The 57,432-nt window shown below is 61.9% G+C and carries 49 protein-coding genes, 1 tRNA gene, 1 rRNA gene and 1 pseudogene; 27 read left to right on the top strand and 25 right to left on the bottom strand.

The features are described from left to right. The first annotated feature begins 134 nt into the window (after positions 1-134). The 9 genes from AB5Y81_RS09685 to AB5Y81_RS09725 all read left to right on the top strand — a co-directional run bounded on the left by AB5Y81_RS09685 (position 135) and on the right by AB5Y81_RS09725 (position 10,076). Positions 135-210 (top strand) — tRNA-Thr (locus AB5Y81_RS09685). A gap of 22 nt (positions 211-232) precedes the next feature. Then, positions 233-347 (top strand): 5S ribosomal RNA (gene rrf / locus AB5Y81_RS09690). Between the two features lie 154 nt (positions 348-501). After that, complete coding sequence (ebgR, locus tag AB5Y81_RS09695) at positions 502-1,467, top strand: transcriptional regulator EbgR (protein ID WP_042005760.1); 966 nt, start codon at positions 502-504, stop codon at positions 1,465-1,467. Positions 1,468-1,788: 321 nt separating this feature from the next. Continuing rightward, on the top strand, positions 1,789-4,875 hold the full coding sequence (gene ebgA, locus AB5Y81_RS09700) for a beta-galactosidase subunit alpha (protein WP_279485040.1): 3,087 nt from the start codon (positions 1,789-1,791) through the stop codon (positions 4,873-4,875). Next, on the top strand, positions 4,872-5,327 hold the full coding sequence (locus tag AB5Y81_RS09705; protein ID WP_019841069.1) for a beta-galactosidase subunit beta: 456 nt from the start codon (positions 4,872-4,874) through the stop codon (positions 5,325-5,327). Before ebgA ends, AB5Y81_RS09705 begins: the two co-directional genes overlap by 4 nt. Positions 5,328-5,429: 102 nt before the next feature. After that, on the top strand, positions 5,430-6,875 hold the full coding sequence (locus AB5Y81_RS09710) for an amino acid permease (protein ID WP_279485039.1): 1,446 nt from the start codon (positions 5,430-5,432) through the stop codon (positions 6,873-6,875). 76 nt (positions 6,876-6,951) lie between these two features. Further along, on the top strand, positions 6,952-7,290 hold the full coding sequence (locus AB5Y81_RS09715) for a tRNA-binding protein (protein ID WP_279485038.1): 339 nt from the start codon (positions 6,952-6,954) through the stop codon (positions 7,288-7,290). Between the two features lie 166 nt (positions 7,291-7,456). Continuing rightward, on the top strand, positions 7,457-8,893 hold the full coding sequence (locus AB5Y81_RS09720; protein ID WP_279485037.1) for an amino acid permease: 1,437 nt from the start codon (positions 7,457-7,459) through the stop codon (positions 8,891-8,893). 211 nt (positions 8,894-9,104) lie between these two features. Next, entirely contained in the window at positions 9,105-10,076 is a 972-nt protein-coding gene (locus tag AB5Y81_RS09725) for a bile acid:sodium symporter family protein (protein WP_139726286.1), read from the top strand. Between the two features lie 57 nt (positions 10,077-10,133). Here the strand turns inward: AB5Y81_RS09725 and ovoA are convergent, their stop codons facing one another. Continuing rightward, positions 10,134-12,284: a 5-histidylcysteine sulfoxide synthase gene (gene ovoA / locus AB5Y81_RS09730; RefSeq protein WP_279485036.1), complete on the bottom strand. Its 2,151-nt coding sequence runs from the start codon at positions 12,282-12,284 to the stop codon at positions 10,134-10,136. A gap of 364 nt (positions 12,285-12,648) precedes the next feature. On the opposite strand from ovoA, the gene AB5Y81_RS09735 reads away from it, so the two are divergent. Next, positions 12,649-13,371, top strand: a complete 723-nt coding sequence (locus AB5Y81_RS09735; RefSeq protein WP_279485035.1) for a DUF2807 domain-containing protein — start codon at positions 12,649-12,651, stop codon at positions 13,369-13,371. Positions 13,372-13,424: 53 nt separating this feature from the next. On the opposite strand, the gene fghA is transcribed toward AB5Y81_RS09735, so the two are convergent. After that, positions 13,425-14,261 (bottom strand): S-formylglutathione hydrolase, encoded by an 837-nt coding sequence (fghA, locus tag AB5Y81_RS09740; protein ID WP_279485034.1) that lies wholly within the window; start codon positions 14,259-14,261, stop codon positions 13,425-13,427. 49 nt (positions 14,262-14,310) lie between these two features. Further along, positions 14,311-15,438, bottom strand: a complete 1,128-nt coding sequence (locus AB5Y81_RS09745; RefSeq protein WP_017788666.1) for an S-(hydroxymethyl)glutathione dehydrogenase/class III alcohol dehydrogenase — start codon at positions 15,436-15,438, stop codon at positions 14,311-14,313. A gap of 119 nt (positions 15,439-15,557) precedes the next feature. Here AB5Y81_RS09745 and AB5Y81_RS09750 point away from each other — a divergent pair, with 119 nt between their 5' ends. Further along, complete coding sequence (locus tag AB5Y81_RS09750; RefSeq protein WP_005307641.1) at positions 15,558-16,463, top strand: LysR substrate-binding domain-containing protein; 906 nt, start codon at positions 15,558-15,560, stop codon at positions 16,461-16,463. 60 nt (positions 16,464-16,523) lie between these two features. On the opposite strand, the gene AB5Y81_RS09755 is transcribed toward AB5Y81_RS09750, so the two are convergent. From AB5Y81_RS09755 to AB5Y81_RS09770, 4 genes are all read right to left on the bottom strand, one after another. Continuing rightward, a complete protein-coding gene (locus AB5Y81_RS09755) occupies positions 16,524-17,489 on the bottom strand; it encodes an ABC transporter permease (protein WP_024943032.1) in 966 nt (321 codons plus the stop codon). Between the two features lie 57 nt (positions 17,490-17,546). After that, on the bottom strand, positions 17,547-18,662 hold the full coding sequence (locus AB5Y81_RS09760) for an ABC transporter permease (protein WP_005307647.1): 1,116 nt from the start codon (positions 18,660-18,662) through the stop codon (positions 17,547-17,549). An 82-nt stretch (positions 18,663-18,744) separates the two neighbouring features. After that, entirely contained in the window at positions 18,745-20,325 is a 1,581-nt protein-coding gene (locus AB5Y81_RS09765) for an ABC transporter ATP-binding protein (protein ID WP_123247053.1), read from the bottom strand. An 83-nt stretch (positions 20,326-20,408) separates the two neighbouring features. Beyond that, positions 20,409-21,407 carry a BMP family protein gene (locus AB5Y81_RS09770; protein ID WP_024943029.1) on the bottom strand — a complete coding sequence of 333 codons (999 nt, stop codon included), beginning with the start codon at positions 21,405-21,407 and terminating at the stop codon, positions 20,409-20,411. A 432-nt stretch (positions 21,408-21,839) separates the two neighbouring features. On the opposite strand from AB5Y81_RS09770, the gene uvrD reads away from it, so the two are divergent. The 3 genes from uvrD (at position 21,840) to AB5Y81_RS09785 (ending at position 26,049) form a co-directional block, all read left to right on the top strand. After that, on the top strand, positions 21,840-24,011 hold the full coding sequence (gene uvrD, locus AB5Y81_RS09775; protein WP_279485033.1) for a DNA helicase II: 2,172 nt from the start codon (positions 21,840-21,842) through the stop codon (positions 24,009-24,011). Positions 24,012-24,226: 215 nt separating this feature from the next. Next, a complete protein-coding gene (locus AB5Y81_RS09780) occupies positions 24,227-25,375 on the top strand; it encodes an AAA family ATPase (protein WP_279485032.1) in 1,149 nt (382 codons plus the stop codon). 2 nt (positions 25,376-25,377) lie between these two features. Beyond that, complete coding sequence (locus AB5Y81_RS09785) at positions 25,378-26,049, top strand: hypothetical protein (RefSeq protein ID WP_279485031.1); 672 nt, start codon at positions 25,378-25,380, stop codon at positions 26,047-26,049. Between the two features lie 156 nt (positions 26,050-26,205). Here AB5Y81_RS09785 and AB5Y81_RS09790 read toward each other — a convergent pair whose 3' ends face one another. From AB5Y81_RS09790 to AB5Y81_RS09800, 3 genes are all read right to left on the bottom strand, one after another. Continuing rightward, the gene (locus AB5Y81_RS09790) at positions 26,206-26,736 is read right to left on the bottom strand and encodes a transposase (protein ID WP_368146634.1); all 531 of its coding nucleotides are present in this window, start codon (positions 26,734-26,736) and stop codon (positions 26,206-26,208) included. A 213-nt stretch (positions 26,737-26,949) separates the two neighbouring features. Then, positions 26,950-27,387 carry a DUF2846 domain-containing protein gene (locus AB5Y81_RS09795; RefSeq protein ID WP_017788673.1) on the bottom strand — a complete coding sequence of 146 codons (438 nt, stop codon included), beginning with the start codon at positions 27,385-27,387 and terminating at the stop codon, positions 26,950-26,952. 291 nt (positions 27,388-27,678) lie between these two features. Then, on the bottom strand, positions 27,679-28,839 hold the full coding sequence (locus AB5Y81_RS09800) for a glycosyltransferase (protein ID WP_123247056.1): 1,161 nt from the start codon (positions 28,837-28,839) through the stop codon (positions 27,679-27,681). A 502-nt stretch (positions 28,840-29,341) separates the two neighbouring features. Between AB5Y81_RS09800 and AB5Y81_RS09805 the strand changes: the two genes are divergently transcribed. Continuing rightward, a complete protein-coding gene (locus AB5Y81_RS09805; RefSeq protein ID WP_279485516.1) occupies positions 29,342-29,824 on the top strand; it encodes a hypothetical protein in 483 nt (160 codons plus the stop codon). 102 nt (positions 29,825-29,926) lie between these two features. Here the strand turns inward: AB5Y81_RS09805 and AB5Y81_RS09810 are convergent, their stop codons facing one another. The 3 genes and pseudogenes from AB5Y81_RS09810 to ydfZ form a co-directional block, all read right to left on the bottom strand. Beyond that, entirely contained in the window at positions 29,927-30,820 is an 894-nt protein-coding gene (locus AB5Y81_RS09810) for a LysR family transcriptional regulator (RefSeq protein ID WP_123247058.1), read from the bottom strand. A 148-nt stretch (positions 30,821-30,968) separates the two neighbouring features. Then, positions 30,969-31,755 (bottom strand): annotated as a pseudogene (locus AB5Y81_RS09815) (hypothetical protein). A 274-nt stretch (positions 31,756-32,029) separates the two neighbouring features. Next, the gene (gene ydfZ / locus AB5Y81_RS09820) at positions 32,030-32,227 is read right to left on the bottom strand and encodes a putative selenium delivery protein YdfZ (protein WP_024941499.1); all 198 of its coding nucleotides are present in this window, start codon (positions 32,225-32,227) and stop codon (positions 32,030-32,032) included. Positions 32,228-32,488: 261 nt separating this feature from the next. On the opposite strand from ydfZ, the gene AB5Y81_RS09825 reads away from it, so the two are divergent. Together AB5Y81_RS09825 and AB5Y81_RS09830 are read left to right on the top strand one after the other, a co-directional pair. Beyond that, positions 32,489-32,989, top strand: a complete 501-nt coding sequence (locus AB5Y81_RS09825) for a DUF1993 domain-containing protein (RefSeq protein ID WP_279485027.1) — start codon at positions 32,489-32,491, stop codon at positions 32,987-32,989. A gap of 188 nt (positions 32,990-33,177) precedes the next feature. Then, on the top strand, positions 33,178-33,843 hold the full coding sequence (locus tag AB5Y81_RS09830; RefSeq protein WP_341536320.1) for a hypothetical protein: 666 nt from the start codon (positions 33,178-33,180) through the stop codon (positions 33,841-33,843). Between the two features lie 80 nt (positions 33,844-33,923). Here the strand turns inward: AB5Y81_RS09830 and AB5Y81_RS09835 are convergent, their stop codons facing one another. The 4 genes from AB5Y81_RS09835 to AB5Y81_RS09850 all read right to left on the bottom strand — a co-directional run bounded on the left by AB5Y81_RS09835 (position 33,924) and on the right by AB5Y81_RS09850 (position 36,209). Further along, positions 33,924-34,373 (bottom strand): SRPBCC family protein, encoded by a 450-nt coding sequence (locus tag AB5Y81_RS09835; protein WP_005307686.1) that lies wholly within the window; start codon positions 34,371-34,373, stop codon positions 33,924-33,926. Positions 34,374-34,451: 78 nt separating this feature from the next. Beyond that, positions 34,452-34,964, bottom strand: coding sequence for a cupin domain-containing protein (locus tag AB5Y81_RS09840; protein ID WP_279485025.1), 513 nt, complete (start codon positions 34,962-34,964; stop codon positions 34,452-34,454). Between the two features lie 124 nt (positions 34,965-35,088). Continuing rightward, positions 35,089-35,451 (bottom strand): cystatin domain-containing protein, encoded by a 363-nt coding sequence (locus tag AB5Y81_RS09845; RefSeq protein WP_258120401.1) that lies wholly within the window; start codon positions 35,449-35,451, stop codon positions 35,089-35,091. A gap of 101 nt (positions 35,452-35,552) precedes the next feature. Next, a complete protein-coding gene (locus tag AB5Y81_RS09850; protein WP_279485024.1) occupies positions 35,553-36,209 on the bottom strand; it encodes a DUF3313 domain-containing protein in 657 nt (218 codons plus the stop codon). Between the two features lie 270 nt (positions 36,210-36,479). On the opposite strand from AB5Y81_RS09850, the gene AB5Y81_RS09855 reads away from it, so the two are divergent. After that, positions 36,480-37,154, top strand: coding sequence for a chromophore lyase CpcT/CpeT (locus AB5Y81_RS09855; protein WP_279485023.1), 675 nt, complete (start codon positions 36,480-36,482; stop codon positions 37,152-37,154). A 9-nt stretch (positions 37,155-37,163) separates the two neighbouring features. Here AB5Y81_RS09855 and AB5Y81_RS09860 read toward each other — a convergent pair whose 3' ends face one another. Continuing rightward, positions 37,164-38,048 (bottom strand): LysR family transcriptional regulator, encoded by an 885-nt coding sequence (locus tag AB5Y81_RS09860; RefSeq protein ID WP_279485022.1) that lies wholly within the window; start codon positions 38,046-38,048, stop codon positions 37,164-37,166. A 101-nt stretch (positions 38,049-38,149) separates the two neighbouring features. On the opposite strand from AB5Y81_RS09860, the gene AB5Y81_RS09865 reads away from it, so the two are divergent. Further along, positions 38,150-38,770, top strand: coding sequence for a LysE family translocator (locus tag AB5Y81_RS09865; RefSeq protein WP_279485021.1), 621 nt, complete (start codon positions 38,150-38,152; stop codon positions 38,768-38,770). A gap of 127 nt (positions 38,771-38,897) precedes the next feature. Beyond that, entirely contained in the window at positions 38,898-40,103 is a 1,206-nt protein-coding gene (locus tag AB5Y81_RS09870) for a DUF2920 family protein (protein ID WP_341536315.1), read from the top strand. A 78-nt stretch (positions 40,104-40,181) separates the two neighbouring features. Here AB5Y81_RS09870 and AB5Y81_RS09875 read toward each other — a convergent pair whose 3' ends face one another. Then, on the bottom strand, positions 40,182-41,291 hold the full coding sequence (locus AB5Y81_RS09875) for a YeeE/YedE thiosulfate transporter family protein (RefSeq protein WP_181969507.1): 1,110 nt from the start codon (positions 41,289-41,291) through the stop codon (positions 40,182-40,184). Between the two features lie 1,233 nt (positions 41,292-42,524). Here AB5Y81_RS09875 and mgtA point away from each other — a divergent pair. After that, positions 42,525-45,287: a magnesium-translocating P-type ATPase gene (mgtA, locus tag AB5Y81_RS09880; RefSeq protein WP_279485019.1), complete on the top strand. Its 2,763-nt coding sequence runs from the start codon at positions 42,525-42,527 to the stop codon at positions 45,285-45,287. 99 nt (positions 45,288-45,386) lie between these two features. Here mgtA and AB5Y81_RS09885 read toward each other — a convergent pair whose 3' ends face one another. The 6 genes from AB5Y81_RS09885 to AB5Y81_RS09910 form a co-directional block, all read right to left on the bottom strand. Next, entirely contained in the window at positions 45,387-46,034 is a 648-nt protein-coding gene (locus tag AB5Y81_RS09885) for a LysE family translocator (protein ID WP_279485018.1), read from the bottom strand. Positions 46,035-46,113: 79 nt separating this feature from the next. Beyond that, on the bottom strand, positions 46,114-46,932 hold the full coding sequence (locus tag AB5Y81_RS09890) for an AraC family transcriptional regulator (RefSeq protein WP_025202400.1): 819 nt from the start codon (positions 46,930-46,932) through the stop codon (positions 46,114-46,116). Between the two features lie 66 nt (positions 46,933-46,998). Continuing rightward, positions 46,999-47,901 (bottom strand): EamA family transporter RarD, encoded by a 903-nt coding sequence (gene rarD / locus AB5Y81_RS09895; protein WP_017766217.1) that lies wholly within the window; start codon positions 47,899-47,901, stop codon positions 46,999-47,001. A gap of 125 nt (positions 47,902-48,026) precedes the next feature. Further along, complete coding sequence (locus AB5Y81_RS09900; RefSeq protein ID WP_005307716.1) at positions 48,027-48,200, bottom strand: hypothetical protein; 174 nt, start codon at positions 48,198-48,200, stop codon at positions 48,027-48,029. Between the two features lie 125 nt (positions 48,201-48,325). Then, positions 48,326-49,822, bottom strand: coding sequence for an aldehyde dehydrogenase (locus tag AB5Y81_RS09905; RefSeq protein ID WP_279485017.1), 1,497 nt, complete (start codon positions 49,820-49,822; stop codon positions 48,326-48,328). A 260-nt stretch (positions 49,823-50,082) separates the two neighbouring features. Further along, on the bottom strand, positions 50,083-50,625 hold the full coding sequence (locus tag AB5Y81_RS09910) for a cupin domain-containing protein (protein WP_005307724.1): 543 nt from the start codon (positions 50,623-50,625) through the stop codon (positions 50,083-50,085). A gap of 185 nt (positions 50,626-50,810) precedes the next feature. On the opposite strand from AB5Y81_RS09910, the gene AB5Y81_RS09915 reads away from it, so the two are divergent. From AB5Y81_RS09915 to AB5Y81_RS09940, 6 genes are all read left to right on the top strand, one after another. Next, positions 50,811-52,142, top strand: coding sequence for an aspartate aminotransferase family protein (locus AB5Y81_RS09915; RefSeq protein ID WP_005307727.1), 1,332 nt, complete (start codon positions 50,811-50,813; stop codon positions 52,140-52,142). Positions 52,143-52,240: 98 nt separating this feature from the next. Continuing rightward, positions 52,241-53,737, top strand: coding sequence for a CoA-acylating methylmalonate-semialdehyde dehydrogenase (locus tag AB5Y81_RS09920; protein WP_279485016.1), 1,497 nt, complete (start codon positions 52,241-52,243; stop codon positions 53,735-53,737). A gap of 84 nt (positions 53,738-53,821) precedes the next feature. Then, entirely contained in the window at positions 53,822-54,577 is a 756-nt protein-coding gene (locus tag AB5Y81_RS09925) for a glutamine amidotransferase (RefSeq protein WP_025202396.1), read from the top strand. Further along, positions 54,574-55,689 carry an alanine dehydrogenase gene (gene ald, locus AB5Y81_RS09930; RefSeq protein WP_279485015.1) on the top strand — a complete coding sequence of 372 codons (1,116 nt, stop codon included), beginning with the start codon at positions 54,574-54,576 and terminating at the stop codon, positions 55,687-55,689. The genes AB5Y81_RS09925 and ald overlap by 4 nt, the downstream gene beginning before the upstream one ends. A 119-nt stretch (positions 55,690-55,808) precedes the next feature. Further along, positions 55,809-56,648 carry a PfkB family carbohydrate kinase gene (locus tag AB5Y81_RS09935; RefSeq protein WP_005307736.1) on the top strand — a complete coding sequence of 280 codons (840 nt, stop codon included), beginning with the start codon at positions 55,809-55,811 and terminating at the stop codon, positions 56,646-56,648. Positions 56,649-56,946: 298 nt separating this feature from the next. Continuing rightward, positions 56,947-57,399, top strand: coding sequence for an Rrf2 family transcriptional regulator (locus tag AB5Y81_RS09940; protein ID WP_005307739.1), 453 nt, complete (start codon positions 56,947-56,949; stop codon positions 57,397-57,399). Positions 57,400-57,432: the final 33 nt, after the last annotated feature.

Here is a 57,432-nt window from a genome sequence, read left to right on the forward strand (position 1 = left end):
CTGACCCCATGCCGAACTCAGAAGTGAAACGCTGTAGCGCCGATGGTAGTGTGGCATTCGCCATGCGAGAGTAGGACACTGCCAGGCACCCAATTTTAGATTACGCGGTGAGCGTGGTCTTTACCGGTTAGTGTGCTGATATGGCTCAGTCGGTAGAGCGCATCCTTGGTAAGGATGAGGTCCCCAGTTCGATTCTGGGTATCAGCACCATTTTCAAGTAGTACAGCTTTTGCCTGACGGCAATAGCGCCGTGGAACCACCTGATCCCATGCCGAACTCAGAAGTGAAACGCGGTAGCGTCGATGGTAGTGTGGCATTCGCCATGCGAGAGTAGAACACTGTCAGGCACCCATTTAGAGGAGGCCTCCCATTCGGGAGGCCTTTTTGCATTGGAAATTTGCCGTTCTGATGGGTTTCTTTTAGTAAAAATGCTGGGATGTCAGCACGTTGCCCGTTACTCTTGGTCTGGTGTTGTCGCGCGTCATTGCCAGAGGAGTATGCATGGCCACGTTGAAGGAAATTGCACAGGAGGCGGGGGTATCCCAGGCTACCGTGTCGCGGGTGCTCAATGAAGATCCGACGCTGAGCGTCAAGGAAGAGACCAAGCAGAAGATCTTCGAGATCGCCGAGCGGCTGGAGTACAAGACCAGTGGTGCCCGCAAGGGGGTTCACAAGAGCAAGCTGCACTTCCTGGCGGTCTATGCCTACCCGCAGAGCACCGAGGTCAACGATCCCTACTATCTGGCCATCCGCTACGGCATCGAGACCCAGTGTGCCCGCCTCAACATCGAACTGACCCACTTCTACAACGGTGCCGAGGGGCGTGAGCTCTCTGCCGTCGACGGTATCCTGGTCATCGGCCATCTGCCCGCAGAGCGTCTTGCCGCGCTTCACTCCCTCTCTGCCCAGCTGGTGTTCGTGGATTGCCGCTCTCAAGGTGACTTTGACTCGATTGACGTGGATCTGGCGCTGATCAGCCAGCAGGTCGTGGATTTCTTCATGGCCCAGGGGCACCAGCGCATCGGCTATATCGGCGGTCAGGATGATGGCCCGGATCTGCGCGAACTGGCCTTCCTCGACTACGGTCAACGGCTGGGTGTGGTGCAGGAGAGCGACCTCTATCGTGGGGATTTCTCCAGCGCCTCCGGTTACAAGTTGGCCAAAGAGATGCTGGCCGGGGATTGGCCCAAGGCACTGTTTGTGGCCTCCGACTCCATCGCCATCGGCGTGCTGCGTGCCATCCACGAGAAGGGGCTGGCGATTCCGCAGCAGATCGAGCTTATCAGCGTCAACGATATCCCGACCGCCAAGTTCACCTTTCCGCCCCTCTCCACGGTGCGGATCCACTCCGAGTTGATGGGCTCCCAGGGGGTCAATCTGCTGGTTGAACGGCTGCGTGACGAGCGGGACATTCCGCTGCGGGTGCTGGTACCGAGCAAATTGACTCTGCGCGGTACTACACGATAGTTTTAGTAAAATACCTCTGTTTTTAGTCGCGCCACCTTGCGGTGGTGCGACATCTCTCCCAAGTAAACCGCTTTCCCATATCTTCTAATAAACTCATATCATATTGTTTTATAGTTAATTTAATTACATCATGGCCTGCTGTTATCAACATCCATGCCACTCATCTATACCTTGCCCTCCTTTGTCTCCCGCTTCTGATCTCGCTCACAAAACCATCCACTCACTGTGATCAGGTTAAAACTTTACCGATCTAAAACTGATATTTAGTAAATGTTTATCTAGGGTTTACCCAGTTAACGTTGCCTTGTTCCGGGAGGACATGTGAATAACTGGGAAAACGTCCAATTCGTTGGTGAAAACAGGCTGGCCCCGCGCGCCTACTTCTTCTCTTATGCCGACCACGGGCTGGCGGCCACCATGCAGCGTGAGCTGAGCCGCCGTTTTCTGAGCCTGAGCGGCCAGTGGCAGTTCCACTACTTCGAGCATCCCCTGCAGGTGCCGGAGGCCTTCTATCACAGCCCCATGAGCGAGTGGGGCCAGATCACCGTGCCCAACATGTGGCAGATGGAAGGGCATGGCCAGCTGCAGTACACCGACGAAGGTTTTCCCTTCCCCATCGACGTGCCCTTCGTGCCGACCAACAACCCCACCGGCGCCTATCAGCGCAGCTTCACGCTGAGCCCGGCCTGGGACGGCGAACAGGTGATCATCAAGTTTGACGGGGTGGAGACCTACTTCGAGGTCTATGTGAACGGCCACTATGTCGGCTTCAGCAAGGGGAGCCGCCTCACCGCCGAGTTCGATATCAGCGCCTACGCCAACATTGGCGAGAACCTGTTGTCGGTGCGGGTGATGCAGTGGGCTGACTCCACCTATATCGAAGATCAGGACATGTGGTGGATGGCGGGGATCTTCCGCGACGTCTATCTGGTGGGCAAACCGGCCACCCATGTGCAGGACTTCTTCATCCGCACCGCGCTGGCGGATGGCAATCAGATTGCCGGCCAGAGCGCCACCCTGAGCTGCGATATCCAGCTGGAGAATCTGGGGGCGCCCGCCCGTGATCACCGTCTGGTCTGGTCGCTGCTGGATCAGGGCAGCGAGATCGCCAGCGGCTCGCTCGATCATCTCGCCATCGACGGCAAGTGTGATTGCCGCTTCACGCTGGATCTGGCCAACCCCCATCTGTGGAGTGCCGAAGACCCTTACCTCTATCAGCTGCAACTCTCCCTCTACAACGGTCAGGGTGAGCTGCTGGAGGTGATCCCGCAGCGGGTCGGGGTGCGTGAAATCAAGGTCAAAGATGGCCTCTTCTACGTCAACGGTCACTACCTCAAGCTGCATGGGGTGAACCGCCACGACAACGACCACCTCAAGAGCCGTGCGGTCGGCATGGATCGGGTGGAGCGCGATATCGTGCTGATGAAGCAGCACAACCTCAACTCGGTGCGCACCGCCCACTACCCGAACGACCCGCGCTTCTATGAGCTGTGCGACCAGTACGGTCTGTTCGTGATGGCGGAGACCGACGTCGAGACCCACGGCTTTGCCAACGTCGGCGACCTCAGCCGCATCACCGACGATCCCTTCTGGGAGCCGGTGTTCGTGGACAGGATCGAGCGCCACGTTCATGCCCAGAAGAACCACCCCTCCATCATCATCTGGTCGCTGGGCAACGAGTCCGGCTACGGCTGCAACATCAGGACCATGTACCGGCGCTGCAAGGCGATCGACCCGACCCGTCTGGTGCACTACGAAGAGGATCGTGATGCCGAGGTGGTGGATGTGGTGAGCACCATGTATTCCCGCGTCTCCCAGATGAACTGCTTCGGCGAGTTCCCTATGAGTAAGCCGCGCATCCTCTGTGAATACGCCCACGCCATGGGCAACGGCCCGGGTGGCCTCAGCGAATACCAGCAGGTGTTCGACCGCCATCCCCACATTCAGGGCCACTACATCTGGGAGTGGTGCGATCACGGCATTCTGGATCAGGACGAGCAGGGCCGCCCGGTCTACAAGTACGGTGGCGACTACGGCGACTATCCCAACAACTACAACTTCTGCATGGATGGCCTCATCTATCCGGATCAGACCCCGGGGCCGGGCCTGCGCGAATACAAGCAGGTGATCTGCCCGGTCAAGGTGCGGGCGCTGGATCTGGCGAGCGGCAAGCTGGCGGTGGAAAACCGCTACTGGTTCTCCAATCTCGACGACATCCGCCTGCTGGTCGAGGTGAAGGCCGAGGGTGAACTGCTGGCCAGCCAGCAGATCCGGCTGGAAGGGGTGGCTCCCGGTGCCACCACAGAGCTGCAACTCGAACTGCCATCCCTCGATGGACGGGAAACCTTCGTCCAGCTGCGAGTCATCAAGGCCACCGCCACCCGTTACAGCGCGGCGGAGCACGAGCTGGGCCAGTACCAGTTCCGGCTGAAAGAGTCGACTCGCCAGTTACAGCCCTTTGCCAATCCCAACGCTACTGCGCTGCAGATTGCCGACGAGCGGCTCGCGCTGACCCTGAGTGGCAGCGGCTTCGCCCTGCGCTTCTCGCACCTCGACGGCAAGCTGGTGAGCTGGCAGCAGGATGGTATCGAGCTTATCGAGCGAGCCCCGCGTCTCACCTTCTTCAAGCCGATGATCGACAACCACAAGCAGGAGTACGAGAGCCTGTGGCACCCGAACCACCTGCAGATCATGCAGGAGCACTTCCGTACCTTGAGCTGGCGTCAGCTGGGCGAGGCGGTCGAGGTGACGGTCGAGAGCCTGATCGCCCCGCCGGTGTTCGACTTCGGTATGCGTTGCCGCTACGTCTACACCCTTAGCCCGAACGGTCAGCTGCACGTAGCCCTGTCCGGTCAGCCCTACGGCGGTTATGACGACATCATTCCCAAGATCGGTTTCGAGCTGGGTATTCGGCAGGATCTCGACCGGGTGCACTACCTTGGCATGGGTCCGGGCGAGAACTATCAGGACAGCCGCCAGAGCAACTGGATCGACAGCTTCCAGAGCACAGTGGGCGAGATGTGGGAGCACTACCCTTTCCCGCAGGACAACGGCAACCGCCAGCAGGTGCGCTGGGCGACCCTGACCAACCGTCACGGCGCCGGTCTCTACGTGCGGCCCGATGCCCCCATCAACCTGAGCGTCTGGCCCTACAGCTGGGAGCATATCCACGCGGCGCAGCACATCAACGAGCTGGAGCCCTGTGGTTATCTCACCCTCAATCTGGATCACAAGGTGCTGGGGCTGGGTTCCAACTCCTGGGGCTCCGAGGTGCTGGACTCCTGGCGGGTGCGCTTCGAGCCGTTCAGCTTCGGTCTGACCCTGCTGCCCATCGCCCGTGGCAACCTCAATCCGGCTGCGCTGGCCGGGCTCGATCTCACCATCAACGGCGGGAGGAACCTCGCATGATCACCCTGGACAACCTGACCCTGTTCAAAAACATCTACCGGGAGGGCAAGAAGTGGGGTCGCTGCGTGGAGGCCATCGACAACCTGGCCAACCTCAAGCCAGGTATCTGCCACTCCATCGGTGACTCCCTCACCTATCGCTTGCAGGAGGGGGCCAGCCCGGCCACCTCCCTGTTCGAGGGGCAGCGCCGCTACTTCGACGTTCACTACTACCTGGAAGGGGCAGAGACGGTGGAGTGGGCTGCCAAGTCGGATCTGCGGGTCGAACAGGCTTACGACGACACCACAGACCGCGAGTGGCTGGCTGGCGAGGTGCGTGAGCGCCAGCAGGTCGGCAACGGCCAGGTGGTGATCTTCGAGAACGACGAGGCTTACCGATTCGTCGGCGACAGCCCGGTGCGCAAGCTGATCATCAAGGTCACCGTCGAAGGCGGCTACTTCAAAAACAAATAACAAGCCGCCGGTTCTGCACTGACAAAGCCGGAAGGGCGGGGCTCACCCTACAACCCATGCCCCGCCCTTTCGCTGAGATAACTACAGGTCTGGAGATGCACCATGTCTGATTCCAAACGCAATACGATAGGCAAGTTTGGTCTGCTGTCGCTCACCTTCGCGGCGGTATTCAGCTTCAACAACGTCATCAACAACAACATCGAGATCGGTCTGGCCTCGGCCCCGATGTTCTTTCTGGCCACCATTTTCTACTTCATTCCGTTCTGTCTGATCATTGCGGAATTTGTGTCACTGAACAAAAACTCCGAAGCGGGGGTGTATGCCTGGGTGAAGAGTTCCCTCGGCGGTCGCTGGGCCTTTATCTCCGCCTACACCTACTGGTTCGTGAACCTCTTCTTCTTCACCTCGCTGTTGCCGCGGGTCATCGCCTACGCCTCCTATGCCTTCCTGGGTTACGAGTACATTCTCACCCCGGTGGCGACCACGGCATTGAGCATGGTGCTGTTTGCCTTTGCCACCTACGTCTCCACCAACGGCGCCAAGATGCTCGGCCCCATCACCTCGGTGACCTCGTCCCTGATGCTGCTGTTGACCCTCTCCTACATCCTGCTGGCAGGTGCGGCACTGGTGGGCGGCGTGCAGCCAGCCGACCCCATCACGGTCGAGGCCATGGTTCCCGATTTCAGCTGGGCCTTCCTCGGCATCACCACCTGGATCTTCATGGCAGCCGGTGGCGCCGAGTCGGTGGCGGTCTACGTCAATGACGTGAAAGGGGGCTCCAAGTCCTTCGTGAAGGTGATCATCGTCGCCGGGATCTTTATCGGGGTGCTCTACTCCATCGCGTCTCTGCTGATCAACGTGTTCGTCCACAGCGACACCCTGAAATACACCGGCGGCTCGGTGCAGGTGTTCGAGGGGCTGGCGGCTTACTTCGGCTTGCCGGAGATCCTGATGAACCGCTTCGTCGGGCTGGTCTCCTTCACCGCCATGTTCGGCTCCCTGCTGATGTGGACCGCGACCCCGGTGAAGATCTTCTTCTCCGAAATCCCGGCCGGTATCTTCGGCAAGAAAACCGTCGAGCTGAACGAAAACGGCGTGCCCGCCCGGGCGGCCTGGATCCAGTACCTCATCGTGCTGCCGCTGATGGTGATCCCGACCCTGGGCTCCAACACCGCGCAGGATCTGATGAACACCGTCATCAACATGACCGCTGCCGCCTCCATGTTGCCGCCGCTGTTCATCATGCTGGCCTACCTCAATCTGCGCCTGAAGCTCGACCACCTGCCGCGGGAGTTCAAGATGGGTTCGCGCACCACCGGCATCGCCGTGGTGTCGGTGCTGATCGCCATCTTCTCGGTGGGCTTCCTCGCCTCCACCTTCCCGACCGGCGCCGACATCATGACCATCATCTTCTACAACGTCGGCGGGATCGTGATTTTCCTCGGCTTCGCTTGGTGGAAATACAACAGATACGAGGCCTCCCTCAGCGCCGAGGCGCGTGCCAAAGAGGCCCAGCCGACAGCGCAGGTTGCCATACAGACGCCATAGGCACTGCAGTGAATCCGAATAAAACCGGGTGGCCGTTGGCCACCCGCAAACCGTTGAACCAGAAAAGGAAAAGAGCATGAGCGAGACGATCGAGTTTGCCGAATTCAAACGGGTCGAGATGAAGGTGGGCAAGGTGCTGGAGGTGGTGCGCCACCCCGGTGCCGACAAACTCTACATCGTCCAGATTGACGTGGGGGGCGAGCGACCGCTGCAGACCGTCACCAGTCTGGTGCCTTACTACAGCGAAGAGGAGCTGATGAGCAGCGAGGTGGTGGTGGTGACCAACCTCAAGCCCACCAGGATGCGCGGTGAGCGCTCCGAGTGCATGTTGCTCTGCGCCGAGACCCCGGACGAGAGCAAGAGCGTGTTGTTGCAGCCGCGGGTGCCGATGGCGCCGGGCACCCCGATCGTCTGACTGGTATTGCGAGCCGGTGCGGGAGACGGCACCGGTTCACCAACGAGGCCGCCCACGCGTCCCTATCATAACAAGAGAGTAAAGCGCAGGGCCGACAGACCCTTGCCGAACACATCACAGAGTCACAGCGTTACCCGCAGGGAGCGCGAGTCCACTGGAGGACACCATGTCTGAATCCGTACGCGGCACCATAGGCAAGTTTGCCCTGTTGTCGATGACCTTTGCCGCCGTGTTCAACGTGCGCAACATCGTCAACAACAACATCGAGCTGGGGCTCAGCTCCGCCCCCATCTTCCTGCTGGCGACCCTCGTCTACTTCATCCCGTTCGTCTTCATCATCGCCGAGTTTGTCTCCGCCAACAAAAACTCCGAGTCGGGCATGTACGACTGGCTGAAAAAGCCGCTCGGCACCCGGATGGCCTATCTGGGCTCGTTTCTCTACTGGTTCGTGAACCTGTTCTGGTTCGTCTCATTGCTGCCCAACGTCATCGCCTACGCCTCCTACGCCATGCTGGGCTATGAGTACAGTTTCTCGCCCATGGTCACCTCGATCATCTCCATCGTGCTGTTTGCGGCGGCGACCCACATCTCCACCAAGGGGGCGAGCTGGCTCGGCAAGATTGCCGAGATCGTGGCCTACGGGGTGTTTGCCCTGTTCGCCATCTATGTGCTGGGCGCCCTGATGGCCCTCGGTGGCGATCATGTACCGGCCCAGCCCATCACCCTGGAGGCGATGACTCCCACCATCAACTGGGCGACGCTGGGCATCATGTGCTGGATCTTCCAGGCGGCGGGCGGTGCCGAGACGGCGGCGGCCTACCTCAATGACGTGAAGGGCGGCCAGAAGTCCTTCATCAAGGTGATCATCAGTGCGGGTATCGTCATCGGTGCCATGTATGCGGTCGGTTCCCTGCTGGTGAACGTGTTCGTGCCGCGCGAGAGCCTCACCTATGCCGGCGGCATGGTGGAGATCTTCACCGGCATGGCCCAGTACTTCGGGCTGTCGGAGGCGCTGGTGGGCCGATTTGTCGGCGTGGTGCTGTTCATCGCCATGTTCGGCTCCATGATGATGTGGACCTCGGCGCCGGTGAAGATCCACTTCTCCGAGATCCCGCAGGGGGTTTACGGCGAGAAGACCACCCAGCTCAACGAGCACGGCGTGCCGGTGCGCGCCGCCTGGTGGCAGTTTGCCTTCGTGTTCGTGATGCTGGTGGTCAACGGGTTCGGCTCCGAGTCGGTGCAGCAGATGATGAACACCGCCATCAACCTCACCGCCGGTACCGCCATGCTGCCGCCGATCTTCATCATGGTGGCCTACTTCGTGTTCCGCTGGAAACATGACGACACCCCGCGCGAGTTCCGCATGGGGTCGCGCAAATTCGGGATGGGGGTGGTGTCGGTGCTGATCGCCATCTTCGTGGTGAGCATGAGCGCCTCCGCCTTCCCAGCCGGGGTGGATCTGGTGCGCGCCTTCTTCATCAACGTCTTCATGACCGCGGTCTTCTCGGCGCTGGCCTACTGGTGGATCTCCCGCTTCGAGAAGCGCCAAGCCCGCAAGCAGGCAACTGGTACAGCCAGCGGCAAGCTGGCCAAACAGAGCTGAAGCACAAGGCTGGCCGGATCCGGTGGCCAGCCGGGCTTGCTTAATTTCCGGCGGATAAAGGGGGGTCGCTCAACTTTGCGCCTCCCGCTTATCGGGGTAAGCTGGGGCTCCGTTTCAACAGGAGCTGTGCCACAGCTCCTGTTGTGTTTCCTGTCGTCCCCGATCACCGGCCCCGCGCGGGGACGGGATCTGCTTTCACCGGAGACCGCTCGTGCGTCTGGATCCCTTTACCTCTGTACTGATCGTGGTGGTCGCGCTGGCCTCCTTCTTCCCCTGCGAGGGGCAGGTGGCCGTCTGGTTCGGTCTACTGACCAAGCTGGCGGTGGCGCTGCTCTTCTTCATGCATGGTGCCAAGCTGTCGCGCCAGAACCTGCTGGCGGGCCTCGGCCACTGGCGGTTGCACCTGGTGGTGATGGCGAGCACCTTCGTGCTGTTTCCGCTGCTGGGGCTGCTGCTCACGCCACTGGTGCCCCACTGGCTGAGCCCGGCCATCTACCTCGGTTTCCTCTACCTCTGCGCCCTGCCTGCCACTGTGCAGTCGGCCATCGCCTTCACCTCCATGGCTGGCGGCAATGTGTCGGCGGCGGTGTGCAGCGCCTCGGCCTCCAGCATCCTCGGTATCTTCCTCTCGCCGGTGCTGGTGGGGCTGATGATCAATGTGCAGGGTGAGGGGGTCGATACCTGGCACTCCATTCAGGCCATCATGGTGCAGCTGATGCTGCCGTTCGTGGTGGGCCACCTGTCGCGCCCGCTCATCGGCCGCTGGGTCGACAGCCACCGGCCGCTCATCGGCAAGCTGGACCAGAGCTCCATCCTGCTGGTGGTCTATGTGGCCTTCAGCGAGGCGGTGGTGCAGGGGATCTGGCACCAGGTAGGCTGGTACGATCTGGCCAGCATAGTGCTGCTGAGCTGCGTGCTGCTGGCACTGGTGCTGGGCTGGAACGTCTGGATCAGCCGCCGCCTCGGCTTCAACAGGGCGGACGAGATCACCATCGTCTTCTGCGGCTCCAAGAAGAGTCTGGCCAACGGGGTGCCGATGGCCAACGTCATGTTCCCGGCCGCCAGCGTCGGGGTCATGGTGCTGCCGCTGATGATCTTCCACCAGATCCAGCTGATGGTGTGCGCCGTGCTGGCCCGCCGCTACCGTGAGCAGGAGGTCGTGCCCCAGGCGCAGCAGGGGTAAGCCGTCCGGATAAAAAAGAGGGAGGCCATGGGCCTCCCTCTTTCGTTTGCAGCATTGTCAGCGTTTGCGCCAGACGGTGAGCTGGGCCACCGTGTGCTGGTACTTGCGGGCGGTCTCGCGGATGACGAAGGGGACGTCCCTCGGGGGCATGTGCTCCTCGAACTCCTCCGCCAGCAGCCGTTGCAGCGCCTGATAGGTGCCGAGGGCCTCGCCGTTCTCTCGCACCCCGCCGAGCCAGTTGGCTTTGGGGGTGTAGTCGGTCAGCCAGATGTAGGGGCTGGTGAGCACCAGCAGGCCACCGCTGCGAAGGCGCGGAGCAATGTCCCGCAGGAAGCGGGCGGGTTCCCGCAGCCGGTCGATCAGGTTGGAGGCGAGCACCAGGTCGTAGTCGCCGTACTTGGGCTTGAGGTTGCAGGCATCCCCCTGGCTGAAGTGGACGCGATCGGCCTGCTCACGGCCGAGCTCATGGCGGGAGAGCCGCGCCTCGCAATACTCCACCAGCTCCCCTTCCACCGGCACCGCATAGCGGAAGCTGTCCTGTCTTGCCAGGGTCAGGGCCACGTCGATGAAGCGGGCCGAGTAGTCCACTCCATCCACGTGGGCGAAGCGGCGAGCCAGTTCGAAGCTGGCGCGACCGGTGGCGCAGCCGATGTCGAGCGCCCGCTCATGGCGGCCGCAGAGCTCGCTGGCAAGACCGGCCAGAGCCTCGGCGTAGTTGGCGACCCCGAAGTGGCTCGGGCCGTACTGGAAGTCGAGGTACTGAGCGACCAGGGTGTCGGTTTCATAAGGATTCACGATGACGGGCTCCTGATGGCGTGAGACCAGGTAGCGGAAGCCCGCGTGCTGGAAGAAGTGGCGACGGAAGGCGTAGCGGGAGGACTTGAGCGCCTCGTTGCCGGTACTGATCCAGCTCCCGCCCTTGATGAGGGTGTGCTTGCCGTCGAAGGTGGGGGTGGAGAAGTCGTCGTAGAGGGGGTGCACCTTGAACCCCTCGAAGCCGTCGATGGCGGTGCTGGTCCACTGCCAGACGTTGCCCACCAGATCGAAGAAGCTGCCCTGGGGGCAGGCATCCACCGGACAAGACGACGCGAAGCGGGCCAGGTTGATGTTGCCGGGCGCCTCGATCCAGTCCGGCTGGTCACCAGCCAGCTGTTCGCGCAGCAGCATCCACTCCGCCTCGCTTGGCAACTGGACGGGCAGACCGGTCTGGGCCGCCTGCCAGCGACAGAAGGCGGCGGCCTCCAGCTGGTTCACCTCCGCCGGCCAGTCCCAGGGCATAGGAACCTGCCCGGTCATCAGCCGCAGTTGCAGTTGCTCGGGTTCGAGGGGGTCGCCGACCCAGAAGGTGGGCATGCGCGCCCCGGCATACTGGCGCCAGCCCCAGCCTTCATCATCCCACCAGGCGCGGGTCTCGTAGCCGCCCGCCTGCACGAAGTCGAAAAATTCTGCGTTGCTCACCAGCATGCGGCTGGCCTGGAAGGGGGCCAGTTCGATGTGGCGCTCGCCGTATTCGTTGTCCCAGCCGTAGGTGGCGTCCTGTTTGCCGAGCCGCACCCGGCCGCCGGCCACCGGCAGCAGGCTGTTGGCGGGTACCTCGTCACGGCGATGGCGCGCCTCGGGGCAGACCGGCCACTGGGGTTGGCTGCGCACCCAGGCCAGCGGCAGCTGGCGGATCAGTACGCTGGAGGTCTCGAGGTGGATACGCTCGTGCTCTATGCCCATCAAGATGACCCAGGCCGGGCTCTGCCAATGGATAGGAAGTTCGATCGGCATCCGCTCGATGAAATCACACACCAGGGCGCGCACCCGGCCCCGATAGTCACGCAGCTCGCTGACGGAGGGCCAGTCGTAGTGGGTCTCGTCCAGATCGTCCCAGCTCATCTCGTCCACCCCGATGGCGACCATGGCCTCGATGCGGGCGTCGAGTCGCCCCTCGATGAGGCGGGCCGCCAGCAGCTTGTTGATGAAGAAGGCGGCGGTGTGGCCGTAGTAGAAGATGAGCGGGTGGCGCAGGGGGATCGCCTTGTCAAACCAGGCGCGCTCGTCGGCCAGGCAGTCGAACAGCGAGTCGTAGAGATCGAAGGTCTGGCAGAAGTAGGCGAGCAGCTCGCGGCGTTTTTGTTCGGGATCGCTGCCGGTCAGCAGCGGGGTTCGGGTAGGTTCCGGCAGGCCGGTGGCGGTGGAATAGAGAAGAGTGGCTTGGGTCACGCTCTGACTCCTTGTTGGCAGTGAAGACTGACAAGACAGTGGTAATGGCATTACCGCAATGGAGAGCTTTGTACGCACAAGGTACCACTATTGGCTCAACAGACCGGCTCGGCAACCAAAAACTTCCACGGCTTGTCAGCATAGCGACCCCGCGAACGGCTCGCCAGCCAACCCTCCGCCTGCCCGTTCGGGGATGGTCAGATTCGCCAGTTTATGGTCTGAATGACTCTCTGTTTGCTGTGCCCATGTGGCGTAAAAATGGATATCTTCTTGTAAATCATGTAGTTGATTAACTGGCACAGGCTTTGCGATGGATGCTGACCAAGGGGCCGCGACTGGCCAATACACAATGAGGAGAGTGGCGATGAAATGGATGATGGGCGTGGTGCTGACGGTCGGGCTCAGCGGGTGCAGCTGGCTGGATGATACCCGGGTGAGCGGGGCGGGGGCCCTGATCGAGCAGCAGCACGGGATGGGCCGGCAGGTGACCCGGGTGCTGGCCGGGGTGCCCGCCAGTGTCCATCTGGTGGCCGGCGAGCCGCGCGGGGTGCGCATCCGCGGGCAGGAGAACCTGCTGCCCTATCTGGTGCTGAGCGAGCGGGGCGACAAGCTGGAGATCGAGGTGAAGGACGGCTACCGGCTCGATCCGACCGAACCGCTGGAGATCACCATCACCCTGCCCGCGCTTCATGAGCTGGCGCTGGCAGGGGTCGCCAGCGGCGAGCTGCGCGGCTTCAAGGGGGAGGCGCTGGTGCTGTCGGTGGCTGGGGTCGGTGACATAGTCGCCGACGGGCTCGAACTGGATCGGCTGGAGGGCAACATCGCGGGAGCGGGCAGCCTGGATCTGGGGAACAGCACGGCCAGGGCCGTCGAGCTCAACATCGCCGGCTCGGGGGATGTACTGGGGGCCGAGCTCAAGGGTCGCGAGGTGGAGGTCAATATCGCCGGTAGCGGCGACGTGGAGGTTAGGGCCCAGGATCGGCTCAAGGTGGGCATTGCCGGCTCGGGCTCGGTCAGCTACTGGGGTGATCCTGTGCTGCAGAGCGAGATTGCCGGCTCCGGCGAGGTGAGCCGGCAGGGCAGCTGAATGGCCTTATACGCCGACAAGAAGAAAACAGGCCCGTGACGGGCCTGTTTCGATCAGAGGTGGCGGGCGTGAAAGCGCAGATGCGCCTCGATAAAGCTCGCCACGAAGTAGTAGCTGTGATCGTACCCGGGGTGGCGGTTGAGCTCCAGCGGCCACTCCTTGCTGGCGGCCACATCGGCCAGGGCATCGATATGCAGTTGTTCGATCAGGAAGGGATCGTCCAGCCCCACATCCACCAGAGTCGGCAGTGGTTTGACCGACTCATTGCGCAGCAGCTGGCAGGCGTCCCACTCCTGCCACAGCAGGGGGTTGTTGCCGAGGTAGGCACCGAGCGCCTTCTGGCCCCAGGGGCAGCGGCTCGGGTGGCTGATGGGGCTGAAGGCCGACACCGAGCGGTAGCGACCCGGCTCGCGCAGGGCGGCGATGAGCGCCCCGTGGCCACCCATGGAGTGGCCGCTGATGGCCCGTTTCGTCGAGACCGGGAAGTGGGTCTCGATGAGCTCGGGCAGCTCGCGGGTGACGTAGTCGTACATCTGGTAGTGATCGCGCCAGGGGTGCTGGGTGGCGTTGACGTAGAAGCCGGCGCCCATGCCGAGATCGTAACCGGGGTCGTCCGCCACCTCTTCGCCGCGCGGGCTGGTGTCCGGCGCCACCAGGGCGATGCCGAGCTCGGCGGCGATGCGCTGGGCGCCCGCCTTCTGCATGAAGTTTTCATCGGTGCAGGTGAGGCCGGAGAGCCAGTAGACCACGGGCACCTTCTGGCCGGTGAGGGCCTGGGGCGGCAGATAGATGGCGAAGCGCATCTCGCAACCCAGCACCTCGGAGGCGTGGCTGTAGCGCTTGTGCCAGCCGCCGAAGCTCTTGTTGCTGCTGATTATGTCCAGATTCATCGGGGGAACTCCTGCACCCCGCCCACGGTGGCGGGCGGGGTGATCATGCTCAGTAGTGGATGACGGTGCGGATGCTCTTGCCTTCGTGCATCAGATCGAACGCCTCGTTGATCTGCTCAAGCCCCATGGTGTGGGTGATGAAGTCGTCCAGCTTGAACTCGCCCTGCATGTAGCGCTGCACGTAGCTCGGCAGCTCGCTGCGACCGCGCACGCCGCCGAAGGCGCTGCCGCGCCATACCCGGCCGGTGACCAGCTGGAACGGGCGGGTGCTGATCTCCTGGCCGGCGCCGGCCACGCCGATGATGACCGACTCGCCCCAGCCCTTGTGGCAGCACTCCAGCGCCGCGCGCATCACCTTGACGTTGCCGATGCACTCGAAGGAGAAGTCGACGCCGCCGTCGGTGAGCTCGACGATCACCTCCTGGATGGGCTTGTCATAGTCGCTCGGGTTGATGCAGTCGGTGGCGCCCAGCTTGCGGGCCAGTTCGAACTTGCTTTCGTTGATGTCGATGGCGATGATGCGGCCGGCCTTGGCCAGGCGTGCCCCGATCACCGCGGAGAGGCCGATGCCGCCCAGCCCGAAGATGGCGACGCTCTCACCCTCTTTCACCTTGGCGGTGTTCATCACGGCGCCGATGCCGGTGGTGACGCCGCAACCGAGCAGACAGACCTCTTCCAGCGGGGCGGCCGGGTCCACCTTGGCGATGGAGATCTCCGGCAGTACCGTGTACTCGCTGAAGGTGGAGGTACCCATGTAGTGATAGATGGGCTGGCCATCCTTGGAGAAGCGGGTGGTGCCGTCCGGCATCAGCCCCTTGCCCTGGGTGGCGCGGATCTTCTGGCACAGGTTGGTCTTGCCGGATTTGCAGAATTTGCACTCGCCGCACTCGGGGGTGTAGAGCGGGATCACGTGATCGCCCACCTTGACGCTGGTGACACCCTCGCCGACGGATTCGACGATGCCGCCCCCCTCGTGGCCGAGGATGCAGGGGAAAACCCCTTCCGGATCTTCACCGGAGAGAGTGAAGGCGTCGGTGTGGCAGACACCGGTGGCGACGATGCGCACCCGCACTTCGCCTGCCTGGGGTGGCATGACTTCGACTTCTTCGATGGAGAGGGGCTGGCCCGGGCCCCAGGCGATGGCGGCCTTACACTTGATGCTTTGAACCTGTGCCATGACGGATGTCCTTATTGTTGAGCAGCGTGAGGAGAATGGGTTCGGACATCCAGTGTAGTTTCCCGCTTATTTGGTGATAATAAGGCGAAATCTGAAATCACTTTTACAGACAGGTAATAATGTTCGGCTGGGAAGGGATCTGTGAATTTGTCAGCGTGGCGGAGCAGGGGGGGTTTACCCCGGCGGCGCGCAAGCTGGGGGTGTCGGTGGCGCAAGTGAGCCGGCAGGTGGCACAGCTGGAGGATCGTCTGCAGGCCAAGCTGCTGCTGCGCACCACCCGTCAGGTGCGGCTCACCGAGCTCGGCGAGATCTACTATCGCCACTGCCGCCAGCTGCTGGACAACCTCTACGAGGCGGAGCTGGCGGTGGGGCGTCATCAGGCGGTGCCGCAGGGCACCCTGCGCATCACGGCTCCGGTCTCCTACGGCGAGAGCCGCATCGCCCCGCTGGTGAACGACTTCATGGTGCGCTTTCCCCAGTTGGAGGTGACCCTCAACCTCACCAACCAGCTGCTGGATCTGGTGCACGAGGGCTACGATCTGGCGCTGCGGCTCGGCCACCTCAAGGACTCCAGCCTGGTGGCGCGCAAGCTGGCGCAGCGGGTGCCCTATGTGTGCGCCTCGCCGGCCTACACCGCCCGCCACGGCATGCCCAACAGCCTCTCCGAGCTCACCCGCCACACCTGCCTGGTGGGCAACAGCGACGAGTGGCACTTCACCCTGGATGGCCGCCCCCACAGCGTGCGGGTGCACGGACTGCTGCACTGCAACAGCGGCCACGCCCTGCTGGATGCGGCGCTCAAGGGGATCGGCATCATCCAGCTGCCGGACTACTACGTGAGCGACCACCTGGCCCAAGGCGAGCTTATCGAGCTGCTGCCCGAGCTGCGGGCGCCGGCGGAGGGGATCTGGGCCCTCTATCCCCACAACCGCCATCTCTCTCCCAAGGTGCGGCTGCTGGTGGACTATCTGGCCGAACGGCTGAGCGATCCCCATCAGCCCGCCCTGGTGCGCCCCGTCGGCTGAGCTCAGCTCAATAAAAAAGGCCCGCACGTGCGGGCCTTTTGCATGGCATGAAGGGCGGGACTATTCCCGCTCCTTGACGTAGGGGGTGCCGAGCGCCTTGGGTGCCACCGCCTTGCCGATGAAGCCGGCCAGCAGGAACACGGTCAGTATGTAGGGCAGTGCCTCGATGGCCTGCACCGGGATCGGGAAACCGCCGATGCTGACCCCTTGCAGCCGGATGGCGACCGCATCGAGGAAGCCGAACAGCAGGCAGGCCGCCATGGCGTTCCAGGGGCGCCACTTGCCGAACACCAGCGCCGCCAGCGCCATGAAGCCCTTGCCTGCGCTCATGTTGGGGATGAACTGGGCTGTCTGGGCCACTGCCAGGTAGGTGCCGCCGATACCGGCCAGCAGGCCGCCGATGATGAGCGCGGTGTAGCGCATGCGCACCACCGAGATACCGGCGGTGTCGACCGCAGCCGGTGCCTCGCCCACCGCCCGCAGGCGCAGGCCGAAGCGGGTACGGAACAGCACCCACCAGGCTAGCGGCACGGCGGCGAACGCCACGTACTCCAGCAGGGAGTGGCCGCTCAAGAGCTCGCTGTAGAGCTGGCCAACGACGGGCACGTCATACAGCTCCTTGGCATAGGGCAGGTCGATGGGGGCGAAGCGGGCCGCGCCGGACAATGCCGGGGTCTGGCCTCCCTGATCGAACCAGTAACGGCCCAGGGTGACGGTCAGGCCGGCCGCCAGGATGTTGATGGCCATGCCGCTCACCACCTGATCACCGCGGTGGGTGATGGTGGCAAAGCCGTGCATCAGGGCAAACAGGATGGAGACACCCACCCCGGCACCCAGCCCAATCCAGGCAGAGCCGGAGACGGCTGCCGCCGCCGCGCTGGCGAACGCCGCCGCCAGCAGTTTGCCCTCCAGGGCGATGTTGACCACCCCGGAGCGCTCGCAGAACATGCCGGCCATGGCCGCCAGAATGAGCGGTGGCGCGGTGCGGATGGTGGCATCCAGCATCAGGATCAGAATTTCAAACATGGTGACACCCCTTCACTGTCAGGCTCGGCGACATCAGGATCTTGATTTCACTCATGATCAGGCCCCCTTGACTTGCGCAGAGCGGTTGGCAAACGCCAGATAGAGCTGCTCGATGCGCGGACGCATCATGTGCTCGAGGGCGCCACAGAACAGGATCACCAGACCCTGCAACACCACCACTATGTTGCGGTCCACCCCGAACTCGAAGCTCAGCTCGGCGCCGCCCTGATAGAGGAAGCCGAACAGCAGGCTGGCGATGATGACGCCGACCGGGTGGTTGCGCCCCATCAGAGCCACCGCAATGCCGGTGAAGCCGAACCCTTCCACGAAGTTGAGCTTGATCTGGTGCAGTTCACCCTGCAGCACGTTGAGGGCGAAGAAGCCCGACAGCATGCCGGAGATCACCATGGCCAGGATCACCACCTTGGGATAGGAGATGCCGGCATAGGCGGACGCACTCTGACTGGCGCCGACCGAGCGGATCTCGTAGCCCCAGCGGGTATGCCAGATGAAGACCCACACCAGGGCCGCGCAGAGCAGTGCCCAGAAGAAGCTGATGTTGAGCGGGCTGTTCGACATCTCCATGCCGAATGCCCCCGCCAGTTCGCTCATCTTCGGCAGCCAGCTCGCCTCGGCGAACACCTTGCTCTCGGTGGCCATGGAGCCCGCCGGCTTGAACACCTCGACCAGCAGGTAGGCCATCAGGGAGGCGGCGATGAAGTTGAACATGATGGTGGTGATGACGATGTGGCTGCCGCGCTTGGCTTGCAGCCAGGCCGGGATGAAGGCCCAGGCCGCGCCGAACAGGCCGCCGGCGATGATGGCCAGCGGCAGCAGCAGGGCGAACGGCAGGGAGTCACCCAGCAGCAGACAGACCAGACCGACGCCGAGGCCGCCGATATAGGCCTGCCCCTCGCCACCGATGTTGAACAGGCCGGCGTGGAAGGCCACCGCCACCGACAGACCGGTAAAGATGAAGCCGGTCGCGTAGTAGAGGGTGAAACCGACCCCTTCACCGGTGCCGAAGGCGCCGTACCACATGATCTCGGCGGCATCGACCGGGTTGATGTCGAGGTAGTAGAACAGGATGGCCGACACCAGGAAGGCCAGCAGGATGTTGACCGCGGGCAGTACGCCCACGGAGATCCAGGCAGGGATACGTGCTTGGCTCATGGGCGAGCCTCCTTGGCAATCTGGTCGGAGACGGGGGGGTTGACCATCAGCAGGCCGAATCCGTTACAAGTGGCTGTGACCTTCATGATGTGGCTCCTTGTGATTGGCTTGCCGCCACCTCGTCAGGAACTATGTTCGCCATCATCAGACCGATGGTGCGTTCATCCGCCTTGGCGGCATCCAGCTCACCGACGATGCGACCGTCGGCGATGACCAGAATGCGGTCAGAGAGGCTCATGATCTCGTCCAGCTCCACCGAGACCAGCAGCACGGCCTTGCCCTTGTCGCGCATGGCGATGATCTGCTGGTGGATGTACTCGATGGCGCCGATGTCGACCCCGCGGGTCGGCTGGCCGATCAGCAGTACGTCCGGGTCCTGCTCCACTTCCCGGGCGATCACCAGCTTCTGCTGGTTGCCGCCGGAGAAGTTGGCGGTCTTGTGCTCGGGATGGGGCGGGCGCACGTCCCACTTGTCCATCTTGGCCTGGCAATCCTGCAGGATCGCCTCTTTGTTCTGCAGCCAGCCCTTGTTGTACTGGGGGCGGCGGTGATAGCCGAGGATGAAGGCCTCTTTCGCCTCGAAGCGGTTGATGAGCCCCATCTTGTGTCTGTCTTCCGGCACGTGACCGAGGCCGAAGTTGCGCACCCGCTCCGGGTCGGCCGGGTGGCTCACGCTCACCTCGTGGGCCTGACCGTTGCCGGTGATGGTGAAGCTGCCTTTGCTGGGCTTGAGGATGCCGCCGAGCAGGCTGAGCAGCTCGGACTGGCCGTTGCCGGAGACGCCGGCGATGCCGACCACTTCACCGGCCCGCACCTCGAAGCTGACGGATTTGACCCGCTCCACCCTGGCGTCATCCACATAGCTGAGGCCATTGACCTTGAGCTTGGCGTCGCCCGGCTGGGTCGGCCCCTTGTCGACCTTGAGGCGCACCTTGCGGCCCACCATCAGTTCGGCCAGCTGCTCCTTGTCGGTATCCCTGGTGGCGACGTGGGCCACCATTTCACCCCGGCGCATGATGGAGACCTGATCCGTGATGGCCAGGATCTCGCGCAGCTTGTGGGTGATGAGGATGATGGTGGCGCCTTGGTCGCGCAGCTTCTTGAGCACCTCGAACAGGTGATCCGCCTCTTGCGGGGTCAGTACCCCGGTCGGCTCGTCCAGGATCAGGATGCGGGCGCCACGATAGAGCGCCTTGAGGATCTCGACCCGCTGTTGCAGGCCCACCGGCAGATCCTCGACCTTCTCGTGCAGCGGCACTTCGAGACCATAGTCCCGTGCCAGCTCGCCCAGCAGTTTTTCGGCCGCCGCCAGGCTCTGGCCCAGATGCCAGCCGTTTTCCGCGCCGAGAATGACGTTTTCCAATACGGTGAAGTTGTTCACCAGCATGAAGTGCTGGTGCACCATGCCCACGCCTGCGGCGATCGCATCTTGTGAGCCATGGGGTTTGAAGGGGTTGCCGTCGATGAACATCTCGCCTTTGTCGGCGTGGTAGAAACCGTAGATGATGCTCATCAGGGTCGACTTGCCGGCGCCATTTTCGCCGACGATGCCGTGAATGCTGCCTTTACGAACCTTAAGGTCGATCTGCTTGTTGGCGTACACTTCGCCAAACCGCTTATCGATACCCCTTAATTCGATGGCATAGCGATCTGTCTGGTCCATGATGCAGTCCTTGCGGGTCATGAAAAGAGACTAAAAACCGGCCCGTGCGGGCCGGTCGTTGGGTTGAGAGTAGTAGCGGTTACTCAGTATTTGCAGGTGCTGTCGCTCATATAGTCGTGCACCTTGACCTTGCCGGAGATGATCTCGGCCTTGATGGCCTCCACCTTGGCTTTCATCTCGGGGGTGATCAGCTTCTCGTTGTCTTTGTCGAGTGCCCAATCCACCCCGCCCTCGGCCAGGCCCAGGTTCTTGATACCCGGTTTCCAGGTGCCCTTGGCGGCGTCATCCCAGGTCTGGTAGGCGGCGAGGCCCACCGACTTGACCATGGAGGTCAGCATGGTGCCCGGTTGCAGGTGGTTCTGGTTGGAGTCCACACCGATGGCCAGCTTGCCTTCGTCCTTGGCGGCCTGGTAGACACCGATGCCGGTACCGCCGGCGGCGGCATAGACTACGTCGGCGCCCTTGGCGAACTGGGACTTGGCCAGTTCCGCACCCTTGGCCGGGTCAGCAAACGCTGCCGGGGTGGAGCCGGTCATGTTCTGGAACACTTCGATCTTCGGATTGACGTACTTGGCGCCCTGCTCGTAGCCGCACTCGAATTTGCGGATCAGCGGGATGTCCATGCCGCCCACGAAGCCGACCTTGCCGCTCTTGGAGGCGATGGCCGCCAGGGCGCCCACCAGGAAGGAACCTTCATGCTCCTTGAAGATGACGGACTGGACGTTCGGCTTGTCGACCACCATGTCGATGATGGTGAACTGGGTTTTCGGGAACTCGGTCGCGACCTTCTCTACCGCGGAACCCATGTTGAAGCCGACGGCCACGATCGGGCCATTGCCACGGCTGGCCAGACGACGCAGACCCTGCTCGCGCTGGGCTTCGTTCTGGGGTTCGAACTCCTTGACCTTGACGCCTTTGTCCTTGTTGTAGACTTCGACGCCGTTGCGGAACACGGCTTCGTTGAACGATTTGTCGAATTTGCCTGCGGTGTCGTAGATGACGGCGGGCTGGGAGGCTGCCTGGGCAGAAAGGGCAGCGAGAGTGAGGGCGGCAACGGTGGCCAGCTTGAGCACTTTAGTCACGATCGTATCCTTGATTGTTATGTGAGGGTCCACAACCTGCCGGGGCAGGCCATAAAGCACGCCGGCTAACTGTAAGTGAGCCGTGGTACGGGTCAAGGAGATCATAAAGGAAAAACGTTTGCGTTAACGGTTTGAAATATAAGCAAATGACTTTATAAGTTGTTGTTTTGATGCCTGTTTTTAGATTTAAATTCTGTGAATAATTGGTTCCAAATGACATTTCTGTTTGTATTCATGAGGTTATAAGCAAGCGTTTTCCTGAGATCGGCCAAAAAGTGGCTTCCAATGGTGCCAACTGATGGATTTTTCTAGGTTGGAACGCCTCGGCCGGGGTGACAAGAAACCGGGCCGTGGTGATCACCCCTACGCCGATTTGGTCTGCGGCGCCGCAGGTCGTATAATCCCCGCCTGTATAAATAAACAGGAGTGGTGATGGACGTTTCAACCCTGCTCGACGGGCTCAATGACAAGCAAAGAGACGCGGTGGCGGCCCCCCGTTGCAACCTGCTGGTACTGGCCGGTGCCGGTTCGGGCAAGACCCGGGTGCTGGTGCACCGTATCGCCTGGCTGATGCAGGTGGAACGCTGTTCGCCCTTCTCCATCATCGCGGTGACCTTTACCAACAAGGCGGCGGCCGAGATGCGCGGCCGGGTCGAGAAGGTGATCGGCGACGGCGTGCGCGGCATGTGGATCGGCACCTTCCACGGCATCGCCCACCGATTGCTGCGGGCCCACCATCTGGATGCGGGGCTGCCGCAGGACTTCCAGATCCTCGACTCCGACGACCAGTACCGCCTCATTCGCCGGGTGCTCAAGGCCCTCAACCTCGACGAGAAGCACTGGGCCCCGCGCGCCGTGATGGGCTACATCAACGGCAAGAAGGACGAGGGGCTGCGCCCCGGCGACATCGACCTTTACGGCGACCCCGTCACCCGCACTTATCAGCAGATCTACAAGACCTATCAGGAGACCTGCGATCGCTCCGGGCTGGTGGATTTTGCAGAACTCCTGCTGCGCGCCCACGAGCTGTGGCTGAACAAGCCCCACATCCTCGAGCACTACCGCGATCGCTTCCAGAACATCCTGGTGGACGAGTTTCAGGACACCAACGGCATCCAGTACGCCTGGCTGCGGATGCTGGCGGGCGACAGCGGCAAGGTGATGATCGTCGGCGACGATGACCAGTCCATCTACGGCTGGCGCGGCGCCAAGATAGAGAACATCCAGCGCTTCCTGACCGACTATCAGGGGGCCGAGACCATCCGCCTCGAGCAGAACTACCGCTCCACCGCCAATATCCTCAAGGCCGCCAACTGCGTCATCGCCAACAACGCCGAGCGCCTTGGCAAGGAGCTGTGGACCGAGGGGGCCGAGGGGGAGCCGATCTCGCTCTATGCCGCCTTCAACGAGGTGGACGAGGCCCGCTTCGTGGTCGGCCGTCTCAAGGACTGGAAAGAGAAGGGCGGTCTCTTGGCTGACTGCGCCATCCTCTATCGCTCCAACGCCCAGTCACGGGTGCTGGAAGAGGCGCTGATGCAGGACGCCATGCCCTATCGCATCTACGGCGGCCTGCGCTTCTTCGAGCGCCAGGAAATCAAAGACGCCATGGCCTATTTGCGGCTTATCAACAACCGTGGCGACGACGCCAGCTTCGAGCGGGTGGTCAACACCCCGACCCGCGGCATCGGCGATCGCACCCTCGAAATCCTGCGCAATAACGCCCGCGATCAGGGGCAGAACCTGTGGCAATCGGCCAAGGCACTGCTCAATGACAAGGTGCTGACCGGTCGCGCCGGCAACGCGGTGCGCGGCTTCGTCGAGCTTATCGACTCGCTGGAGGAGCAGGTCTCCCTGCTGCCGCTGCACCAGCAGGCGGATATCGCCATCCAGCACTCCGGCCTCAAGGCCATGTATCTGGCGGAAAAAGGCGAGAAATCCCAGGCGCGGGTAGAGAACCTGGACGAATTGGTCACCGCCTGCCGCCAGTACCAGCGCCCGGACGAGCTGGAGGACATGAGCGATCTCTCCGCCTTCCTCGCCCACGCGGCGCTGGAATCCGGCGAGAATCAGGCGGACGAGTATGCCGACGCGGTGCAGCTGATGACCTTGCACAGCGCCAAGGGGCTGGAGTTCCCGCTGGTGCTGCTGGTCGGCGTCGAAGAGGGCATGTTCCCCAGCCAGCAATCGACCGAGGAGTCGGGCCGCCTGGAAGAGGAGCGCCGCCTCTGTTACGTCGGCATGACCCGCGCCATGGAGAAGCTCTACATCTGTTATGCCGAGAGCCGCCGCATCTACGGCCGCGAGATGTTCCACAAGCCGAGCCGCTTTATCCGCGAGATGCCCGCCGAGTGTCTGGAAGAGATCCGGCTGCGCACCCAGGTCAGCCGCCCCACCCAGTACGGCCGCTTTAGCCAGAACGAGGTGCAGCAGAGCTTCGACGCCAGCGGCATCAAGCTCGGCCAGCGGGTGCTCCATCCAAAATTCGGGGAAGGCATAGTGCTCAACTTCGAAGGGGTCGGCCAGCAGAGCCGGGTGCAGATCCAGTTCGACGACGTCGGCGCCAAGTGGCTGGTGACGGCGTATGCCAGATTGGAAGCGCTGTAACTGCCTATCTAAGGAAAAGGGGATTGCAAACTTCTGCTTGGGCTGGTGGTTTTGGAGAGTGTCAGTAACGTTCTCAGATGCATAGTGAGAAGCTCATTGCCATCTACAAAGCCTGGCTAACTCTTGTGCCCTGTTGGTTTAGGTATGGTACAGTGCGACAAGATGACATAAGTAGCAGTGTATCATTTGGATTAACTATTAAGGTAAGGTGCTGAATGTTAAGTGCTATTGGCATAAGAAATTATAAATCCATTCACAAGTTAGACCTTGACCTAGGTCGGGTGAATTTGTTTATTGGTGAAAATGGCTGTGGTAAAAGTAATGTTTTAGAGGCGCTATGTCTTGCATCGGCTGCTGAGGCTGACAAATTAGACAACAATTTTTTATCTAGCCGAGGAATAAGAGTTACGAGCGCTAAACTTATGCGTTCTAATTTTGATGCGTCTAATTGTGAACGTCCCATAGAGGTCTCCATTAGAGTATCTGAATACAGTGATGAGCAGTTTACATATGTACTAAAAAATGACAACGAACCATATTCAAAGTGGACCTATGATAAGTCTCCTTATCAGACTGAAATGATTCAAAAAATATTTCAAGAAGTCGGTAGAGAAAAAATAAAGGAAATTGGTTTTGAATCCCTTCTTGAATTAATTACAGGGAGACTATCCGAGCAAGAAACACGAAGACCAACCTTGGATTGGTTTTCTAATTTTATCATATATTCACCAGAAAATTCTGCATTAAGAAATTTCTATGAGGAGGGGCAGTTAGAGCCTCTTGGTGTTAATGGCGCTGGTCTTTTAAAACTATTAAAAGTTATCAATGAAACTGATACTGATGCACTATCTGATATAAAAAATGCGTTGAATTTATTTGGTTGGTATCGGAATATATCCATTCCCAACAACTTAAACAAATCAAATGATAAAATTGAAATAACTGATCGGTATATATCATCAATAATAGATCAGCGCAGTGCTAACGAAGGTTTTTTATTTGTTCTTTTTTATGTTGCATTAGTTGTATCTAAGGATACTCCAAAAGTTTTTGCGATTGATAACATAGATGCATCTTTAAACCCCAAATTATGTACGAAGATAATGAGAGTACTTGTTGAATTATCTTCAAAATATAACAAGCAAATATTCCTAACCACTCATAATCCGGCGATTTTAGATGGTCTAGATATTAAAGATCCTCAACAAAAGCTATTTGTTGTATCTAGAAGTAACAAAGGATACACCTTGGTGAAAAATGTACCTGATAAGAAAGAATTTTTGACTTCTGATGGCGAAAATATAAAGTTTTCAGAAGCATTCTTGCGTGGTTATCTTGGCGGTTTACCTAAAGGATTCAACTAGTTATGGATTTTAGTATCGCAGGTGAAGGAGTAACCGATCAAGTTACCATACAGAATGTTCTTTGTGGCTTTTTTGATACGATAGAGGATCTCGAACAGGAGGTTATATTTGTTCAACCTCATCAAGATGCAACAGATGAAGAGGATGTTCGAGGCTATGGAAGTTGGACATCTTTGTTCTCATATTTAAAAGATAAGCGTTTTCGAGATGATGTAGTAAATACAAGTTTCTTGATTATTCAGGTTGATAGTGATGTTTGTGAAGAAATTGGATTTGACGTAAAGAGATCGGCATCTTCAAATTCTGAAGAATTAGTAAGTGCCATTGTTACCAGATTAATATGTCAGATTAACTCAGGTAGCGATGGGTTTTATGATAAGTATAAAGAAAATATTATTTTTGCAGTTTGTGTAGATTCTATAGAGTGCTGGCTATATAAATACTATGAGAATGACAAGCAAAAAGTAAAAAATGATAAGACTCTAAATTGTGCCGCAAGTTTAGAGACTGTCATATTCCGTTTCCATAAAAAACTATCGACTAAAAAATGCGCTAAAGAGTATGATAAATTAAGTAAACCATTTAGGAAAAGGAAGACTTTGCAGATGATCTCTGACGTTGATTCCAGCCTAAAAATTTTTTTAAACAATCTGGAAACAATATCTTATCCCTAATTCTTACAATGCTGCAGGTTCAATTAGCAGGGATTTGAAGGGAATTTGGGATATCCATCTGTACAGATCTAGCCCGTAGCCCGTAGGTTCGATTAGCGAAGCGTAATCGGACGATCGCGTAATCGGACGTTCACAAAGGCATGACCCTTGAGATGTTTACTCCAATCCCTTCAACGCCCCATCCACCGATCCACACCAATCCTGCGGATAGACGCCACTCGCCACATAGCGATGGAAGGTGGAGTAAGGCCAGTCGGCCACCCGGGTGACATGACCATGTTTGAGGGGGTTGATATGGATGTAATCCATATGGTGGCGGTAATCCTGCTCATCCCGGATCAGATGTTCCCAATAATGGCGTTGCCATATACCCCGCTCTCCGTGGCGTAGCCGGGTCTGGCTGCGCCGCTCGGTCACTGGCAAGGCGCGGGAGAAGTGACTTTTGATCAGCCGCCAACGCAGGGGGAAATCGGTGTCCCCTTCCGGCAGAGATAGGATGCAGTGGAGATGGTCGGGCAATACCACCCAGGCGTGAATGGCGAAGGAGTGAGCCTGCTGCACCTTGGCAACGCTGTGACGCAGCAGGTCGATCTGCTCCACCAGCAACCGGTTGTTGCACCGCTCCAGCAGGTTGACGGTAAAGAACCAGGTTCCGCCGGGCCACCATGCCCGCCGCCAGTTGGCCATCCTCTTTCCCTTGTTGAGACCGAAAAGCCAAGCATAGCCTTGCCTCACTTCGATCTGCTTGCAGGCCATGATGACGCGGATGTTCCATTACGCGATCGTCCGATTACGCTTCGCTAATCGAACCTACACGGACAGGAAATATGGGACACCCACCTTTCTGACAGAGGCGTAGCTGGTAAGGCTACGCCCTGTTTGTGAGGTGAAAATATCTGGTCACTTGACCAGCTTGCTCTCCATCACTCCTTGCTTGCCCTCCTCTTCACTGACCTGACTCAGCTTGGAGCGGGCCATCAGCAGGCCCATCTTGACCTCCTGCCAGACGTAGTAGTTTTTGCCCGCCTCGGTGCTGAGGGTCAGGGTGGCATCGTTCTCCGACTTGGAGGTGATGGTGTGACTGCCTGGCGTCACCTGCTTGAGGATATAGGTGTGGGCCACGGTGTCGCCGACCGCCATACCATCCACCAGCAGCGGCATTTTCACCGCCGCACCGAAGGTTTCGTTGCGATAGATATAGAGGTTGGCCGCATCTTTGGGCGCCACAAACTGCTTGGCCTGCGCGTCTGCGGTGGCATCGGCCATGGGAACGGAAGCACAACCGGAAAGCAGCGCCGCCGACAGCAGGGCAGCACTCATCATTATTTGCCTGAACATAGTGTTTGGTTTTAGTGGGTTAACGGGATTTAAAGGTTCGCATGAGGCTTTGTGGCCGGGCAACTACTCAAACCACCGCCGGTGTGACGGGATTCAATATTCCGGCAATTTACCGGCATGGTGCGGCACTTGGCGGTGCAGCGAACCGCGGCATGCCGCTTGTCATTGATGCCTAAATGGATGCTGACGCTACGCAGGCCAGGGACTTAGGTTCGATTACACCTCGCTGATCGAACCTGCACGAGCTGACAGAGGGTATGGCCACTCAGCGTCTGATATCAAACAGGGCCGTCAGTTATTTGAATGCGCTTTTACGCCTGGGTGTTGCATGCTTGCCAGCTCACTCTGGACGGTCTGGAACAAGCTGATCAGGCGCGCTCGATAGGTGTGGTGGGCCAGCACCGTCTGCTGCCCATGGGCGGCGATGGCGGCGCGCTCATCCTCGTGGCTCAGGTAATAGCCACAGATCTCCAGCAGGTCCTGCTTGTCGCGGAAGATCACCAGATCCTTGCCCGGGGTGAAGAGATGATGCAGATCCTCCTTGTCGTTTGTCACCATGAATCCACCGGCGCCAAGAATATCAAACACCCGCATGGGGAGCCCAGACTCGACGAAACTGCGCACCAGATTCAGGTTGATCCTGCTGCGTTGAAACAGGCGTGGCATCGCTTGGTAATGTTCTGCGTATCCGCAATAGCTCTGCGTGTGTGTTGCCCACTCCGGGTTTCCATACACGGCGACCCGTTCAAACCGGGCCGCTAGAGTCTGGATACAGGACACCCTTTCCCGATAGGAGTGTTCGCGCCCCAGCAGATACGCCAGTTTTTCATATTCGTTCAGGTAGGGTAGCCCGCTCAGCGGATACACCTCTTTCACAAGCCGTATATGAGATTCCGTGAGTTGTGCGGTCAGGGGCCGCCCCTTCAGGTGCGCATCGATGTGCCCAATCAACTCTTCCAGCGTTTGCAGCGGGCCGGGGGCCAGCCGTGGCTTGATGTGGGTCTGGTATTCCGGCGGGGTCAGGTTGGCGATGAAGGAGATATCGTGATCATAACCCGGCTCGGCTGGCAGTTGGCGCTGCTCGTTGACGGCGACCGGCAGGTAGTAGACGTTGCCATTGCTCCGCTCCTTGAGCCTGCTTGCGACGGCAAGGTCGTAGACAAACGTGAAGGAAAAGGGGTTGGAGATGGCGTCATGATGCATGCCATAGCAAGGTGTATCGACCACCCAGGCAATGTAGGGCTTGCGCAACGCTTCGGCCGCTTGAGAGAGGAGGGGGTTGAAGTTGATGCTGAAAAGGTAATCAAAATTGAGAAATGGCAGCCTGGTAAACACCTCGGCAGAATAGGCGATGCGAATCACGTTAAACCCCAGCGCCTGGAGCGTGTCCATGCAGTCTCTCGCTATGGTGACATGCTCAAAGCAGAGTACGGTTGCAGCCTGATCCTTCATGTTTGCTCCCCTGTGTCTGGTCATGGAGAGGGGGCGATCATGCAGGCTCCTGCGTCATGTCATTGAGCCCTGTACCCTCGTCATGTCCTGATGACTGTTTTGCTGCCCCATCATGGGATGGGCCTGTTTTTGGCCCTGGCCTCTCGGCTTGTCAGGACAGAGGGGGCGTCAAGGCGACGTTGTCCATGCTGGTCTCAATTGTCCCTGGATAACGCGACAAGGAGTCTCGCACGAGGCTATCTAATCAACAATCACCCAGGCAGGGTGTCAACGAATGACGCATCTTCAGATGCGGGCACCCGTCTAGCTCCCCATATGCCCGATGACGCCTGGTCAATGGAACCAACATGCCGCTCTTGGCTGCAACTCGTAGGCAGAAAAGCGTGTGGGTGTAGGCAAGAGAGTCTGCAGGGCGGCTTTGACCACGCCGCCAGCCAAGGCATACTGCCCCGTCACCAGATGGGAGTCATTGATGTCTACATGGATGCCGACACTGCGCCGGATGGGGCGCTGGTTTTTGCGAAAAACGGCGCTGGCGCTGCTGACCAGCCTGCTGTTTCTGATTTCGTTTACCCTGTTTCAATACGCATCCTGGTGGCCCGCATTGGCCGAGGGGACGCCTGTCCAATGGAGCGGTCTCTCCCCCAGTCATACCTTGGCTGAGCTGACCCCGGCCATGCTGGAGTTCAGCGCCGTACTCGCCTGTGTTTACTTGCCGCTGTTTTTGCTGACACCCCGTCCGCTGTTGTTGCCGCTCTTTGCCGGACTCTGGTTGTGGGAGACCTATGACATCGCCTTTATGACGGCAACCGCGTCGACCTGGCTGCCCCACGAGATCATCTGGACCTTTATCCTGCCCCACACCCACTGGCTGTTGCTCACCCTGCTGGTGCCGCTGCTGCTGATCCGCCAGCTTGGCAGGCGACTATTTGCTGATATATCCGCAACACAGGCGGGGGGCGTCATCCTGGACGACGGACGGTAGCCAGAGGGCTCGATGACGCGATCGTCCGATTCCGCTTCGCTAATCGAACCTACATGCAGGCGGGTTCCAACAGGTAAATGCCTCAAGCTCCCGCCTGTCGGGCTACCTCAGCTGAAACGCCTTGACGATAAATTCGATAAAGAGCCGCACGTTGGGGGACTGCTCCTTGTGGAAGGGGTAGACGGCGAACAGGGCGTGGGGGTCGGGTTGCCAGTCGGGGAACAGTTTCACCAGGGTGCCGTCTGCCAGTTCGTTCGACACGAATTCATCCGGTACCAGGATCACCCCAAGCCCTTGCACCGCCGCCTGTTTGAGGGCAATGCCGTTGTTGGCGGTGAAGCTGGCAGGGCGCACATCCACCGCCAGGCTCTCCTCTGCCCGGCTAAAGCACCACTTGCCGGGGGAGGAGGAGAGGCTGTAGCGCAGGCAGTTGTGCTCTTTGAGATCCTCCGGGTGGGCGGGCTGACCCGCCTCCTTGAGATAGTCAGGTGCTGCGCACAGCACCCGCTGCACCTGGCACAAGGGTTTGGCGCGCAGGGTGGAGTCATCCAGGGTGCCTGCCCCCCGGATCACCACGTCCAGCCCCTGATCCACCAGATCCATGTAGGCGTCGCTCAGGATCACCTCGATGCCGATCGCCGGATAGCGGCGCTGGAACTCGCAGACGAGGGGGTTGAGGCGGATCAGCCCGTAGGACATGGGCATGCCGATCCTCAGCCTGCCCTTGGGGGTGAAGGAGGTGGCCATGATGGACTGGTCGGCGGCCTCCAGGCCGTCCAGCACGGCGCATATCTGGCGGTAATAGGTCATGCCGACTTCGGTGATGCTCAGCCGCCTTGTGGTGCGGTTGATCAGCGCAATGCCGAGATAGGCTTCCAGCTCGTTGATGTTCTTGCTGACCGCTGCCTGTGAGAGGTGCAGGTCATCTGCCGCCGCTCTGAAGGTGCCCATCTCCACCACCCGGCGAAAGACGTTCAGCGCCGTGATCTTGTTCATTCTTCCCCCGATAATTCACCACTGGTAAATGATGGTGCCATCATGGCGCGGTGAATTCACCCAATCCGGATCGCCGGGCGCCAGGAAAGAGAGATATGCAACAAGGGTGGCAGAGCCTTGACCCGACCGCCCGGTGCCGCGCGAAGGCTTATTGCACCTTGCTGGGGGCGGGGGGCAGGCTGATGCCGACATCGGCCCAGGGGTTGGTGCCGAGCAGCTGGGCGTGGGGCACGTCGGCCTGGTAGCGCATGGTGAACTCCCTGGGGCCGTGGGCGAAGGCCACCAGCAGCCCCTGTTTGGCATCCATCAGTCCGGCGTGCATGCCCAGCCCGTGATAGCTGATCCGCACGGCCTTGTCCTCAAGGCCCACCTTGTCGATCTGGAAGCGGGCGATGCTGCCATCTTGCAGGGTAAAGCCCCAGCGGAACGGCCCGCCGCTGACCACCGTCATCACCTCGTCGATATCGGTGCCGTCTTCCGCAGAGTTGACGTGCATGCGGCCATATTTGCCGAGCACGGCGCTGCGGGTGCGCTCGTCCAGCGCCATCAGGTCATAGACCTTGGGGTAGGGGCCGACACCTGTCTCTTCGGTGGCGACGCCACCCCCTTGCACCGCGGGCTCGCGGCCTGCGAGCCTGACCTGCTCCAGCAGCTCCCCCCTGACTCAGGTTGAAGGCTGCAATCAGGGCGCCGTGCTCCGCTTTGGTCAACGCGCGGCGGTGGGAGGCCTCCAGCAGCGGCCTGGCTGCGTCGGGGATGTCGACGCTGACCACGTTGACGCCGATGGGGTTGAGCGCTTTGTTGACCGCCTCGACTCCGGTCACAGCGGGGCGGCCATCGCTGAACTGCACCGAGACCAGATCACCGGCGAAGGTGCTGAAAGAGAGGGTCGAAGCTATGGTGCCGGCCAGCAAAGTAATATGGGTGAGTTTCATACAAGACTCCTCGTTAAGGTTCGAGGAGCAGTCTAGGGCGGTGGAAAGTGCACTGAAATAGCATCAAATGAATATCAAAATTCACTGCTGGTAATCAATCGCATGGAGGACACCATCCTGCCGTCCAGAGCCGCAGGGGCCAAGGTTGATTGACGCATCCTTGCTCGAACCAGCGTAGACACGGGGAACCTAGGGAAGGGAGAGCAGAAACCCGGCCACTGACGGGGCGCGGTGGCCGGGTGAATTGTAAAGAGTAGGGTGACAGGGAAAGGGATCAGCCTAGTCTAATCAACTCGATGGGGGCGTAGCGCTCCCCGGAGTTTGCCAGCAGCACGCACTGCTCGTGCTCGGCCTGATAGGGGGTCAGGTTGTCGGTGTGGGCCTCTTTCAGTACGTCGACGGCGCCGGTGGCGGCGATCATCACCCGCTGACCCGGTGTGAGCGCATTGCGGTTTCGGTCATAGATTTTCATGGCACTCTCCTTTGGTGGTGCCCGGCGACATGCCCGGGCTGCGCGAATCAGCCTACGCCCCTGTAAAAGAGTGATGCATGTCACAGATCAAAAAAGAGCCAAAGAGGGCCTCGGCATATCGGCAGCCGCAGGGGCCGTCCAATCCTGTCGCTGGGCAGCTGGCCGGGCCGGCATTTTGCGGGGGCGGGCTCGAACAAACGGGGGGATACGCTATAGTGGATGCCGCTCGTGCAACCGCCTTCAACCAACCGAGAGCGCATTATGAATAGTGAGATCGCCGCCCAGTTTATCAAGATGCTGACCAACCTCGACCACTGTCTGGCCAAGGCCGAGGCCCATGCCGCCGCCAAGAAGTTCAACGTGGAGAACTTCTTCAATGAGCGGCTCATCGTCGACATGCTGCCGCTGGCCAAGCAGGTGCTGATCTGCTGCGACAGCGCCTGCGCCGTGGTGGCCACCGCCAGCCTGAGCGAGCCGCCGGTGCTGGGGGATGACCCCAAGACCATGGCGGATCTGCGCGCCCATGTGACCAAGACCCTCACCTATCTGCAGAGCAAGCTGGAGGCCGACTTCAGCCAGTATGCGAGCGGCCACTACACCCCCTACTGGGCCGGTGGCAAGGGAATGGACGGCCACACCTGCGTGCACGAGTACGGCATCCCCAACTTCTACTTCCACCTCACCATGACCTATGCCCTGCTGCGCCAGGCCGGGGTCGAGCTCGGCAAGGGGGATTACCTGGGCGCCATCAAGCTGCAATAAGCCACACTCTGGTACGAAAAAGCCTGCCCGCTGGCAGGCTTTTTTTATCCGCGAACGGGGGGCGAGCCAGATCTAGCGGCATGAGCGCTGGCGACGGCTCCGGGCATAAAGGCGTGGTCTTCGGCCCTCGCGCGGTTACAATCCGGCGTCAAAGTAGAAAGGGTAAGAGAAACATGAAGATCCGAGTAATGATGCTGGCGGCCTTGCTGTGCCATGGCGCCGCGCAGGCGCAGGAAAGCGTCGCCGCAAGCTGGCCCGACACCCCCGTCACCCGTCTCAAGGCGCAGGCGCTGCTGCAGACCCTCAATGCCACCCTGCTCAGCAACCCGAGCGCCACCGTCACCCTGCAGAACTGGTGCGCCGACCACCGGATGGCCGGGGAGCCGCGCATCCGCGCCCTGCGTGATCAGGATACCCGCAAACCGGCCGACGCCGCCGTCCGCGAGCAGCTCAAGATCGCGGCCGACGAGCCCGTCGGCTATCGCCGGGTACAGCTCGCCTGCGGCGATCATGTCTTCTCCGAAGCGGACAACTGGTACGTGCAAAGCCGCCTCACTCCCGAGATGAACCGGCTCCTCGACACCAGCGATACCCCGTTTGGCCTGGCCGTCAAGGCGCTGAACTTCAGCCGCCGGACCCTCTCTTCCACCCTGCTGTGGGCGCCCCTGCCGGCCGGTTGGGAGATGCAGATGCCCACCTTTGCCAGCAGTGACCAGCCGCTGGCGATCCCCGAGCGGGTGCTGCAGCATAGGGCCATCCTCTCACGGGGGGATGGCGTGCCGTTCAGCCTGGTGGTCGAGACCTATCGCCGCGATCTCTTCGCCTTCCCGCTGGACAAGGCCCCCGGCCGCTGAGCCCGGATGGTGGTTTGGCGCGCACAGGCCGCCAGCAATAAAAAAGCCTGCCGGCTGGCAGGCTTTTTCGTGGGTGTCACTCAGCCCGGCGGGATCTCCGGCTCCACCAGGGCCGCCAGCTGGGCCAGGGACTCCTGCCAGCCGAGATAGCACATCTCCACCGGGATGGCCGCGGGGATCCCCTCCTGCACGATGACGAGTTCGGTGCCGCACACCACCCCGGTCAGGATCACGGTCACGTGCATCACCCCCGGCAGGTTGGGGTCGTCGAAGCTGTCGGTGTAGCGAATGCGCTTGCCCGGTTCGAGCTCCAGGTATTCGCCGCCAAAGGCGTGGCTGTGGCCGTTGCCGAACTGGGTGAACGCCATCCGGAAGTGGCCGCCGACCCTGGCCTCCAGCTGTTCTACCTGGCAGGTGAAGCCATGGGGTGGCAGCCATTTGGCCAGCGCATCGGCCTCGATAAAGGCCCGGTAGATCCGCATCGGCGGCGCCTTGAGCACCCGATGCAGTCGCACTGTTCCTGTCTTCATCTCTCTTCCTCGTTGCCTTGGGTCCATCAAGGATAGTCGGTTGCGTCCGCTTGCCGACCAGAGTCCGGCCGCGGCGCCCTAGAAGGGGCCGTTGCGCTCGCGCAGCTGGTCGGGCAGGCCGTCGTGGTCCCCCAGCTCGCGCTCGGGTACCGCATCCCAATGCCGCTCACCGATGAAGCGGTTACGCTCGGGGTGCAGGGCGTAGTGGATGTGGTTGTCCGCCCGATCGGTGTCGCCAACGCAGAGCAGCCGCACCAGCTGATCGGTATTGTTGATGAAGGTGTGGGCCAACCCGTCACCCGCCTTGAAGCCGACCGAGTCGCCGGGTTGCAGCCGATGGAGCACGCCGTCGAGCCAGACATCCGGAGTGCCTTCCAGCACGTGGACGAACTCGTCCTCGGTCTCCTCGGCGTGGGGCCAGCTGGTGCGCCGGCCCGGCGGCAGCAGCTCGTGGTGAATGCCGAGACGGGCAAAGCCGTAGTGTCTGCCGAGGGCACTGCCTTGGGAGAGCGGCTCCTCGCTGCCGGAGTAGCGGCCGGGTTCGGGCTTCTGCAGCTCGCGCCAGTGCTTGATGCTGGGGTGACGGGTCATAGTGGTTCCTTTTCTATGGGGATGTGGTCACGGGAAGGGTCATCCTGACTGCCGGAGTGCGGGGAGAACAGCAGAGATTTGCTGGTCAGATGAGCCCCTCTGGCGAGGGGCCCGATGGTCGGGGCTATTTGGCTTTGACGCAAGGCATGGCGGGCAGTTCCCCCTGGGATGCCGGCCGGGTCATCTGGTAGTGGCCGGCGAGATCCCGATAGACGCGGGTATTCCACACCTCGCCGTTGTCGAGCTGGAAGGCGATGTCGTAGTTGATCCCGGAGACCACCTGGCTGCGCACCTCGAGAATGCGCTCCAGCCTGGCGGAGGTGTTCATGCGCGCCAGCACGCTGGCCAGCGCCGCTTCGGCGCCGGCGTTCGGCAACGGCTGACTCTGCCATCCGCCAGCCATGGGGGCGCACTCCTGCTGCTGTGGAGCCATGCTGCAGGCGCTCAGCAGGCCGGCAACCAGAATGGGAAACAGCGCTTTTTTCATATTTTTTCCTCCAGCCAATAAAGTAATGACCTTATCAACATTCGGGCGATAACGCAGCTGTCATGGCTCCAAAAGCCCCCCTTTTGGGGCGGCCAGCCTGTTCAGCGACCCAGGTTGTCGGCCAGCTGCTTGGCGCGGCCGGCGGCCCACTGGTCGATCATCTTTGCCATCTCGCCGGCGGAGATGGGGCTCTCCTTGTGGGTGGTGTCCGGGCTCTCGCGCGCATCCATCACCCGCACCAGCAGCTTGCCGCTTTGGGAGTCGAGCAACTGGGCCATGCTGCCCACCCTGAGCAGATAGGGCTCCTTGCCGATCACCTCGCGGGTGACGTTGATGGCGATCTTGGCGGGCAGCAGATCCCGCAGCTTGGGGTCTGGCCGGGTCAGGTCGAAGTTGGTGATGGCGGCCTGCACCCGCAGCACGCCGGGGCCGGGGGCAGTGGCGATCTTGACGCCGTGGCTCATCAGCTCGCGCTGGAAGGTGGCGTGGTAGTAGCGGCCGATCTCGTTCTGTTCGTTGGCGGTCAGCAGGTACCACTGGCCGTTCTCCTGCCGGATAAACTGGAGCGGATCGAGCAGCACCTCATTGTATTGGCGCAGATCCACACCGGGCTCATTGTAGATGCGCTGGTTGGGGTTGCTTTCACTCTGCTGGAAGGCGGTCAGCGGGATCGCCTGCAGACTGTGGGAGACCTGGTTCTTCACCGTGCAGCCACCCAGCAGAATGGCCACCATGCCCGCGATTACGGCTCTCTTCATCTCTTGCTCCTGATTGCGCTGCTTGTCCGACCCTGGCATCCGCTGCGCAGGGCATGGCAAGAGAGATAACCGATTCAAAGAGCGCCCACAAGGACAGAATGCGGGGTGTTCAGGCAGGGTCCAGCCTGGCGTCGATGGCTATCCGATTGCCGGGACATGACGCCAATACGATGATTTTGTTTCGGATCGGCAATCATTTGATCAAGGTTGCGGATATTGACGCCGTTCGCTCATATAATCGCCGCCATGACACTGATTCGGAAGGATTCGATGACCAGCCTGATGGCCGCCCTGTGGGGGCTGCTCTTCTCCTGCCTGGCCTGGGCGGCACCCGGCCCCTTCGTCACCACGCCCCCTGACGGCACCACCACGACGCAGCCTGCCAGCATGGAGCCGCTGCTCTCCTGGTTTACCGGCGAGTTCTCCAGCCGCGAGCAGGCCAGCTACGACAGCCGCTTTACCAGCGCCGAGCTGCGGCTGGTGGAGATCTGGCCTGGCTACAAGGGCTTTCGCTGGGTCTATGCCGAGCAGTTTCTGACCGAGCGGGCGGTGCGCCCGTTTCGCCAGCGCATCTACCGCTTCTCGCTGGTGCCCGATGGCCGCATCCTGATGGCCGAGCTGACCATGCCGCGAGCCATCGACTTCGCCGGTGCCTGGCGCCGGCCCGAGCTGCTCGACTCCCTCACCCCGCAACAGCTCTCCCTGCGCCAGGGCTGCGAGATCTGGCTGACTCGCCAGCCGTCGGGAGAGTATGCCGGTCACAGCAAGGTGGGCAGCTGCTCCACCAATTTCGGCGGTGCCAGCACCCTGGTGCAATACCTCTGGGTCGGCCCCCACAGCGTGCGACTGCTGGATCGGGCCTATGACACCGAGGCCCATCAGCGCTGGGGCAGCCCGGGGGAGGGCTATGTCTATCTGCGCCGGGTGAAGCAGCGCGGCGAGTAGGCTTGCCCCCTATAGCTGGTGGCGCTGCTCGATCAGGTAGTCGATGAGCAGCCGCAGGCGCAGCGGCAGCGGCTCCCTGGCCGGGTAGAGCAGGTTGACCGGGCGCGGGGCGGGCAGGGCATCCGCCAGGATCTCCTGCAGGGTACCGCGCTCTAGCTCCTCGCTCAGCAGGGCGCGCGGTTGCAGCAGGATGCCGGCGTGGTTGAGGGCGGCCACCTTGAGGGCGCCGCCGTGGTTGCTGATGAAGGGGCTGTCCCACAGGTGCAGCTGTTCGAGGGGAAAGGCCTCGGCCAGGCGTGACTGGCCGAGCCAGGGGCTGAATCCCAGGCAGTGGTGGCTGGTCAGATCCGCCAGCGTGAGGGGAGTGCCGTGGCGTTGCAGATAGTCTGGCGAGGCGCAAAACACCGAGCCCGTGCTGGCCAGTGGCCGGGCTATGTAGCCGGCGTCCTTGGGCTGGCCGATCCGGAAGATGAGGTCGAAGCCGTCGCCGATGACGTCCACCAGCCGATCCGACAGATCCAGCTCGATGCGGATCTGCGGGTAGCGCTCCATGAAGCGGCACAGCAGCGGCGTCAGCCGGTAGCTGCCGAAGGTGACGGGGGCGTTGATGCGGATCCTGCCCGCCGCCTGGCCGGTATTGGCCAGGGTGTTCTGCTCCAGCTCCCGGTAGTGTTGCAGCAGGCTCTGGCAGCCGGCGAGGTACTCCTGGCCCGCCTCGGTCAGGCTCTGGCAACGGGTGTTGCGATTGAGCAGGCGGGAGCCGACCCTGGCCTCCAGCCACTTGATGTACTTGCCGATCATGGCCGGCGTCATCGCGAAGCGCTCCGCCACGGCGGCGAAACTGCCCGCCCGGGCAACCTCGACGAAGATCTCGATGGCGGTCAAGCGGTCCACTCTAAACTCCTGGTTTATAAAGCCCGGCGCCACTATGTCTGGCTGGCGTCGCGGCTGTCAATATACTGGGCGGCAGCCAATCCACGCTGGAATCTCTCTCGATGACGCTAGACTATTACGCCCTCTATCTGCTGCTCGCCATCGGCACCGTGCTGAGCCCGGGGCCCGCCGTGATCTACACCATAGGCAACACCCTGACCCGGGGCGCCCGCCATGCCATCGCCGGTTTTTGCGGGGTGGCGGTGGGCATCCTGCTGGTGGCGAGCCTGGCCTCGCTGGCGGTGCTCTGGTTCACCCGCTGGCTGGCCGCGGGCCAGCAGATCCTCACCCTGGGCGGCGCGCTCTATCTGCTCTATCTGGGGCTCAACTCCTGGCGCCAGCGGGCGGTGAGCCCGGTGCCGGGGGCCGGGCCGGATCGGGATTGCCGCCGCAGCTTCATCAAGGGGGCGCTCATCAGCCTGCTCAACCCCAAGGCGATCATCTTCTTCACCAGCCTGTTCCCCCAGTTCATCGACTTTCAACACGGGGCGCTGGGTCAGTGCATGCTGCTGGCAGTCACCTTCAGCGCCGTGGTGCTGGTGGTGCATGGCGGCTACTGCCTGTTGTTCCACTGGGTGGGGGCGCAAGGCTATGGCGAACGCTTCGCCAGGGGGATCAACCGGCTGTCGGCGGTGATGTTCACCGGCTTCGCCCTGTTGCTGCTGTTCAAGGGGTTGAGATAGGGGAATAACCCGGCAGCGAGCGTCCTGCATGGGGTGAGCAGAAGAAATAAGATTCCATCGGCGCTCTTTATGCCGCATGCTTCCCGGTTCAGGGGGTGGGGCAAGGATAATCAGGACCCCAACTGACATGGTCGAGGTGATGCCCATGGCATGGCCTTTCAACAAGGTTGGCAGCATGTCTTATTACGAACACGAGGTGGTCGGTCATCCCGACGTCGAATTGGGGTTGTGTGGCGAGCGTCAGGTGCGTTACCGGATCCATGGGGCCGAGCAGGCCAGCGGTGGTCTGGTGGTCTATATCCCGGGCTTTGGCGGTGATCTGGGGGCCTACAGCCAGGTATTCTGCGAAAAGGTGGCCGCGCAGCACGGCATGGCGGCGCTTTGTGTCGACTATTTCTGCATGCGATCGCGCCCGGCAGTGGGGGCGGTCATCTCCTTGCTGCCTGATGAGCGTGCGCGCGCACTCGCCCTGTTGAGGTTGCCCGCCACGACGTCCGATGCCGCACTGCTGCGTGCGCTGGACACCTTGCAACCGGCGGCGCCACTGCGCTTTCACGGCTTGCTGATACCGCCCGATGGGGCCTACCAGAACTTCGGGGTAATGGCCGCCCTCGATATCCTCAATGCCGTTGAAGATGCGATGCTCCGTTACGGCGGCAATCGCGACAACCTGATACTGGTCGGCTCCTCTTACGGCGGCTATCTGGCGCAGCTGGTCAACAAGTTTCGCCCCGGCTATGTCCGCGCCCTGCTTGACAACTCCTCCTGGGCCGAGCCCAACCTGGCCTATGTAGTGGGACGGGACATAGGTGCGGTGGAGTACCAGTGCAGCCTGCAAGGGGGGGTGGAGCTGGCGCTGTGCGTGGATTCCCCCTGGCGGATGGTGGCCGGGCACCCGCACGAGTTCGATGTGGATGCCTTCATCATCCGGGCATTCAGTGCCTCCCAGCTCGATCAGATGGCCGCACAGGGAGGTACGCAGACCTTCTGCCTGATGGTGCACGCCATTCATGACGCCATCGCCCCTGCCGATGCCAAACTAGCCATGGCGCGCGCCATGCTGGCGCGGGGTTTCAATGCCGAGTTGATCCTGTTCGACGAGTCGAGTATCGATGGCGAGTTCATCCGCAACATGGAGCACGGCATGGGTCTCTCCATGCTGCAGTTCTTCGAACAGGGGCTGGCGCTGCTGGCCGAACGCTCTCCCTCCTTCGTGGCCACTCACGCCACCGAGGTGACCCTGCATGCCGGCCACTCGCTCTATCACCTGAACTTTGCACACCCGCAGGTGCGGCTGCAACGCCAGCGGATCGAGGGCATGGCACCCACCTGACATTGCTGCCGGGATGGGGTGTTTGCCGAAACAACAACGGGGGCCTGGCCCCCGTTGTTGTTATCGATGATATGCGGTTCAGAGCCTGAACAGCGGGCGCAGGCGAATGCCGATCAGGCTGCCGGCGAGGGCCATCAGCATCCAGACCCAGCCGTGCAGGCTGCCCGACGCCGTGCCGTCGAAGAAGCCGCCAAGGTTGCAGGCGCTGTACATGGCGCCCATCCCCATCAGCAGGCCGCCGAGGATGGAGGCCAGGCTGTTGCCAAGCCGCATCGGGGCGAATTGGCCGCCACCGCTGATGCAGCGCGCCAGCATGGCCCCCAGGATCCCCAGCCAGAACATGCCGACCATGGGGTTGATGAAGAGCGGCTGGGCCAGCTTGGGGTGTCCCTCGAACAGACCGAACAGGGAGGCACCGCGCAGCGCCATGTCATAGACGGCGCCGGTGATGGTCCAGGCCGAGCCGTGCAGGGCGACCACGCTGGAGTTGAGCACGGCGATGATGATGCCGCCGGTCAGCACGGTGAAGCGGCCATCGCGCCAGAACAGGTTGCCGCCGCTGAAGAGGGGCTTGAGCTCACCGGTGCGCTTGAGTTCGCTCTTGCGAAACAGCAGGAACAGCGCGGCGACCAGCGCCAGGTTGAGCAGCATGCCGCTCCAGATATTGCCGGTCAGGTCTTTTGCCAGCACGACATGGCTGGAGAAGGTGGCCTCCAGTTCGGGGCGGAACTGGTTGCTGATCAGGGTGCCGATGCCGTAGCAGAGCAGCACCAGCCAGAAGCGGGGTTGTCCCTCGCCGCAGCAGTAAAGGGTGCCGGTGGCGCAGACGCCCGCCAGCTGCATGCCGATGCCGAACAGGAAGGCGCCGACGATGAAGGGAATGCCGATGGCCATCACGTTGCCCACCATGGCATCGCCAAACAGGGCGTGGCTAAAGGAGAGGAAGCAGGTGAACAGCAGAATTTCGATGGCGATGGTGAGCAGGTGAACCCGCACGTAGTAGCTGTTGCGCTTGGTCAGCATCTCGCGCCAACCGAACACGATGCCGAAGCGGCTGAAGGAGAGGGTGAAGCCGAAGCCGAATCCGATCAGGGCCATCAGAGCCCATTTCATACCAAAGGTGTTGCCGAGCCAGAGTAACGCTCCCCCCGCGATTGCCACGATGGGGAGCGACCATTTTCGATTCATGCCTGTTGTTTCCTGTGCGTCATGGATGGAAGCCGTGCATCCTATTCCCACATTGAGTCCGATTCCAGCCCGGATCCGGTGGATGGCCGGAAAATTCGGGCAAAACCCCATCCAGATCAATTAACCCTGTGTTGCAGAGCGAAATGAGGATGAATCCGTTTTCGCGCAATAATTAATATCTCTGCCGTCTTGAATTGGAATTTGATGACGAAAGATGAATTTATATTTTGCGCCACCCAATATTTCTGGGTAGAATCTTGGCGTGTTATCAACAGGTGGAAGGATATTATGGACAGCGACAGTTGTAGCCGATTGCACAGCGCGATGTGGGCTAATCAGAACTGAGGTTGATATCCCTTCTTCTCCCTCACTCTGATCGCTCAGAGTGTGGCATCTAGCGAGTCATCCCGACTCTTGCAACCCAGTCCCGCCGGGATCTGCGTTGTTCCCCGGATTGTTCCACTCCCTCTGCGAGCCATGCCGCCTCGCGCCCCAGCAATTGCACGCCTTGTCACGCGAGCCCTTGGTAATGGGCACGTGTCTGCTCGTCATGGCCGCTCGAAGGTTTCTTTGTGAGCATGGTCAGCCAGGCTGGCGTGAAATAACAGGATGAACCGTGTGTATTGAAGACAATGTTGTTTTCGATAGGACGGGTTGCGAATTTAAATAATGAAGGCGTCTGTCATATATATATTCAAAATATGCCTTGGCGATTTTGAAATATATTCATGGGGTGCGGTTGTTTCCCTGCTGAACCGGCCCATGAGCTGCCGCTCGTTATTGTTCGACCATCATGCCGTTATGGTTGCCTGCCGTTATCCTGATCTTCTTTGTGCAATGAGTCGCCGTCGTCGCGATTCATGCCCTGTCGATAATGCGCGCCGCGCGGATCTGCCCGCCGGCGATGACCAGCTGCGCCCTCGAGATGCCGGGCCGGCTTGCTGCAGTCCAACTCGGAGGAACCGCCATGACCGAAGAGCCCAAACCTAGACCCTCGGGGTCCACGCCAGCCCACTCCTGATCCCTGCGGGACGGGATGCGGTGTCCTGACCCCCGATCCGACCTGACCATGCCGGTTGGCACGACGGCAGACATTTGTCTGACGGGCCGCCCTGCGCGCGGCGATTGACCGTGCCGGCACAGTGTTGGGTTCACAGCCTTCGATTTCAGTACTGACGCCAGGCCCGGCCCGCGACAGCGCCCGCTTGCGCGTAAAAATCAGGATAAAGAGTCATGAAGCAACAACATACCGCCAGCCGGCACAAGCAGAGAGGGTTCGTCGCCCCGGGCAGCCAGAAGGAGAAGCTCTCCTCCCGGGTGCTCGACGAGGCCGACAAGTCCCTCGAGTACACCCTCACCGCCGTGCGCGGCAACATCGATGGCCTCACCGCGACCGAGGCCGCCAACCGCCTGATCCAGTTCGGTCCCAACGAGGTGACCCACGACAAGCCACCCCATGCGCTGATCCAGCTGCTGCAGGCGTTCAAGAACCCCTTCGTGATGGTGCTGATCGTGCTCGGGCTGGTCAGCTACGTGATGGACGTGCTGATGGCCGAGCCGGGCGACGAGGACTGGGTCAAGGTGATCATCCTCGGCGTCATGGTGGGCCTGAGCGGTCTGCTGCGTTTCTGGCAGGAGTACCGCTCCGCCAAGGCGGCCGAGGCGCTCAAGTCACTGGTGCGCAACACCGCCACCGTGCAGCGTCGCCCCTCGCCCGGGGTCGCCCCCCAGCGCAAGGAGGTGGCGATGACCGATCTGGTGGCCGGTGACATAGTGCACCTGCAGGCGGGGGACATGATCCCGGCCGACATCAAGCTGATCGAATCGCGCGATCTCTTCATCAGCCAGGCGGTGCTGACCGGCGAAGCGCTGCCGGTGGAGAAGTACGACACCCTGGGTGCCGTGGCCGGCAAGTCGGCGGACGGCACCGGCGCAGGAGAGGCAGGATTGCTCGATCTGCCCAACATCTGCTTCATGGGCACCAACGTGGTGAGCGGTACCGCCCGCGCCGTGGTGGTGGCCACCGGCAGCGACACCTATTTCGGTTCGCTGGCCCGCAACGTGGTGAGCCACAAGCGCATCGAGACCAGCTTCGATCGCGGCGTGAACAGCGTCACCAGGCTGCTGATCCGCTTCATGCTGGTGATGGTGCCCATCGTCTTCATGCTGAGCGGGGTCAGCAGCGGTGACTGGATGTCGGCGCTCACCTTCGCGCTGGCGGTGGCGGTGGGGCTCACCCCCGAGATGCTGCCGATGATTGTCTCCGCCAACCTGGCGCGCGGCGCGGTGGCCATGGCCAAGCGCAAGGTGGTGGTGAAGCGGCTCAACTCGGTGCAGAACTTCGGTGCCATGGATGTGCTCTGCACCGACAAGACCGGCACCCTGACCCAGGACAAGATCATCCTCGAGCACCACTACGACGTGCGTGGCAACCGGGACGACCGGATCCTGCAGTTGGCCTGGCTCAACAGCTTTCACCAGAGCGGCATGAAGAACCTGATGGACATCGCGGTGGTCGAGCACGCCGATGCGCTGGGGGAGAGCTGCAAGCCGGCCAACTACCGCAAGGTGGACGAACTGCCGTTCGATTTCGTGCGCCGGCGCCTGTCGGTGATCGTGCAGGACGATCTGGGCCAGCAGCTGATGGTCTCCAAGGGGGCGGTGGAAGAGATGCTGGCCGTCTCCAGCCACATTGCGGATGGCCAGGAGATGCGGGAGCTGACCGATGCCGATCGCCGTGCCCTGCTGCGCCAGAGCGAGGAGTTCAACGCAGAGGGCTATCGGGTGCTGATCGTGGCGACCCGCGAGATCCCGGCTGACGAGTGCAAGCAGAGCTATCAGACCCGCGACGAGGCCAAGCTGGTGGTACGCGGCTTCCTCACCTTCTTCGATCCGCCCAAGGATTCGGCCGCGCCGGCCATCCGTGCGCTGAACGAGTACGGGGTGGCGGTCAAGGTGCTGACCGGCGACAACCCCATCATCACCAGCAAGGTGTGTCGTGATGTGGGGCTGGCGCCCGGCGTGCCGCTGCTCGGCAAGGATATCGAGGGGATGGACGATGTGGCGCTGTGCGAGGCGGTCAAGCAGACCACCATCTTCGCCAAACTCACCCCACTGCAGAAGTCGCGGGTGGTGAAGGCGCTGCAAGCCAACGGCAATACCGTCGGTTTCCTCGGTGACGGCATCAACGATGCGCCGGCGCTGCGGGATGCAGACGTGGGGATCTCGGTGGACAGCGGTGCCGACATCGCCAAGGAGACCGCCGACATCATCCTGCTGGAGAAGAGCCTGATGGTGCTGGAGGAGGGGGTGATCAAGGGGCGCGAGACCTTTGGCAATATCTTGAAGTACCTCAACATGACCGCCAGCTCCAACTTCGGCAACGTCTTCTCGGTGCTGGTGGCCTCCGCCTGGCTGCCCTGGGCGCCCATGCTGGCGATGCAGATGCTGATCCAGAACCTGGTGTACGACGTCTCCCAGATGCTGCTGCCGTGGGACAAGATGGACCCCGAGTTCCTCAAGCGGCCGCGCAAGTGGGAGGCGAGCAACATCAAGCGCTTCATGCTGTGGCTCGGCCCGACCTCCTCGGTGTTCGACATCAGCACCTACTGCCTGATGTGGTTCGTGTTCGGCGCCGGCGCCCTCTATGCCACCGCCAACGGCAGCATGGATCCGCTGGTCAACGGTCAGGCCATCATGAACTCCGGCTGGTTCATCGAGGGACTGGTGTCGCAGACCCTGGTGGTGCACATGCTGCGTACCCGCAAGATCCCCTTCCTGCAGAGTACCGCCACCCTGCCGGTGCTGCTCTCCACCTCGATCGCCATCGCCATCGGCTGCTACCTGCCGTTCTCGCCGCTGGCTGAACACTTCGGCTTCATCACTCTGGATGGGCCCAAGTACTTCATGTGGCTGGTGATCACCATGCTGGCCTACATGGGGCTGACCCAGACCGTCAAGACCCTCTATATCAAGCGCCACGGTCAGTGGTTCTGATGAAGGGCCAGTGAGAGGGCCGGTTACCCGGCTAGGAGCAATGAACGCAAAGAGGGATGGCCCGGGCCATCCCTCTTTTTCATGGCGGCAAAACAGATGTCAGTGCAGGACCAGGGCAGAGGCCTCGCCGGCCATGCCGGTCAGGATGGAGAGGCTGACGGCGCCGAACAGCAGGCCGGTGACCAGGTTGAGCGGACGCTGCACGCGGCCGAGCAGGTGCTGGGCGCGAACGGTGGAGAGGCTCCAGGCCAGCACGCCGAACCAGGCCAGCGAGAGCAGGAACAGCTCCAGCACCAGCAGGCCGCGGGTCAGGCCGTCCACCTGGGGCGTCACCATGGCGGCCAGCAGCCCCATGAAGAACAGCAACGCCTTGGGGTTGAGCAGGTTGGTGGCAATGCCGCGCTGCACCCCCTTGCGCCAACCCTGCGCCTCGCCGCCGGCGTGCAGGGCGAGCTTGGCCGAGCTGCGCCAGGCCGCCTTCAGCGCCCCCCAGCCAAGCCAGCCCAGATAGAGGGCGCCGACCACCTTCACCGTCATGAACAGCCAGGGGTGTTCGGCAATCAGCAGGCTGATGCCGGTGAGGCTGAGGGTGGCATGTACCACAATCGCCAAGGCGATGCCCAGCGCCGCCCCGAGGGCGGTGGGCCTGTGCAGGCTGGTGCGCAGGATCAGCGCGAAGTCCGGGCCCGGGCTCGCCAGGGCGATGAGGTGGATGAGACCTATGGTCAGAAACAGGCTGGTGAACATGGAAACCTCTGCGACAGTATCGAGTTCACAGCATGGCGGATCGCGAAGGCGCAGGATTGTAAAAGATTGCAGTGCGGAGTTAGTCGGTGCGCCCAATGGCGGCCTGCATCTGCTGGCGAAAATCGGCGGGGGTGAGGCCGAACGCCTGGCGAAAGCCGTGGTGGAAGTGACTCTGATCGAAGAAGCCGACCGCCAGCGCCACCTCGCTCACCGGCAGGCCGCTGCCGAGCAGGCGCTTGCTCTGCTCGAGCCGCAGCCGCTTGAGCCAGGCGTAGGGGGTCATGCCGGTCTTTTTCTTGAACTGGCGCAGGAAGGCGAAGCGATCCAGCCCGAACAGGGCGGCCAGATCCTCCAGGCTGTGGCGCTGATCCAGCCGGGCCATCAGATAGTCGCGCAGGTACCTGAGCTGAGGGTCGGCCAGGGCGTGGCGCTCGGGGGCGATGTGCAGCAGCTCGCCGAGCAGGGCCAGCAGCTGGCTCTCCGCCAGCAGGCCGTCGGGGCTGGGGTTGTCCAGGTACATGTGCAGCCTGGCAAAACCCTGATAGAGGTCGGGGCGGCTCTGCAACCCCTTGTCGAAGAAAGGCTCCGGGCTGTCTGGCAGCCAGCGGGCCAGCTGCTCGGGGGCGATGGCGAACACCCGCACCTCGTACCCTTCCGGCCGCAGGCTGAGGCCGTCGTGCATCTCGTCCGGGTTGACGGTGGAGAGCTCGCCGCGCACCAGGTGGTGGCTGTTGCCCTTGTGGATGAATTTCTGGCCGCCCTGCTGCACCAGACCTATGTGGTAGTCCAGGTGAACATGGCGGCCATAGCTGAACTCCCTGTGGTGGGAGTGGGAAAGTTCAACTCCCGGCAGCAGCCGGGATTGCCAGTAGTGGATGCGGGATTGGGGTGCGCTCATCGGCTATTGATAACCTGAAACCCGGGCATGGGCTTGTAGATTATTGCAGCGCCGGGCGGCGTCCCGTCAAGCCTGCTCCGCAGCCTGCCGGCGCTTGCCGCTGCGCAGCCCGTCCAGACTGAATAGCACCAGCGCACTCCAGATGAAGGCGAAGGTGATCATCTTGTCCAGCGCCAGCGCTTCGCCATAGAGGGTGACCGCCAGGATGAACATCAGGCTGGGGCCTATGTACTGGAAGAAACCCAGGGTGGAGAGCTTGAGCCGGGTGGCCGCGGCGGTGAAGCAGAGTAGCGGCGCCGTGGTGACGGCACCGGCGGCGATCAGCAGCAAGTTGAGGTGCCAGTCATTCTGGGTGAGATGGCTGGTAGGGCTGTCGGCGATGCCCCACAGATAGATGGCGGCCGGCGGCAGCATGATCAGGGTCTCGATCAAGAGGCCGGTCAGGGCATCGAGGGCCAGCTTCTTGCGAATGAGGCCGTAGATGGCGAAGCTCGAGGCCAGCACCAGTGCGATCCAGGGCAGGGAGCCGAAGGCGATGATCTGGATGGCGACACCGATCGCGGCCAGTCCCACCGCCCACCACTGCAGGCGGCGCAGCTTCTCGCTCAGGAACAACATGCCGAGCAGCACGTTGAACAGCGGGTTGATGTAGTAGCCGAGGCTGGCATCCAGCATGTGGCCGTTGTTGATGGCCCAGATGAACAGCAGCCAGTTGCCGCCGACCGTGATGGAGGTGAAGGCCAGGGTGAGCAGCACCTTCGGCTGGCGCAGTACCGCCTGTACCTTGTGCCACTGGCGGCCGAGCAGGGTCAGTACCAGCAGCAGGGCGCACGACCAGATCATGCGATGGGTCAGGATCTCGGCGGCCGGCACGGCGGCGATGGTCTTGAAGTAGATGGGCGCCAGGCCCCAAAGGGTATAGGCGCACAAGGCGTAGATGACGCCCTGGCGCTGAACGTGTTGCTGCATGCGGATAACCTTCACTGGAGAGGCGGATGCTGGAACGCATCGCAAAAAATCAGTGTAGCGATCCTTTTGCGGGGAAAGAAGCGAATAAATGGTGATCAGCGGATTTTAACGGCGTACTGCCCGGCTCAGCGGCCTCCGCCGCGGCGGATCTTGTCCACGTCCAGCAGCAGCCACAGCATGAGTGCGATGGCAGAGATCCACGGACCCCAGGTCACGTAGGCCTCACCGTGTCCCAGTATGTAGAACAGCAGCGGCAGTCCTATTACCAGAAACAGTACACTTCCCAGAAAAAATAACATTTTTATCTTTATATTTAAGGGCTTGTCTATTTGATGATTATATCGATTGAGGCCGACGATGAAAGGGTAAAAATGAAAAAGGGGGATTTCTCCCCCTTTTCGATAAATGAACGTCATTTCTGATGCTATTCGAGCTGGATCCAGGTGCTTTTCAGCTCGGTGTACTTCTCCAGCGCATGCAACGACTTGTCGCGACCGTTGCCGGACTGCTTGAAACCGCCGAACGGCATGGTCATGTCGCCGCCATCCCAGTTGTTGACGAACACGGTGCCGGCGCGCAGGGCGCGGGAGCCCTTCACCGCCTTGTTGAGATCCGCCGTCCAGATTGCGGCCGCCAGACCGTAGTCGGTGTCGTTGCCGAGCGCAATGGCCTCTTCCAGGGTCTCGAAGCCGGTTACCGCCAGCACAGGGCCGAAGATCTCCTCGCGGAAGATGCGCATCTCTGGGGTCACCTCATCGAAGATGGTGGGCTCGATATAGAAGCCGCCGCTCTCGGTATTGGTGCGTTTGCCCCCCAGCAGCAGCTTGGCGCCCTCCTGCTGGCCGATGGCGATGTAGTTGAGCACCTGCTCCATCTGGATGTGATCCACCATGGCGCCGATGCGGGTGGTGGGGTCGAGCGGGTTGGCCGAGATCCACTCGCGGGCATGGGCCAGCAGCCGCTCCATGAACTGCGGCTTGATGCTGTTTTGCACCAGCAGGCGGGAGGCGGCGGTGCACACCTCGCCCTGGTTGTAGAAGATGGCGCCGGCCGCGCTGCGGGCGGCGGCGTCCAGATCCGGCGCATCCGCCAGTATGATGTTGGGGCTCTTGCCGCCGCACTCCATGAAGGCGCGCTTGAGGTTGGACTTGCCGGAGCACTGCACCAGATGCTTGCCGATCTTGGTGGAGCCGGTGAAGGTGATGCAGTCCACGTCCATGTGCATGGCCAGCGCCTCGCCGACCGTGTGGCCGAAGCCGGGCAGCACGTTGAACACGCCGTCGGGGATGCCGGCCTCCTTGGCCAGACCGGCGATGCGCAGGGCGGTGAGCGGGGATTTCTCGGAGGGTTTGAGGATAACCGAGTTGCCGGTGGCGAGCGCCGGGCCCAGCTTCCAGCAGGCCATCACCAGCGGGAAGTTCCAGGGGACGATGGCGGCCACAACGCCGAGCGGCTCGCGGGTCACCAGCGCCAGGGCGGACTCCTCGACCGGCGCGACCTGATCGTAGATCTTGTCGATGGCCTCGGCGTTCCAGGCGATGCAGTTGGCGGCGGCGGGGGCGTCATAGCCCATGGCGTCGCCGATGGGCTTGCCCATGTCGAGCGATTCCAGCAGTGCCAGCTCCACCAGATTGAGCCGCATCAGTTCGGCGAAGCGCTGCAGGATCTGCTTGCGCTGCTTGGGCGACAGACCGCTCCAGCGTTTGTCGTCAAAGGCGGCGCGGGCGGCCTGCACCGCCAGTTCGGCATCGGCGGCGTCGCAGGCGGCAACCCTGGTCAGCAGTTTGCCGTTGGCCGGGTTGATGCAGTCGAAGGTGGCGCCGTTGATGGCGTCCCGGTAGCTGCCGTCGATGAAGGCTTGCGAGGGCAGGGTCAGGTGGGAGGCCTTGTGTTGCCACTGGGCCAGGGTCAGGTCACTCATGTTCACTCCTTGAACCGGCAAAAAGTCAGTTTCCGCGTATCAATATGCTAAACATCCTGCCGCTTGTAAATCCATCTTGTAACAATTCGTTAAACACCTTGCCGGTTTGGCCTCATCCGGAATCCGTCCCGGCGAGGGTATCCGGCAGGGCAAACCGCACCGCAAGAGTGGCCATCGACGCCTGCCGAACCGCAGGCCGGTGCTAAGGGGCTGGTCGCTGTGCTGGGTCCGCCGAGGGGCGGGATCTCCCCTCTCATGGCTTAGAAGCTGGCGGGGGTGTTGGCCGAGATCAGCACGCATTCGTGCTCATCCACATTGCGAAAACGGTGCGGGGTGCGGCTGTCGAAGTAGTAGCCGTCCCCCGGCGCCAGCAGGTAGACCTGCTCGCCGACGGTGACCTCCACCTGACCCTGGATGACGATGCCACACTCTTCGCCTTCGTGGCTCAGCATGTCATCGCCGGTGTCGGCGCCCGGTGGCAGTATCTCCTGCATCATGCCGATGGCGCGGTTGGCGCGGCTGTGGCCCACCAGGCGGTAGCTGATGGGGTGGGTACCGAGATCCGGCATGTCGGCGGCGCGGAAGATCACCTCGGAATCCATCTCCGTCTCATCGGTGAAGAAGGTGGCCAGCGACATGGGGATCCCTTCCAGCACCTTGCGCAGGGAGGCGACCGAGGGGCTCACCTGATTTTTCTCGATCTGGGAGATAAAGCCGTTGGTCACACCGGAGCGTTTGGCCAGCTCGCGCTGGGAGAGGGCGGCTTTGGTGCGAACCGCCTTGAGGCGGTGACCGATATCCATCGATAGACACTCCTTGACTGTTTACTATTATTAAATTTGTGTTAAATATCTTATACCACCCCGCTCAGAGCAGCTAGCCGGGTGACACCATATGGGGCAAGTTTGAGCCCTTTTTTAAGATTTTAGGTGTTTAATTTAATAGGCATTGGCCGACAGTTACTAAACACCTTAAGGATGAGGTGACCATGAAACCGATCAGCGACATCAATACGCCCTCCGACATGTCCGCTTTCTGGATGCCGTTTACCGCCAACCAGCAGTTCAAGGCGGCGCCGCGCATCCTGAAGTCGGCCGAGGGAATGTATTATCACTCAGAGGATGGCCGCAAGATACTGGATGGCACCGCCGGGCTCTGGTGTTGCAACGCGGGTCATGGTCGGCGCGAGATTGCCGAGGCGGTCTCCCAGCAGATTTCCCACCTCGATTTTGCCCCGACGTTCCAGATGGGGCACCCCCTGCCATTCGAGCTGGCCAACCGGCTGGTGGAGATCGCCCCCAAGGGCTTCGGCCACGTCTTCTATACCAATTCAGGATCGGAATCGGTGGATACCGCGCTCAAGATCGCGCTGGCCTGGCAGCGGGCGCGCGGTCAGGGCACCCGTACCCGGCTCATCGGCCGTGAGCGCGGCTACCACGGGGTCGGCTTCGGCGGCATCTCGGTGGGGGGCATTCCCGGCAACCGCAAGTGGTTCGGCTCCCTGCTGACCGGGGTGGATCATCTGCCCCACACCCTCAACATCGCCAAGAATGCCTTCACCAAGGGGCTGCCGGAGGAAGATCTCAGCCTGGCTGACGAGCTGGAGAAGATCGTCTTCCTGCACGACGCCAGCAACATAGCGGCGGTAATTGTCGAGCCCATCGCCGGCAGTACCGGCGTGCTGATGCCCCCCAAAGGCTACCTCAAGCGGCTGCGGGAGATCTGTACCAAACACGGCATCCTGCTGATCTTCGACGAGGTGATCACCGGTTTCGGCCGCCTCGGCTCTCCTTTCGCCGCCCAGGAGTTCGACGTCATCCCCGACATGATCACCTGTGCCAAGGGGCTCACCAACGGGGCCATCCCCATGGGCGCCGTGCTGGTACAGAACCACATCTATGACGACATGATGGCGGCCGGCAAGGGAGCCATCGAGCTGTTCCACGGCTACACCTACTCCGGCCATCCGGTGGCCGCCGCCGCGGGCCTCGCGACCCTCGAGATCTACCGCAACGAAAACCTGCTGAGCCGCGCCGCCGATCTGGCGGGTTACTGGGAGGAGGCGGCCCATTCGCTGAAGGGCTGCAAGCACGTGAAGGATGTGCGCAACTACGGGCTGGTGGCGGGCATCGAGCTCGAGTCCATGCCGGATGCGCCGGGCAAGCGCGCCTACGAGGTGTTCGTGCGCTGCTTCGAGAAGGGGGCGCTGATCCGCGTCACCGGCGACATCATCGCCCTGTCGCCGCCCCTCATCATAGAGCGCAGCCAGATCGACGATCTCTTCACCCTGCTGCAGGACGCCCTGCAGGCCCAGGACTGACTTTCAACCGGTTGATGGCGCCCGTCGCGGCGCCACTTGCCCGTGCCTGCTCCCCGGGACGGCGCGGGCAGGGACGAATAACCCATCACGGAGGATTTATGACATACAGGGTCAGCAACTTCATCGACGGCGAGACGACCGAGAGCCGCAGCGAGCGCTTCGGGGCCATCTTCAACCCCGCCACCGGCCAGCAGCAGGGCCAGGTGGTGCTCAGCACCGCCGCCGAGTGCCAGGATGCCATCGCCAGCGCCGAGCGCGCCCTGGTCGACTGGGCGCAGACCCCGCCGCTGGTGCGGGCCCGGGTGCTGTTTCGCTTCAAGGAGCTGATGGAGCAGCACAGGGACGATCTGGCGCGGCTGATCAGCCGCGAGCACGGCAAGGTGTTCTCCGACGCCCAGGGCGAGCTGACTCGCGGCCTCGAGGTGGTGGAGTTTGCCTGCGGCATTCCCCACCTGCTCAAGGGGGAACACTCCCTTAACGTGGGCCGCGGGGTCGACAGCCACTCCATGATGCAGCCGGTGGGGGTCTGCGCCGGCATCACTCCGTTCAACTTCCCGGCCATGGTGCCGCTGTGGATGTTCCCGGTGGCCATCGCCTGCGGCAACACCTTCATCCTCAAGCCCTCCGAGAAGGATCCCTCCCTCTCCCTGCGCATGGCCGAGCTGCTCAAGCAGGCCGGCCTGCCGGACGGGGTGCTCAACGTGGTCAACGGCGACAAGGAGGTGGTGGACGTGCTGCTGACCGACCCGCGGGTCGGCGCCGTGTCCTTCGTCGGCTCCACCCCCATCGCCCAGTACATCTATGCCACCGCCTCGGCCCACGGCAAGCGGGTACAGGCGCTGGGCGGCGCCAAGAACCACATGGTGGTGATGCCGGATGCGGATCTCGATCAGGCGGTTTCCGCCCTGATGGGGGCGGCCTACGGCGCTGCCGGCGAGCGCTGCATGGCCATTTCGGTGGCCGTGGTGGTGGGTGACGACACCGCCGATGCCCTGGTCGCGAAACTCTCGCCGCTGGTGGCGGCGCTGCGGGTGGGCCCGGGGCTGGGCCAGAGCCCGGAGAACGAGATGGGGCCGCTCATCAGCCGCGAGCACCTGGCCAAGGTGCGCGGCTATGTGGATCAGGGGGTGGCAGAGGGGGCCGAGCTGGTGGTGGACGGCCGGGGCCTGAGCCAGGGCGAGGGTTACTTCATCGGCGGCAGCCTGTTCGATCGGGTCGGCCCCGAGATGCGCATCTACCGGGAGGAGATCTTCGGCCCGGTGCTGGCCATCGTGCGGGCGCCGGACTACGAGACGGCGCTCAGGCTCATCAACGAACACGAGTACGGCAACGGCACCGCCATCTTCACCTGTGACGGCGATACAGCGCGGGACTTCACCGCTCGCGTGCAGGTCGGTATGGTAGGGGTGAACGTTCCCATCCCGGTGCCCATGGCGTTTCACAGCTTTGGCGGCTGGAAGCGGTCCATCTTCGGGCCGCTCAACATGCACGGGCCGGATGGGGTGCGCTTCTATACCCGGATGAAGACGGTGACTGCCCGCTGGCCCCAGAGCCTGCGGGCGGGCGCGGAGTTCTCCATGCCGACCATGAAGTAATCAACCATGCAGCAGCTAGCCCGGACATGGCCCGGTGGCAGGAATCCACCTTCGTTCGCCGCTATCACTGTGAAGGAGTAACAGATGCGACTGGGAATTCTCGATTGTGACCGGCTGGACCCCGATTTGGCGGGGGACTTCGGCCCCGTTTACTCCGAGATGTTTATCAAGGGCTTCCGGGCACTGGCCCCCGGGCTGGCGTTTCGGGTCTGGTCGGCGCTCGATGGCGAGCTGCCAACCGATCTGCACGAGTGCGATGCCTGGCTCATCACCGGCTCGCGCCACGATGCCTACAGCGACATCCCCTGGATCCAGGCGCTGCGCGACTGGATCCGGCGCGCCCACGATGCCGACGTCAAGCTGGCGGGTGTCTGCTTCGGTCACCAGGTGATCGCCCAGGCGCTGGGGGGCGAGGTGGTGAAGTCCACCAAGGGTTGGGGGCTGGGGGTGTCGGTCCATCCCATGCTGGCCAGGCAACCCTGGATGGAGCCGGGGCTCGAGACCATCCGGATCCTGGCCAGTCACCAGGATCAGGTGGAGCAGCTGCCGCCGGGAGCCACCCGGCTGGCGGGCAATGATTTTTGTCCCAATTTCATGTTTTTGCAGGGTGACCACATAGTGGCCATCCAGGGACATCCGGAATTCTCGGTGGCGTACAACCGGGCGCTGATCGAGCGGCGGCGGGATTTCCTGTCCGATGACCGCTATCAGCGCAGCCTCTCCTCGTTGGAGGGAGAGGTGGATTCGGCCACCATGATGCAGTGGTTGTTGCAATTTTTGGGCATCCTGCCCGGCGCCGACACGGCCGCCGGCGGGATCACAGCAGGAGAGCGAGCATGATTATTGGCGTACCCAAGGAAATCAAAAACCATGAATACCGGGTCGGCATGACTCCCGCCGGAGTGCAGGAGCTGACGGCCCGGGGACACAAGGTGCTGGTGCAGCAGCAGGGAGGCGAGGCGATCGGGCTGTCCGACGCCGAGTACCAGGCAGCCGGTGCCGAACTGGTGGCCAGCGCGGCGGAGATCTTCGCCCGGGCCGAGATGATAGTGAAGGTGAAGGAGCCCCAGCCGGAGGAGTGCGAGCTGCTCAGACCGGGTCAGCTGCTGTTCACCTACCTGCACCTGGCGCCGGATCCGGTGCAGACCCAGCTGCTGGTGCACTCGGGGGCGGTGGCCATCGCCTACGAGACGGTGACCGACGATCGCGGCGGTCTGCCGCTGCTTGCGCCCATGTCCGAGGTGGCGGGGCGGATGGCGATCCAGGCCGGCGCCCACAGCCTGGAGAAGGCGCAGGGGGGCAACGGCACCCTGCTGGGCGGGGTGCCGGCGGTGGCACCCGCCAAGGTGGTGGTGCTGGGCGGCGGTGTGGTCGGTGTCAACTCGGCGCGCATGGCGCTGGGACTGGGGGCCGACGTCACCATCCTGGATCGCTCCCTGCCGCGATTGCGGGAGCTGGACAGCCTGTACGGCCCGGCTCTCAAGACCCTCTACTCCACCCGCACCAACATAGAGGCGTGCATCGCCCAGGCTGACCTGGTGATCGGTGCCGTGCTGATCCCGGGGGCGGCGGCGCCCAAGCTGCTGACCCGCGACATGCTCAAGCTGATGCGCAAGGGCTCGGTGCTGGTGGACGTGGCCATCGATCAGGGCGGCTGTTTCGAGACTTCCCACCCGACCACCCACGAGGAGCCCACCTACGTGGTGGACGGCATCATCCACTACTGTGTGGCCAACATGCCGGGCGGGGTGGCGCGCACCTCCACCTTCGCGCTGACCAACGCCACCCTGCCGTTCGTGCTGGCGCTGGCCGACAAGGGTTATGCCCGGGCACTGCAGGAGGATCGCCACCTGCGAGCCGGTCTGAACGTGTTCAAGGGCAAGATCACCCAGGCGGCGGTGGCACAGGCGCTCGGCTACGAGTACGTCAGCGCCGAGGCTGTTCTGGGCTGACGCAGCCGTCGCGGGCCCGCCCGGCAAACGTCGAGCGGGCTCACAAACCCCGCGATTTCAGGGAGGGCCGCTGTGGCCCTTTCTCATATACTGGGCTCCCCTGTCAGTGAGGTCTCTTCATGTCCCGCATTCTGCTGCTCGCCAATCTCAACTGTGATCACGTGCTCTCCCTCTCCGAACCCCTGGTGGCCGGTGCCCGCCTGCAATACGTGGATCAGGGCCGTCGGCTCGGCGGTGGCGCCGCCAACACCGGCATCGGGCTGGTGTGGGCCGGCCACGAGGTGACCATAGCGTCGCGCATCGGGCTGGACGAAACCGGCGACTGGCTGCTGGAGCAGGCGGCGGGCTACGGCCTGGATTGCAGCCATGTGGAGCGCTTCGGCGGCGAGACCGGCGAGCTGCTGATCCTGGTGGACTCCACCGGCGAGCGCACCATCCTCAGGCGGCCACGGCGTCCGGATCTGCCGGGGGATCTGCCGAGCGAGGGGGTGGACTGCCTCTACGTGAACTACCCCGGCACCGCCATCATCGGCTACATGCGCCAGATGCTCGGCAAGAGCTTCGTAGTGGCCCAGTACCCCAAGGGCGGCCAGGCGCGTCGCCCCTGCCACGTGCTGGTGGCCTCCCGCTCCGATCTCGGCGAGGTGGACGACCTCTGGCAACACGCCCGCCAGATCGCAGGCGAGCAGCTGGCCTGGCTGGTACTGACCGAAGGCAAGGCGGGGGCGGTGGCCATTCACGGCGAGGAGCAGATCCGGGTGGCGGCGCGGCCGGTGTCGGTGGTGGACACCACGGGGGCGGGGGATGCCTTCGCCGGCGGCCTGATCCACGGACTGGCGCGGGGCATGGCGATCCGGGAGGCGCTGCAGTGCGCGGTGGACTGGGGCGCTTTTGCGGTCGCCTCCGAGAGTTCCATCCCCTCCAGCGCTCTGAAGAACTGGCTCAAGCAGCCCCATTGAATCGGCAAAAACGGTTGCGAATGATACATGGCAGCATCGACTGGGGCGAGGGAGGAAACCGGCGAATTTCACCGTCAAAACCCGCCAAAACCTTGGGCTAACCCTGCAAGTTTGCGATCAATCAAAGAAAGTGTCGATTTATGTGCATCTTCATCGACACCCGCCTGAGCTGCTCTTAACCTTGACCTCCACGACTCAGATTAAGAGGCGGACACTGCGCGGGCGCAGGGGTTCCCCTACCTCTTAGCTTTAGGTCGTCGTCCTGATTTCTGGCTTGTAGTAAGAGGCAAGTGCGACCATGCAACTGACACGATTTACCGACTATGCCCTGCGTACCCTCACCTTTCTGGCCGTCCAGCCGGGAGATCGCCTGTCGACCATCACAGAGGTGGCCGATACCTTTGGCATCTCCCGCAACCACGTGGTCAAGATTGTCCACCAGCTCGGCATCAAGGGGTACATAGAGACGGTGCGTGGCAAGCATGGCGGCATCCGGCTCGGTCGCTCCGCCGTCTCCATCAACCTGCGCGACGTGGTGATGGACATGGAGCACGTGCTCTGCCCGGTGGACTGCAAGCGCGAAAACTGCCGCCTCTCCGGCGGCTGCCGAATCCAGGGCATTTTGCGTCGCGCCATGAACGCCTTCCTCGAGGTGCTGGGCGAATACACCCTGGCCGATGCGGTGCGCGACCCGACCCGGCTCTGCCACCTGCTCGGCATCGAACAGGATTCCATCCTGGCCATGGCATAAGCCAGGCAAGCACGACAAAGGGGCCCGCGGGCC

The sequence above is a fragment of the Aeromonas sp. s2 genome (assembly GCF_040907935.1).
In the GTDB taxonomy this organism is placed as follows: Bacteria; Pseudomonadota; Gammaproteobacteria; order Enterobacterales; family Aeromonadaceae; genus Aeromonas; species Aeromonas dhakensis.

Coding starts and splice junctions, on each gene's coding strand:
- ebgR (WP_042005760.1), top strand. CDS start 502: ATGGCCACGTTGAAGGAAATTGCACAGGAGGCGGGGGTATCCCAGGCT.
- AB5Y81_RS09705 (WP_019841069.1), top strand. CDS start 4,872: ATGATCACCCTGGACAACCTGACCCTGTTCAAAAACATCTACCGGGAG.
- AB5Y81_RS09710 (WP_279485039.1), top strand. CDS start 5,430: ATGTCTGATTCCAAACGCAATACGATAGGCAAGTTTGGTCTGCTGTCG.
- AB5Y81_RS09715 (WP_279485038.1), top strand. CDS start 6,952: ATGAGCGAGACGATCGAGTTTGCCGAATTCAAACGGGTCGAGATGAAG.
- AB5Y81_RS09720 (WP_279485037.1), top strand. CDS start 7,457: ATGTCTGAATCCGTACGCGGCACCATAGGCAAGTTTGCCCTGTTGTCG.
- AB5Y81_RS09735 (WP_279485035.1), top strand. CDS start 12,649: ATGAAATGGATGATGGGCGTGGTGCTGACGGTCGGGCTCAGCGGGTGC.
- fghA (WP_279485034.1), bottom strand. CDS start 14,261: ATGAATCTGGACATAATCAGCAGCAACAAGAGCTTCGGCGGCTGGCAC.
- AB5Y81_RS09745 (WP_017788666.1), bottom strand. CDS start 15,438: ATGGCACAGGTTCAAAGCATCAAGTGTAAGGCCGCCATCGCCTGGGGC.
- AB5Y81_RS09750 (WP_005307641.1), top strand. CDS start 15,558: ATGTTCGGCTGGGAAGGGATCTGTGAATTTGTCAGCGTGGCGGAGCAG.
- AB5Y81_RS09755 (WP_024943032.1), bottom strand. CDS start 17,489: ATGTTTGAAATTCTGATCCTGATGCTGGATGCCACCATCCGCACCGCG.
- AB5Y81_RS09760 (WP_005307647.1), bottom strand. CDS start 18,662: ATGAGCCAAGCACGTATCCCTGCCTGGATCTCCGTGGGCGTACTGCCC.
- AB5Y81_RS09765 (WP_123247053.1), bottom strand. CDS start 20,325: ATGGACCAGACAGATCGCTATGCCATCGAATTAAGGGGTATCGATAAG.
- uvrD (WP_279485033.1), top strand. CDS start 21,840: ATGGACGTTTCAACCCTGCTCGACGGGCTCAATGACAAGCAAAGAGAC.
- AB5Y81_RS09780 (WP_279485032.1), top strand. CDS start 24,227: ATGTTAAGTGCTATTGGCATAAGAAATTATAAATCCATTCACAAGTTA.
- AB5Y81_RS09785 (WP_279485031.1), top strand. CDS start 25,378: ATGGATTTTAGTATCGCAGGTGAAGGAGTAACCGATCAAGTTACCATA.
- AB5Y81_RS09790 (WP_368146634.1), bottom strand. CDS start 26,736: ATGGCCAACTGGCGGCGGGCATGGTGGCCCGGCGGAACCTGGTTCTTT.
- AB5Y81_RS09795 (WP_017788673.1), bottom strand. CDS start 27,387: ATGTTCAGGCAAATAATGATGAGTGCTGCCCTGCTGTCGGCGGCGCTG.
- AB5Y81_RS09800 (WP_123247056.1), bottom strand. CDS start 28,839: ATGAAGGATCAGGCTGCAACCGTACTCTGCTTTGAGCATGTCACCATA.
- AB5Y81_RS09805 (WP_279485516.1), top strand. CDS start 29,342: ATGGGGCGCTGGTTTTTGCGAAAAACGGCGCTGGCGCTGCTGACCAGC.
- AB5Y81_RS09810 (WP_123247058.1), bottom strand. CDS start 30,820: ATGAACAAGATCACGGCGCTGAACGTCTTTCGCCGGGTGGTGGAGATG.
- ydfZ (WP_024941499.1), bottom strand. CDS start 32,227: ATGAAAATCTATGACCGAAACCGCAATGCGCTCACACCGGGTCAGCGG.
- AB5Y81_RS09825 (WP_279485027.1), top strand. CDS start 32,489: ATGAATAGTGAGATCGCCGCCCAGTTTATCAAGATGCTGACCAACCTC.
- AB5Y81_RS09830 (WP_341536320.1), top strand. CDS start 33,178: ATGATGCTGGCGGCCTTGCTGTGCCATGGCGCCGCGCAGGCGCAGGAA.
- AB5Y81_RS09835 (WP_005307686.1), bottom strand. CDS start 34,373: ATGAAGACAGGAACAGTGCGACTGCATCGGGTGCTCAAGGCGCCGCCG.
- AB5Y81_RS09840 (WP_279485025.1), bottom strand. CDS start 34,964: ATGACCCGTCACCCCAGCATCAAGCACTGGCGCGAGCTGCAGAAGCCC.
- AB5Y81_RS09845 (WP_258120401.1), bottom strand. CDS start 35,451: ATGAAAAAAGCGCTGTTTCCCATTCTGGTTGCCGGCCTGCTGAGCGCC.
- AB5Y81_RS09850 (WP_279485024.1), bottom strand. CDS start 36,209: ATGAAGAGAGCCGTAATCGCGGGCATGGTGGCCATTCTGCTGGGTGGC.
- AB5Y81_RS09855 (WP_279485023.1), top strand. CDS start 36,480: ATGACCAGCCTGATGGCCGCCCTGTGGGGGCTGCTCTTCTCCTGCCTG.
- AB5Y81_RS09865 (WP_279485021.1), top strand. CDS start 38,150: ATGACGCTAGACTATTACGCCCTCTATCTGCTGCTCGCCATCGGCACC.
- AB5Y81_RS09870 (WP_341536315.1), top strand. CDS start 38,898: ATGGTCGAGGTGATGCCCATGGCATGGCCTTTCAACAAGGTTGGCAGC.
- AB5Y81_RS09875 (WP_181969507.1), bottom strand. CDS start 41,291: ATGAATCGAAAATGGTCGCTCCCCATCGTGGCAATCGCGGGGGGAGCG.
- mgtA (WP_279485019.1), top strand. CDS start 42,525: ATGAAGCAACAACATACCGCCAGCCGGCACAAGCAGAGAGGGTTCGTC.
- AB5Y81_RS09885 (WP_279485018.1), bottom strand. CDS start 46,034: ATGTTCACCAGCCTGTTTCTGACCATAGGTCTCATCCACCTCATCGCC.
- AB5Y81_RS09890 (WP_025202400.1), bottom strand. CDS start 46,932: ATGAGCGCACCCCAATCCCGCATCCACTACTGGCAATCCCGGCTGCTG.
- rarD (WP_017766217.1), bottom strand. CDS start 47,901: ATGCAGCAACACGTTCAGCGCCAGGGCGTCATCTACGCCTTGTGCGCC.
- AB5Y81_RS09900 (WP_005307716.1), bottom strand. CDS start 48,200: ATGTTATTTTTTCTGGGAAGTGTACTGTTTCTGGTAATAGGACTGCCG.
- AB5Y81_RS09905 (WP_279485017.1), bottom strand. CDS start 49,822: ATGAGTGACCTGACCCTGGCCCAGTGGCAACACAAGGCCTCCCACCTG.
- AB5Y81_RS09910 (WP_005307724.1), bottom strand. CDS start 50,625: ATGGATATCGGTCACCGCCTCAAGGCGGTTCGCACCAAAGCCGCCCTC.
- AB5Y81_RS09915 (WP_005307727.1), top strand. CDS start 50,811: ATGAAACCGATCAGCGACATCAATACGCCCTCCGACATGTCCGCTTTC.
- AB5Y81_RS09920 (WP_279485016.1), top strand. CDS start 52,241: ATGACATACAGGGTCAGCAACTTCATCGACGGCGAGACGACCGAGAGC.
- AB5Y81_RS09925 (WP_025202396.1), top strand. CDS start 53,822: ATGCGACTGGGAATTCTCGATTGTGACCGGCTGGACCCCGATTTGGCG.
- ald (WP_279485015.1), top strand. CDS start 54,574: ATGATTATTGGCGTACCCAAGGAAATCAAAAACCATGAATACCGGGTC.
- AB5Y81_RS09935 (WP_005307736.1), top strand. CDS start 55,809: ATGTCCCGCATTCTGCTGCTCGCCAATCTCAACTGTGATCACGTGCTC.
- AB5Y81_RS09940 (WP_005307739.1), top strand. CDS start 56,947: ATGCAACTGACACGATTTACCGACTATGCCCTGCGTACCCTCACCTTT.